At 70.1% G+C, this 55,830-nt stretch carries 55 protein-coding genes and 2 rRNA genes (1 of these 57 cut by a window edge); 27 read left to right on the forward strand and 30 right to left on the reverse strand.

Annotation, left to right across the window (positions count from 1 at the left end; all coding sequences use genetic code 11):
• The first annotated feature begins 105 nt into the window (after positions 1-105).
• Both OG580_RS19170 and rrf read left to right on the forward strand, forming a co-directional pair.
• Positions 106-3,228 (forward strand): 23S ribosomal RNA (locus tag OG580_RS19170).
• Between the two features lie 87 nt (positions 3,229-3,315).
• Positions 3,316-3,432: ribosomal RNA gene (gene rrf / locus OG580_RS19175) — 5S ribosomal RNA — on the forward strand.
• Positions 3,433-3,505: 73 nt separating this feature from the next.
• On the opposite strand, the gene OG580_RS19180 is transcribed toward rrf, so the two are convergent.
• Genes OG580_RS19180 through OG580_RS19195 form a run of 4 tightly spaced genes read right to left on the reverse strand, consistent with a single transcriptional unit; the run spans position 3,506 to position 7,143 of the window.
• On the reverse strand, positions 3,506-4,177 hold the full coding sequence (locus tag OG580_RS19180; RefSeq protein ID WP_267044890.1) for a response regulator transcription factor: 672 nt from the start codon (positions 4,175-4,177) through the stop codon (positions 3,506-3,508).
• Positions 4,174-5,433, reverse strand: coding sequence for a sensor histidine kinase (locus OG580_RS19185; protein WP_267044891.1), 1,260 nt, complete (start codon positions 5,431-5,433; stop codon positions 4,174-4,176). The genes OG580_RS19180 and OG580_RS19185 overlap by 4 nt, the downstream gene beginning before the upstream one ends.
• A gap of 19 nt (positions 5,434-5,452) precedes the next feature.
• Positions 5,453-6,244 carry an ABC transporter permease gene (locus OG580_RS19190; RefSeq protein WP_267044892.1) on the reverse strand — a complete coding sequence of 264 codons (792 nt, stop codon included), beginning with the start codon at positions 6,242-6,244 and terminating at the stop codon, positions 5,453-5,455.
• Complete coding sequence (locus OG580_RS19195) at positions 6,241-7,143, reverse strand: ABC transporter ATP-binding protein (protein ID WP_267044893.1); 903 nt, start codon at positions 7,141-7,143, stop codon at positions 6,241-6,243. The genes OG580_RS19190 and OG580_RS19195 overlap by 4 nt, the downstream gene beginning before the upstream one ends.
• Positions 7,144-7,315: 172 nt before the next feature.
• Here OG580_RS19195 and OG580_RS19200 point away from each other — a divergent pair, with 172 nt between their 5' ends.
• Positions 7,316-7,879 (forward strand): GNAT family N-acetyltransferase, encoded by a 564-nt coding sequence (locus tag OG580_RS19200; RefSeq protein WP_267044894.1) that lies wholly within the window; start codon positions 7,316-7,318, stop codon positions 7,877-7,879.
• A gap of 1 nt (position 7,880) precedes the next feature.
• On the opposite strand, the gene OG580_RS19205 is transcribed toward OG580_RS19200, so the two are convergent.
• The 6 genes from OG580_RS19205 to OG580_RS19230 form a co-directional block, all read right to left on the reverse strand.
• Positions 7,881-9,539 (reverse strand): type IV secretory system conjugative DNA transfer family protein, encoded by a 1,659-nt coding sequence (locus OG580_RS19205; protein ID WP_267044895.1) that lies wholly within the window; start codon positions 9,537-9,539, stop codon positions 7,881-7,883.
• A 1-nt stretch (position 9,540) separates the two neighbouring features.
• Positions 9,541-10,953 (reverse strand): ATP-binding protein, encoded by a 1,413-nt coding sequence (locus tag OG580_RS19210; RefSeq protein ID WP_267044896.1) that lies wholly within the window; start codon positions 10,951-10,953, stop codon positions 9,541-9,543.
• A gap of 21 nt (positions 10,954-10,974) precedes the next feature.
• Positions 10,975-12,528 (reverse strand): SCO6880 family protein, encoded by a 1,554-nt coding sequence (locus OG580_RS19215; RefSeq protein ID WP_267044897.1) that lies wholly within the window; start codon positions 12,526-12,528, stop codon positions 10,975-10,977.
• The gene (locus OG580_RS19220) at positions 12,525-13,850 is read right to left on the reverse strand and encodes a hypothetical protein (RefSeq protein ID WP_267044898.1); all 1,326 of its coding nucleotides are present in this window, start codon (positions 13,848-13,850) and stop codon (positions 12,525-12,527) included. The genes OG580_RS19215 and OG580_RS19220 overlap by 4 nt, the downstream gene beginning before the upstream one ends.
• Positions 13,840-14,673: a hypothetical protein gene (locus OG580_RS19225; RefSeq protein ID WP_267044899.1), complete on the reverse strand. Its 834-nt coding sequence runs from the start codon at positions 14,671-14,673 to the stop codon at positions 13,840-13,842. The genes OG580_RS19220 and OG580_RS19225 overlap by 11 nt, the downstream gene beginning before the upstream one ends.
• A 115-nt stretch (positions 14,674-14,788) precedes the next feature.
• Positions 14,789-15,097, reverse strand: coding sequence for a hypothetical protein (locus OG580_RS19230; RefSeq protein WP_017242359.1), 309 nt, complete (start codon positions 15,095-15,097; stop codon positions 14,789-14,791).
• A 337-nt stretch (positions 15,098-15,434) separates the two neighbouring features.
• Between OG580_RS19230 and OG580_RS19235 the strand changes: the two genes are divergently transcribed.
• The 4 genes from OG580_RS19235 to OG580_RS19250 all read left to right on the forward strand — a co-directional run bounded on the left by OG580_RS19235 (position 15,435) and on the right by OG580_RS19250 (position 18,909).
• Positions 15,435-16,469, forward strand: coding sequence for a bifunctional lytic transglycosylase/C40 family peptidase (locus OG580_RS19235; protein WP_323182577.1), 1,035 nt, complete (start codon positions 15,435-15,437; stop codon positions 16,467-16,469).
• Between the two features lie 222 nt (positions 16,470-16,691).
• A complete protein-coding gene (locus tag OG580_RS19240) occupies positions 16,692-17,414 on the forward strand; it encodes a phosphatase PAP2 family protein (protein WP_267044900.1) in 723 nt (240 codons plus the stop codon).
• Between the two features lie 342 nt (positions 17,415-17,756).
• Complete coding sequence (locus OG580_RS19245; protein ID WP_267044901.1) at positions 17,757-18,599, forward strand: hypothetical protein; 843 nt, start codon at positions 17,757-17,759, stop codon at positions 18,597-18,599.
• Positions 18,600-18,729: 130 nt separating this feature from the next.
• Positions 18,730-18,909 carry a hypothetical protein gene (locus tag OG580_RS19250; RefSeq protein WP_267044902.1) on the forward strand — a complete coding sequence of 60 codons (180 nt, stop codon included), beginning with the start codon at positions 18,730-18,732 and terminating at the stop codon, positions 18,907-18,909.
• Positions 18,910-18,964: 55 nt separating this feature from the next.
• On the opposite strand, the gene OG580_RS19255 is transcribed toward OG580_RS19250, so the two are convergent.
• On the reverse strand, positions 18,965-19,330 hold the full coding sequence (locus OG580_RS19255) for a metal-sensitive transcriptional regulator (RefSeq protein WP_267044903.1): 366 nt from the start codon (positions 19,328-19,330) through the stop codon (positions 18,965-18,967).
• Between the two features lie 194 nt (positions 19,331-19,524).
• Here OG580_RS19255 and OG580_RS19260 point away from each other — a divergent pair, with 194 nt between their 5' ends.
• Positions 19,525-20,145, forward strand: a complete 621-nt coding sequence (locus tag OG580_RS19260) for a DUF47 domain-containing protein (RefSeq protein WP_056652336.1) — start codon at positions 19,525-19,527, stop codon at positions 20,143-20,145.
• Positions 20,146-20,150: 5 nt separating this feature from the next.
• Positions 20,151-21,149: an inorganic phosphate transporter gene (locus tag OG580_RS19265; RefSeq protein ID WP_267044904.1), complete on the forward strand. Its 999-nt coding sequence runs from the start codon at positions 20,151-20,153 to the stop codon at positions 21,147-21,149.
• Between the two features lie 170 nt (positions 21,150-21,319).
• Here the strand turns inward: OG580_RS19265 and pstB are convergent, their stop codons facing one another.
• The 4 genes from pstB to pstS all read right to left on the reverse strand — a co-directional run bounded on the left by pstB (position 21,320) and on the right by pstS (position 25,418).
• Positions 21,320-22,096 carry a phosphate ABC transporter ATP-binding protein PstB gene (gene pstB / locus OG580_RS19270; protein WP_267044905.1) on the reverse strand — a complete coding sequence of 259 codons (777 nt, stop codon included), beginning with the start codon at positions 22,094-22,096 and terminating at the stop codon, positions 21,320-21,322.
• Positions 22,097-22,121: 25 nt separating this feature from the next.
• Positions 22,122-23,195 carry a phosphate ABC transporter permease PstA gene (gene pstA / locus OG580_RS19275; protein ID WP_267044906.1) on the reverse strand — a complete coding sequence of 358 codons (1,074 nt, stop codon included), beginning with the start codon at positions 23,193-23,195 and terminating at the stop codon, positions 22,122-22,124.
• Positions 23,192-24,166 carry a phosphate ABC transporter permease subunit PstC gene (gene pstC / locus OG580_RS19280; protein WP_267044907.1) on the reverse strand — a complete coding sequence of 325 codons (975 nt, stop codon included), beginning with the start codon at positions 24,164-24,166 and terminating at the stop codon, positions 23,192-23,194. The genes pstA and pstC overlap by 4 nt, the downstream gene beginning before the upstream one ends.
• 106 nt (positions 24,167-24,272) lie before the next feature.
• Positions 24,273-25,418 (reverse strand): phosphate ABC transporter substrate-binding protein PstS, encoded by a 1,146-nt coding sequence (gene pstS, locus OG580_RS19285; protein ID WP_267044908.1) that lies wholly within the window; start codon positions 25,416-25,418, stop codon positions 24,273-24,275.
• Between the two features lie 251 nt (positions 25,419-25,669).
• Between pstS and OG580_RS19290 the strand changes: the two genes are divergently transcribed.
• Entirely contained in the window at positions 25,670-27,202 is a 1,533-nt protein-coding gene (locus OG580_RS19290) for a recombinase family protein (protein WP_267044909.1), read from the forward strand.
• On the opposite strand, the gene OG580_RS19295 is transcribed toward OG580_RS19290, so the two are convergent.
• The 7 genes from OG580_RS19295 to mshD form a co-directional block, all read right to left on the reverse strand.
• Complete coding sequence (locus OG580_RS19295) at positions 27,153-27,614, reverse strand: NUDIX hydrolase (RefSeq protein WP_267044910.1); 462 nt, start codon at positions 27,612-27,614, stop codon at positions 27,153-27,155. The genes OG580_RS19290 and OG580_RS19295 overlap by 50 nt on opposite strands.
• On the reverse strand, positions 27,611-28,594 hold the full coding sequence (locus OG580_RS19300) for a CHAD domain-containing protein (RefSeq protein WP_267044911.1): 984 nt from the start codon (positions 28,592-28,594) through the stop codon (positions 27,611-27,613). The genes OG580_RS19295 and OG580_RS19300 overlap by 4 nt, the downstream gene beginning before the upstream one ends.
• Complete coding sequence (locus OG580_RS19305; RefSeq protein WP_267044912.1) at positions 28,581-30,869, reverse strand: RNA degradosome polyphosphate kinase; 2,289 nt, start codon at positions 30,867-30,869, stop codon at positions 28,581-28,583. Before OG580_RS19305 ends, OG580_RS19300 begins: the two co-directional genes overlap by 14 nt.
• Before the next feature lie 224 nt (positions 30,870-31,093).
• A complete protein-coding gene (locus OG580_RS19310; RefSeq protein ID WP_267044913.1) occupies positions 31,094-32,086 on the reverse strand; it encodes an ABC transporter permease in 993 nt (330 codons plus the stop codon).
• A complete protein-coding gene (locus tag OG580_RS19315) occupies positions 32,083-32,922 on the reverse strand; it encodes an ABC transporter ATP-binding protein (protein ID WP_267044914.1) in 840 nt (279 codons plus the stop codon). Before OG580_RS19315 ends, OG580_RS19310 begins: the two co-directional genes overlap by 4 nt.
• Positions 32,919-33,305, reverse strand: coding sequence for a GntR family transcriptional regulator (locus OG580_RS19320; RefSeq protein WP_024757465.1), 387 nt, complete (start codon positions 33,303-33,305; stop codon positions 32,919-32,921). Before OG580_RS19320 ends, OG580_RS19315 begins: the two co-directional genes overlap by 4 nt.
• A gap of 93 nt (positions 33,306-33,398) precedes the next feature.
• Positions 33,399-34,325 carry a mycothiol synthase gene (mshD, locus tag OG580_RS19325; RefSeq protein ID WP_267044915.1) on the reverse strand — a complete coding sequence of 309 codons (927 nt, stop codon included), beginning with the start codon at positions 34,323-34,325 and terminating at the stop codon, positions 33,399-33,401.
• Between the two features lie 164 nt (positions 34,326-34,489).
• Here mshD and OG580_RS19330 point away from each other — a divergent pair, with 164 nt between their 5' ends.
• Both OG580_RS19330 and OG580_RS19335 read left to right on the forward strand, forming a co-directional pair.
• Positions 34,490-36,343, forward strand: coding sequence for a bifunctional UDP-sugar hydrolase/5'-nucleotidase (locus OG580_RS19330; protein WP_267044916.1), 1,854 nt, complete (start codon positions 34,490-34,492; stop codon positions 36,341-36,343).
• Positions 36,344-36,492: 149 nt separating this feature from the next.
• Entirely contained in the window at positions 36,493-37,347 is an 855-nt protein-coding gene (locus OG580_RS19335) for a phosphatidylinositol-specific phospholipase C (RefSeq protein WP_267044917.1), read from the forward strand.
• A gap of 55 nt (positions 37,348-37,402) precedes the next feature.
• Here the strand turns inward: OG580_RS19335 and OG580_RS19340 are convergent, their stop codons facing one another.
• From OG580_RS19340 to OG580_RS19360, 5 genes are all read right to left on the reverse strand, one after another.
• The gene (locus tag OG580_RS19340) at positions 37,403-38,800 is read right to left on the reverse strand and encodes a cell wall metabolism sensor histidine kinase WalK (RefSeq protein ID WP_267044918.1); all 1,398 of its coding nucleotides are present in this window, start codon (positions 38,798-38,800) and stop codon (positions 37,403-37,405) included.
• A complete protein-coding gene (locus tag OG580_RS19345) occupies positions 38,797-39,528 on the reverse strand; it encodes a response regulator transcription factor (RefSeq protein WP_267044919.1) in 732 nt (243 codons plus the stop codon). The genes OG580_RS19340 and OG580_RS19345 overlap by 4 nt, the downstream gene beginning before the upstream one ends.
• 20 nt (positions 39,529-39,548) lie before the next feature.
• Positions 39,549-40,634: a trypsin-like peptidase domain-containing protein gene (locus OG580_RS19350; RefSeq protein WP_323182579.1), complete on the reverse strand. Its 1,086-nt coding sequence runs from the start codon at positions 40,632-40,634 to the stop codon at positions 39,549-39,551.
• A 228-nt stretch (positions 40,635-40,862) separates the two neighbouring features.
• On the reverse strand, positions 40,863-41,888 hold the full coding sequence (locus OG580_RS19355; RefSeq protein ID WP_267044920.1) for a LacI family DNA-binding transcriptional regulator: 1,026 nt from the start codon (positions 41,886-41,888) through the stop codon (positions 40,863-40,865).
• A 24-nt stretch (positions 41,889-41,912) separates the two neighbouring features.
• The gene (locus tag OG580_RS19360) at positions 41,913-42,761 is read right to left on the reverse strand and encodes a response regulator transcription factor (RefSeq protein ID WP_267044921.1); all 849 of its coding nucleotides are present in this window, start codon (positions 42,759-42,761) and stop codon (positions 41,913-41,915) included.
• A 260-nt stretch (positions 42,762-43,021) separates the two neighbouring features.
• Here OG580_RS19360 and OG580_RS19365 point away from each other — a divergent pair, with 260 nt between their 5' ends.
• From OG580_RS19365 to OG580_RS19380, 4 genes are all read left to right on the forward strand, one after another.
• A complete protein-coding gene (locus tag OG580_RS19365) occupies positions 43,022-43,840 on the forward strand; it encodes a S9 family peptidase (RefSeq protein ID WP_267048058.1) in 819 nt (272 codons plus the stop codon).
• A 45-nt stretch (positions 43,841-43,885) separates the two neighbouring features.
• A complete protein-coding gene (locus OG580_RS19370) occupies positions 43,886-44,140 on the forward strand; it encodes a MoaD/ThiS family protein (RefSeq protein ID WP_267044922.1) in 255 nt (84 codons plus the stop codon).
• Positions 44,141-44,150: 10 nt separating this feature from the next.
• Complete coding sequence (locus tag OG580_RS19375) at positions 44,151-45,407, forward strand: hypothetical protein (RefSeq protein WP_267044923.1); 1,257 nt, start codon at positions 44,151-44,153, stop codon at positions 45,405-45,407.
• Positions 45,408-45,508: 101 nt separating this feature from the next.
• Complete coding sequence (locus OG580_RS19380) at positions 45,509-46,195, forward strand: DUF2993 domain-containing protein (protein ID WP_267044924.1); 687 nt, start codon at positions 45,509-45,511, stop codon at positions 46,193-46,195.
• A gap of 68 nt (positions 46,196-46,263) precedes the next feature.
• Here the strand turns inward: OG580_RS19380 and OG580_RS19385 are convergent, their stop codons facing one another.
• Positions 46,264-47,379, reverse strand: coding sequence for a barstar family protein (locus tag OG580_RS19385; RefSeq protein ID WP_267044925.1), 1,116 nt, complete (start codon positions 47,377-47,379; stop codon positions 46,264-46,266).
• Positions 47,380-47,659: 280 nt separating this feature from the next.
• Between OG580_RS19385 and OG580_RS36275 the strand changes: the two genes are divergently transcribed.
• The 4 genes from OG580_RS36275 (at position 47,660) to OG580_RS19400 (ending at position 49,552) form a co-directional block, all read left to right on the forward strand.
• Positions 47,660-47,740: a putative leader peptide gene (locus OG580_RS36275; protein WP_350497993.1), complete on the forward strand. Its 81-nt coding sequence runs from the start codon at positions 47,660-47,662 to the stop codon at positions 47,738-47,740.
• Between the two features lie 161 nt (positions 47,741-47,901).
• Positions 47,902-48,747, forward strand: a complete 846-nt coding sequence (locus OG580_RS19390) for a sulfurtransferase (RefSeq protein WP_267044926.1) — start codon at positions 47,902-47,904, stop codon at positions 48,745-48,747.
• A gap of 53 nt (positions 48,748-48,800) precedes the next feature.
• Positions 48,801-49,088: a DUF1416 domain-containing protein gene (locus tag OG580_RS19395; protein WP_046908577.1), complete on the forward strand. Its 288-nt coding sequence runs from the start codon at positions 48,801-48,803 to the stop codon at positions 49,086-49,088.
• A 203-nt stretch (positions 49,089-49,291) separates the two neighbouring features.
• Positions 49,292-49,552: a DUF3099 domain-containing protein gene (locus OG580_RS19400; protein WP_267044927.1), complete on the forward strand. Its 261-nt coding sequence runs from the start codon at positions 49,292-49,294 to the stop codon at positions 49,550-49,552.
• A gap of 13 nt (positions 49,553-49,565) precedes the next feature.
• On the opposite strand, the gene OG580_RS19405 is transcribed toward OG580_RS19400, so the two are convergent.
• Positions 49,566-49,928, reverse strand: coding sequence for a DsrE family protein (locus tag OG580_RS19405; RefSeq protein ID WP_267044928.1), 363 nt, complete (start codon positions 49,926-49,928; stop codon positions 49,566-49,568).
• A 163-nt stretch (positions 49,929-50,091) separates the two neighbouring features.
• On the opposite strand from OG580_RS19405, the gene OG580_RS19410 reads away from it, so the two are divergent.
• The 6 genes from OG580_RS19410 to OG580_RS19435 all read left to right on the forward strand — a co-directional run bounded on the left by OG580_RS19410 (position 50,092) and on the right by OG580_RS19435 (position 54,941).
• A complete protein-coding gene (locus OG580_RS19410; RefSeq protein ID WP_267044929.1) occupies positions 50,092-50,931 on the forward strand; it encodes a hypothetical protein in 840 nt (279 codons plus the stop codon).
• Positions 50,932-50,948: 17 nt separating this feature from the next.
• Positions 50,949-51,776, forward strand: coding sequence for a hypothetical protein (locus tag OG580_RS19415; protein ID WP_267044930.1), 828 nt, complete (start codon positions 50,949-50,951; stop codon positions 51,774-51,776).
• Positions 51,773-52,678, forward strand: a complete 906-nt coding sequence (locus OG580_RS19420; RefSeq protein ID WP_267044931.1) for a hypothetical protein — start codon at positions 51,773-51,775, stop codon at positions 52,676-52,678. Before OG580_RS19415 ends, OG580_RS19420 begins: the two co-directional genes overlap by 4 nt.
• 234 nt (positions 52,679-52,912) lie before the next feature.
• A complete protein-coding gene (locus OG580_RS19425; RefSeq protein WP_267044932.1) occupies positions 52,913-53,485 on the forward strand; it encodes an FABP family protein in 573 nt (190 codons plus the stop codon).
• 42 nt (positions 53,486-53,527) lie between these two features.
• Positions 53,528-53,965, forward strand: coding sequence for a Fur family transcriptional regulator (locus OG580_RS19430; RefSeq protein WP_267044933.1), 438 nt, complete (start codon positions 53,528-53,530; stop codon positions 53,963-53,965).
• Positions 53,966-53,975: 10 nt separating this feature from the next.
• A complete protein-coding gene (locus OG580_RS19435) occupies positions 53,976-54,941 on the forward strand; it encodes a folate-binding protein YgfZ (protein WP_267044934.1) in 966 nt (321 codons plus the stop codon).
• A gap of 49 nt (positions 54,942-54,990) precedes the next feature.
• Here OG580_RS19435 and dtd read toward each other — a convergent pair whose 3' ends face one another.
• Positions 54,991-55,416: a D-aminoacyl-tRNA deacylase gene (gene dtd, locus OG580_RS19440; RefSeq protein ID WP_267044935.1), complete on the reverse strand. Its 426-nt coding sequence runs from the start codon at positions 55,414-55,416 to the stop codon at positions 54,991-54,993.
• 129 nt (positions 55,417-55,545) lie between these two features.
• On the opposite strand from dtd, the gene OG580_RS19445 reads away from it, so the two are divergent.
• Positions 55,546-55,830 carry the beginning of an ABC transporter substrate-binding protein gene (locus OG580_RS19445; protein WP_267044936.1) on the forward strand. Its footprint extends 360 nt past the window's final position, so the window shows 285 of its 645 coding nt (coding positions 1-285); it begins with the start codon at positions 55,546-55,548; its stop codon lies off the right edge, out of view.

Raw genomic sequence — 55,830 nt, forward strand, 5'->3', positions numbered from 1 at the left:
CGTTGCCTTCGTGATGCCGGCCCCAGTGAACTTGCTTCTTTATGGAGCAGGGTGATGGGTGGCTGGTCGTTGTTTGAGAACTACACAGTGGACGCGAGCATCTGTGGCCAAGTTTTTAAGGGCGCACGGTGGATGCCTTGGCACCAGGAACCGATGAAGGACGTGGGAGGCCACGATAGTCCCCGGGGAGCCGTCAACCAGGCTTTGATCCGGGGGTTTCCGAATGGGGAAACCCGGCAGTCGTCATGGGCTGTCACCCATGCCTGAACACATAGGGCATGTGGAGGGAACGAGGGGAAGTGAAACATCTCAGTACCCTCAGGAAGAGAAAACAACCGTGATTCCGGGAGTAGTGGCGAGCGAAACCGGATGAGGCCAAACCGTATGCGTGTGATACCCGGCAGGGGTTGCGCATGCGGGGTTGTGGGATCTCTCTTTCACAGTCTGCCGGCTGTGAGACGAGTCAGAAACCGTTGATGTAGGCGAAGGACATGCGAAAGGTCCGGCGTAGAGGGTAAGACCCCCGTAGCTGAAACATTAACGGCTCGTTTGAGAGACACCCAAGTAGCACGGGGCCCGAGAAATCCCGTGTGAATCTGGCGGGACCACCCGCTAAGCCTAAATATTCCCTGGTGACCGATAGCGGATAGTACCGTGAGGGAATGGTGAAAAGTACCGCGGGAGCGGAGTGAAATAGTACCTGAAACCGTGTGCCTACAAGCCGTGGGAGCGTCGCTCATTGGGTTTACCCAATGGGTCGTGACTGCGTGCCTTTTGAAGAATGAGCCTGCGAGTTTGCGGTGTGTTGCGAGGTTAACCCGTGTGGGGAAGCCGTAGCGAAAGCGAGTCCGAATAGGGCGATTCAGTAGCACGCTCAAGACCCGAAGCGGAGTGATCTAGCCATGGGCAGGTTGAAGCGGAGGTAAGACTTCGTGGAGGACCGAACCCACCAGGGTTGAAAACCTGGGGGATGACCTGTGGTTAGGGGTGAAAGGCCAATCAAACTCCGTGATAGCTGGTTCTCCCCGAAATGCATTTAGGTGCAGCGTCGTGTGTTTCTTGCCGGAGGTAGAGCACTGGATAGGCGATGGGCCCTACCGGGTTACTGACCTTAGCCAAACTCCGAATGCCGGTAAGTGAGAGCACGGCAGTGAGACTGTGGGGGATAAGCTCCATGGTCGAGAGGGAAACAGCCCAGAGCATCGACTAAGGCCCCTAAGCGTACGCTAAGTGGGAAAGGATGTGGAGTCGCAGAGACAACCAGGAGGTTGGCTTAGAAGCAGCCACCCTTGAAAGAGTGCGTAATAGCTCACTGGTCAAGTGATTCCGCGCCGACAATGTAGCGGGGCTCAAGCGTACCGCCGAAGTCGTGTCATTGCAGCAATAGGGCCAACGCCCGCTGTGATGGGTAGGGGAGCGTCGTGTGCCGGGTGAAGCAGCCGCGGAAGCGAGTTGTGGACGGTTCACGAGTGAGAATGCAGGCATGAGTAGCGATACACACGTGAGAAACGTGTGCGCCGATTGACTAAGGGTTCCTGGGTCAAGCTGATCTGCCCAGGGTAAGTCGGGACCTAAGGCGAGGCCGACAGGCGTAGTCGATGGACAACCGGTTGATATTCCGGTACCCGCTTTGAAACGCCCAATATCGAATCAGGCGATGCTAAGCCCGTGAAGCCGTTCCGGACCCTTCGGGGAAAGGAAAGTGGTGGAGCCGGCGAACCAGACTTGTAGTAGGTAAGCGATGGGGTGACGCAGGAAGGTAGTCCAGCCCGGGCGGTGGTAGTCCCGGGGTAAGGGTGTAGGGCGTGTGATAGGCAAATCCGTCACACATTAAGCCTGAGACCTGATGCCGAGCCGATTGTGGTGAAGTGGATGATCCTATGCTGTCGAGAAAAGCCTCTAGCGAGTTTCATGGCGGCCCGTACCCTAAACCGACTCAGGTGGTCAGGTAGAGAATACCGAGGCGTTCGGGTGAACTATGGTTAAGGAACTCGGCAAAATGCCCCCGTAACTTCGGGAGAAGGGGGGCCATCACTGGTGATCGGATTTACTCCGTGAGCTGGGGGTGGCCGCAGAGACCAGCGAGAAGCGACTGTTTACTAAAAACACAGGTCCGTGCGAAGCCGTAAGGCGATGTATACGGACTGACGCCTGCCCGGTGCTGGAACGTTAAGGGGACCGGTTAGTCACATTTCGGTGTGGCGAAGCTGAGAACTTAAGCGCCAGTAAACGGCGGTGGTAACTATAACCATCCTAAGGTAGCGAAATTCCTTGTCGGGTAAGTTCCGACCTGCACGAATGGCGTAACGACTTCTCGACTGTCTCAACCATAGGCCCGGTGAAATTGCACTACGAGTAAAGATGCTCGTTTCGCGCAGCAGGACGGAAAGACCCCGGGACCTTTACTACAGTTTGATATTGGTGTTCGGTTCGGCTTGTGTAGGATAGGTGGGAGACTTTGAAGCCGTGACGCCAGTCATGGTGGAGTCGCCGTTGAAATACCACTCTGGTCGTGCTGGATGTCTAACCTCGGTCCGTGATCCGGATCAGGGACAGTGTCTGATGGGTAGTTTAACTGGGGCGGTTGCCTCCCAAAGGGTAACGGAGGCGCCCAAAGGTTCCCTCAGCCTGGTTGGCAATCAGGTGTTGAGTGTAAGTGCACAAGGGAGCTTGACTGTGAGACCGACGGGTCGAGCAGGGACGAAAGTCGGGACTAGTGATCCGGCGGTGGCTTGTGGAAGCGCCGTCGCTCAACGGATAAAAGGTACCCCGGGGATAACAGGCTGATCTTCCCCAAGAGTCCATATCGACGGGATGGTTTGGCACCTCGATGTCGGCTCGTCGCATCCTGGGGCTGGAGTCGGTCCCAAGGGTTGGGCTGTTCGCCCATTAAAGCGGTACGCGAGCTGGGTTTAGAACGTCGTGAGACAGTTCGGTCCCTATCCGCTGCGCGCGCAGGAATATTGAGAAGGGCTGTCCCTAGTACGAGAGGACCGGGACGGACGAACCTCTGGTGTGCCAGTTGTCCTGCCAAGGGCATGGCTGGTTGGCTACGTTCGGGAGGGATAACCGCTGAAAGCATCTAAGCGGGAAGCCTGCTTCGAGATGAGTATTCCCACCTCCTTGAGAGGGTAAGGCTCCCAGTAGACGACTGGGTTGATAGGCCGGATGTGGAAGCCCAGTAATGGGTGGAGCTGACCGGTACTAATAGGCCGAGGGCTTGTCCTCAGTTGCTCGCGTCCACTGTGTTAGTTCTGAAGTAACGAACACGCCCCCCTCGTTTGGGTGGTGCGGCGGTTCATATCTTCATAGTGTTTCGGTGGTCATAGCGTTAGGGAAACGCCCGGTTACATTCCGAACCCGGAAGCTAAGCCTTTCAGCGCCGATGGTACTGCAGGGGGGACCCTGTGGGAGAGTAGGACGCCGCCGAACAATCATTGTGGGAAAGCCCCGCACCTTATGGTGCGGGGCTTTTCTGCGTTTACGGGCCGGAATCCGCGGGCCGTCAGGCCGGCGTGACCAGTTGGGTGTCGTAGGCCAGGATGACCGCCTGGACGCGGTCGCGGGCGCCGGTCTTCGCGAGGATGCGGCCGATGTGGGTCTTCACGGTCGACTCCGCGAGGTGGAGGCGCTCGGCGATCTCCGTGTTCGTCCAGCCCTGGCCGACGACCGTGAGGATTTCGCGCTCCCGTTCCGTGAGGGAGGTGAGGCGCGGATCCTCCTGGGGCGGGGCTGCCGCCGCCGTGGGCTGCGGCAGATGGTGGATGTAGGCGTCCAGGAGACGGCGGGTCAGGCTCGGGGCCACGACCGCGTCGCCGCTCGCCACCGCGCGGATGCCCGCCAGGAGTTCCTCCGGCTGGGCGTCCTTCACCAGGAAGCCGCTCGCGCCGGCGCGCAGGCCCTCGTACGCGTACTCGTCGAGGTCGAAGGTGGTGACGATCAGGATCCGGGTGCGGGCTCCGGTCGTGACGATGCGGCGGGTGGCCTCGATGCCGTCGAGGCCGGGCATCCGGATGTCCATCAGGACGACGTCGGGGTGGTGGCGGTCGACCAGGCGGATCGCCTCGGTGCCGTTCGAGGCCTCGCCGACGACGGTCATGTCGTCCTGGCTCTCCAGCAGCATGCGGAAGCCGAAGCGCTGCATCGGCTGGTCGTCCGCGATGAGTACGGTCGTCACGTGGGGGAGTCCTCCAGGGGGAGTCGGAGACGGACGCGCCAGCCGCCGGTCGGCAGGCGTCCGCAGTCGAGGTGGCCGTCGTAGAGGGCCGCGCGTTCGCGCATGCCGGTGAGGCCCTGGCCGGGAGAGGGGGAAGGAGTGGTAGCGGGGGGCCTGGTGCCGCCGGTGTCCTCCACTTCGACCAGGAGTTCCTGTGGGGCGTAGGCCAGGAGTACGGTCGCCCGCGCCGACGGGCCCGCGTGTTTGAGGGTGTTCGTCAGGGCTTCCTGGATCACCCGGTAGACCGTCAGCTGGGCGCCCGGCGCGAGGGGTTGGGGCGTCGGTTCGTCGCGGAGGTCGACTCGTACCGCCAGGCCTGCCTTCCGTACGCCGGTGAGAAGGGTGTCGAGATCGGCGAGGGTGGGCTGGGGGTCGCGGACCGCCTCCTTTTCGTCGTCGCGCAGGACGCCGAGGAGGCGGCGGAGGTCGTCGAGGGCCTGGCGGCTCGTCGTCCCGATGGCGTCGAGGGCCTGGGCGGCGCGTTCGGGGTTCTTGGCCGCCGCGTACCGGCCGCCGTCCGCGAGGCCCGTGATGACCGAGAGGTTGTGGCCGATGATGTCGTGCATCTCCCGGGCGATCCGGGTGCGTTCGGCGGCGGCGGCGAGCCGGATCTCCTGGTCGCGTTCGATCTCCAGGCGGCGGGCGCGGTCGACGAGGCCGGCGGTGTGGTCCCTGCGGGAGCGGACCACGATGCCGAGGAGGACGACGAGCACGTACGCCCACAGGGTGGGGATGACGCGCTGGTCCCAGGTCTCCTGGGGGAAGCGGACGGCGCCCGTCACGAGCGGCGGCACGAGAAGGGCGAAGGCCCACAGGAGGGCGCGGGGCGGGCGGCTCAGCGCGATGTGGAAGACCGGGATCGCCTGGAGGTAGCCGCCCTGGAGGAAGGCTCCGGAGGCGTCGCTGACGAAGGCCGCGCCGGCCATCACGGCGAGGACGGTCATGGGCCGGCGGCGGCGCCAGTAGAGCGGCAGGGTGAGGGCCAGGCTGAGGGTGACCACGAGCCAGACCGGCACGGACGGGTCGCGGGCGGTGTTCCGCCAGCCTCCGGCCGCGTCGACGAGCGCCGCCGTGGTCCAGGAGAGCGTCAGACAGGTGTCCCATACCCAGGGGCGCCGGGTGTCGAAGGCCCGGACCCGGACCAGCAGGCGCTGGACGTGGCCGCTGAGGCCCGTCGTCCCGGCCGGTCGCGGTGTCTCCTCCGGTGTCTCGTCCATGGTCACCCGCTCATCATCCTCATACGTCGCGGCGGTTGAGCAACAGCGCGGGCACGGCGAGTGCCGCCGCCGCCCAGAGGAGCAGGGCGAGGAGTGCGGCGCCGGGGGAGGCCGCGCCGGGCATCGGGGTCGCGGAGCCGAGGACGCCGGCGGCCTGGGTGGGGAAGTACCGGACGGCCGTGTCCAGCGTCTCGTACGGGAGCATCCCGAGGATCTCGGGGACGATCAGGACCCCGCCGACGAAGGCGCCGATGGCGCCCGGCACCGAGCGCAGGGCGGCGCCGAGCCCGAGGGCGATGACGCCGAGGAGGGTCACGCCGGCGGCGTTGCCCGCGACGGCGGCGAGGACGCCGTCGTCGGTGAGGGACGCGGCCTGGTCGGTGTCGGAGAGGAAGAACTGGGCGGCGAGGAAGGTGAGGACGGCGGTGAGGAGGGAGACCGTGAAGACGGTGGCCGTGTAGACCGCGGCCTTCGCCCAGAGGACGGGGAGGCGGCGGGGGACGGCGGTGAGGGAGGCGCGGATCATGCCCGTCGCGTACTCGCCGGCGGTGACGAGGATGCCGAGGACGGCGAGGGCGATGCCGGCGAGCTGGGAGCCGTAGAGGGTGAGGACGACGGTGTCCACGTCGGAGTCGCCTCCGTCGGAGGTGTAGGTGGCGCCCATGAGGATGCCGACGCCGAGGAGGAACGCGACGGCGGTGAGGACGGTGATCCAGGTGGAGCGGACGGTCCGGAGCTTGTGCCACTCCGAGCGGAGGATCCGGGTGGGGGTGAGGCCGTAGGCCGGAGTGGTGGTGGCGGTGGTCGTCATGCGGGGGCTCCCTGGTATTCGACGGAGTCGCGGGTGAGGTCCATGAACGCCTGCTCCAAGGAGGGTGCCTGCGGGGTGAGTTCGTGGAGGGGGACGCCGTGGGTGGCGGCCGCGCGGCCGATCTCCGGGGCGTCGGGGCCGGTGACGAGGAGTGTGTCGGGGGCCTCCGTGGTGAACCGCGCGCCGGGGAGGAGCGTGCGCAGGCGGTCCGCCTCCGGGGTGACGACCTTGACGGAGGTGCCGCCGGAGGCTCGTACGAGGGCGTCGACCGTGGTGTCGGCGAGCAGCCGGCCCTTGCCGATGACGATCAGGTGGTCGGCGGTGAGCGCCATCTCGCTCATGAGGTGGGAGGAGACGAGGACGGTACGGCCTTCGGCGGCCAGGGACTTGAGGAGGGTGCGGATCCAGAGCACGCCCTCGGGGTCGAGGCCGTTGACCGGTTCGTCGAGGACGACGGTGGCCGGGTCGCCGAGGAGGGCGGCGGCGATGCCGAGGCGTTGGCCCATGCCGAGGGAGAAGCCCTTCACGCGCTTGTGGGCCACCTGGGTGAGGCCGGTGAGGGCGAGGACCCGCTCCACGCGGGTGTGGGGGATGCCGTGGGTGTGGGCGAGGGCCACGAGGTGGTGGTACGCGGAGCGGCCGGGGTGCAGGGAGTGGGCTTCGAGGAGGGCGCCGACCCGGGTGAGCGGGGCGCGGTGGTCGGCGTAGGGGCGGCCGTCGATGGTGGCGTGGCCGCGGGTGGGGGCGTCGAGGCCGAGGATCATGCGGAGCGTGGTCGACTTCCCGGCGCCGTTGGGTCCGAGGAAGCCGGTGACGGCGCCGGGGCGGACGGTGAAGCCGAGGTCCTGGACGACGGTCCTGTCCCCGTACCGCTTGGTGAGGTTCTCTGCTCGGATCATGGTGTCGACGCTAGGGAGCGGGCGGCGGCCGGACGTCGGACCGGGGGAGTGGACCGGGCCGCGGGCGTAGTACCGGGGTACGACGCCGGCGCGACCCTGTCGTCCGGGGAGCGGCCTCGGCACAGGGAAAATCTCTTGTCAGGGGTGTGCCGGGGTGGTGAGGATCGTCGTCATGGACTATTCGATACGTACGATCCGCGCCGACGAGTGGGAGCAGACCCGCGAGATCCGGCTGGCCTCCCTCCAGGACCCCATCGCGCACCTCGCGTTCCTCGACACGTACGAGGACGCCGTGGAGCGGCCGGACTCCTTCTGGCAGGAGCGGGCCGAGGGGGGCTCGGAGAGCGGGTCGGGTGCGGTGCGGCAGTTCGTCGCCGAGGGTCCGGACGGGAGTTGGGCGGGCACGATCACGCTGCTCGTGGAGCGGCCCTCGGCCGAGGTGCGCTTCGGGGAGGTGGCGAAGGTCGACCAGACGCACATCGTGGGTGTGTGGGTACGTCCCGAGGCGCGCGGGACCGGGGTGATCGACGCGCTGTTCCGGGCGGGCGTGGAGTGGTCCTGGACGCTGCCGGAGCCGGCGGTCGCGCGGGTGCGGCTGTACGTCCACGAGGAGAACGCGCGGGCCGCCGCCTTCTATCGCCGCTTCGGGTTCGTGGCGACGGGGGACCGGGTGGCGGTGCCGGGGAGCGAGACGGCGCAGGAGCTGGAGTACGAGCTGCTGCGGCCCACCGTGTGACTCAGGGGGTGAGCGCGCTCTCCGGCCAGCGGGAACGGGCCTGTTCGCGGGAGCGGAGGAGGGCCAGGGTCGGGAGGCCCTGGTGACGGCCGGTGGCGAGGAGCTCCGGGAGACCCGGGAGCGGGGCCACGGCGGCGACGTCGTCGAGGACGAGCGTCAGTGGTGGGTCGAGCCGACCGTCGGATGACCGTGCGGCCATGCGGCGGCCGTGCTCGACCACGCTTGCGGCGAGGGCCGTGAGGAGCGGCATCGCGCCGGGGTGGGCCCGGGGGTCCTCGATCGGTTCGCCCACCACGTAGAGCGTGCCCCCTTCGTCGACGAAAGATGCGAGCGTCAGGGAATCCGTTCGATTCGGTACGCAGGCCTCGCGGATGTGGATCGAGGACAGGGCGGCGAGCGCACGGGCCGTCAGTTCCTGGGCCAGGCGGCGGCTTTCCGGGTGGGCGGTGAGCGCCGATTCGAGGAGGCCGGCGAAGCCCGAGGCCGCCTTGGGGTGGCTGCGGAGGATGCGTACGGGTTCGTGGGCGCCGGCGCCCTGGGCCCAGCGGTGGACCTGCCGGAAGGAGCCGCCGCCGACGGCGGCGGCGTGCAGCCAGCAGCGCAGGAGCGTTTCCGCGGTGTCTGCGGTGGTCGCGTCCAGGCGGGAGTGCGGGCGGACGGGGGCGAGCAGGGCGGCCGCCCGCTGTTGGGCGACGGCCGGGTCCTCGCAGCGGTCGGACGGGGACCAGTGGAGCCTGGCGGGTGTGTCGCAGAGGTGGCCGGGGTCGTACACGAGGACCGGGCCGAGCTTGCCGCGCGCGTCCTTGGTCGACGACCAGACGGTGGGGTCGGAGGTGACGACGAGGACGGGGCCCTCGGCGTCCCGGATCGCCTGTACGGCGGCGGGGCGGCGGGCTTCCGGGGGGCCGTAGACGAGGCCGGGGGCGAGTCCGGGGGTGGCGGTGGCCGCGGTCGCGGCCGGGCGGGCCGTCGGGAACGGCTCCGGGGCGAGCTCCTCGGCGGGGCGGCGCGGCGGGGGCGGGGTGGGCTCCCGGCGGGGCGCGGGGTCGTCTTGTATGGGCTCCCGGTCGTTCCGTACGGGGTCCAAGTCGTCTTGCTCGGGCTCCCATTCGTCCTCTGCGGGTTCCCATGCGTCGGGTGCCGGTGCCGGTGCCGGTGCCGGTGCCGGGGAGGGTTCCGGAGACGGAGACGGAGACGGAGACGGGGCCGAGGTCGTGGTCGGGGTCCGGTCGGTTCGTGTGGGCTTCCGGGGTTTCCGGGGCTTGGGGGGAGTCGGGTCGTACACGCCGGACCTGCGGTTCGCGCGGACCGCGCGCCAGCGGGCGAACGTGCCGAGGGCGAAGACCGCGAGGACCAGCATGACCATCGCCTCGCCGATCAGCAGGCCCCAGAAGAGCCCGTACCCCGAGAGCTGACCGCCCGGGGTGGCCGGCCAGGCCGCCGCCAGGTCGGTCGGGGCGGTCACCAGGGAGCGCAGGGCCGCGGGGGTACGGGGCAGGGCGACGCCCTCCGGCCAGGCGCCGTGGGCGAGGAGGCCGCCGAGGCCGGTGGCCGTCCAGACCAGGACCGTCAGACAGAGGAGGAGGGCGAACAGGCTGAGCAGCAGCCCGTCGGAGATGCCTCCCTGGCGCTGCTGCTGTCCGCCCGTACCGCTCGCCATCTCAGGCCACCGTCGACTGTGAGGAGCCGTTCATCTGCTGCTCGATGAGGATCGCCCGCTGCTCCGCCTCCCACTCGGCGGCCTGGATGTCCTCCGGCAGGGCGTCCGGGCGGGACGCCTCGGTCATCGCGCGGTCCGTGTAGACGAGGGGGCGTTCGCGCTCGGTGATGAGGTGTTTGACCACCTGCACGTTGCCGTTGACGTCCCAGACGGCGATGCCCGGGGTGAGGGTCGGGATGATCTCGACCGCCCAGCGGGGCAGGCCGAGGACCCGGCCCGTGTTGCGTGCCTCGTCGGCCTTCTGGGCGTAGATGGTCCGGGTGGAGGCCATCTTGAGGATGGCCGCGGCCTCCTTGGCCGCCGCTCCGTCGACGACGTCGGAGAGGTGGTGGACGACGGCGACGAAGGACAGGCCGAGGCGGCGGCCGAACTTGAGCAGCCGCTGGAACAGCTGCGCCACGAACGGGCTGTTGATGATGTGCCAGGCCTCCTCGACGAGGAAGATGCGCTTCTTCCGGTCGGGGCGGATCCAGGTGTGCTCCAGCCAGACGCCGACGATCGCCATGAGGATCGGCATGGCGATGGAGTTGCGGTCGATGTGGGAGAGGTCGAAGACGATCAGGGGCGCGTCGAGGTCGATGCCGACGGTCGTCGGGCCGTCGAACATGCCGCGGAGGTCACCGTCGACCAGCCGGTCCAGGACGAGGGCGACGTCCAGGCCCCAGGCCCGTACGTCGTCTATGTCGACGTTCATCGCCTCCGCCGATTCGGCCTCGGGGTGGCGGAGCTGCTCGACGATGTCGGTGAGGATCGGCTGGCGGTCGGTGGTGTGCTCGGTGACGAAGGCGTGGGCGACCTTGAGCGCGAAGCCGGAGCGCTCGTCGAGGCCGTGGCCCATCGCCACCTCGATGATCGTGCGGAGCAGCGCGAGCTGTCCGGTGGTGGTGATCGAGGGGTCGAGGGGGTTGAGGCGGATGCCGGAGTCGTTGGCGACCATCGGGTCGAGCCGGATGGGAGTTATTCCCAGCTCCTGCGCGATGAGGTTCCATTCGCCGACGCCGTCCTCGCCCTGGGCGTCGAGGACGACGACCTGACGGTCGCGGAAGCGGAGCTGGCGGAGCACGTACGTCTTCTCCAGCGCCGACTTGCCGTTCCCGGACTCGCCGAGGACCAGCCAGTGGGGGGCGGGGAGCTGCTGCCCGTACAGCTGGAAGGGGTCGTAGATGTACCCCTTGCCGCTGTAGACCTCGCGGCCGATGATCACGCCGGAGTCGCCGAGGCCGGGGGCGGCGGTCGGCAGGTAGACGGCCTGGGCCTGCCCGGTGGAGGTGCGGACGGGCAGGCGGGTCGTCTCCACCTTGCCGAAGACGAAGGAGGTGAAGGCGTCGGTCAGGACGGACAGCGGATCTCGCATCGGTCGATGCCCCTTCGGCCTTTAGCGGCGGATGCCGGTCGCGAACGGCAAGGTGTTCACAAAGGCCCGGTGGTGCTCGCGGTCGCACCACTCCAGCTTCAGGTACGACTTGCCGGCGGAGGCCCTGATCGTGCGCTTGTCCCGGGCGAGGGCCTCGGGCGAACGCGACGACACCGTGATGTACCCGACGAGGTTCACTCCGGCCGCGCCACTGGCGAGATCTTCACCCCGCTGGTCGAGCCGGCCGTGGGCGGCGATGTCGCGCGGGTCGATGGTGCGGTTCATCTTGGCGGCGCGGCTGGCGTCGGCCTCGTCGTTGGTCTTCTCGGTGAGCATCCGCTCGATGGCGACCTCGGTGGGCTCCAGGTCCATGGTCACGGCGACCGTGCGGATGACGTCGGGGGTGTGGACGAGGAGCGGGGCGAGGAAGTTGACGCCGACCGGGGTCATCGGCCACTCCTTGACCCAGGCGGTGGCGTGGCACCAGGGGGCGCGGGTGGAGGACTCGCGGGTCTTGGCCTGGAGGTACGTCGGTTCCATCGCGTCGAGTTCGGCGGGCCAAGCGTTTCGTTTCGTCATGGCCTGGATGTGGTCGATGGGGTGGTCCGGGTCGTACATGGAGTGGACGAGCGAGGCCAGCCGGGACTGGCCGAGGGGCTGGCGGACGCGGATGTCGGCCTCGGCGAGGCGGGCGCAGATGTCGGTGAGCTCGCGGGCCATGACGACGGCGAGGCCGGCGTCGCGGTCCAGCTTGCGGGCGCCGGAGGCGTGGCGGGTGGCGTGGGCCATGGCGTTGGCCTCGGCGGCGAGTTCGCGCGTGTAGTGCATGCAGGCGACGAGGTAGGCGCGGTGCTGCTCGCTGGAGGTGGAGACCATCGACTGGAGCTGCTCGTACGACTCCTTGAGCCAGGCGGGCGCGGCCGTGTCGCCGCGCTGGACGACGTCCTTGGCGTGCGCGTCGGGGTCGGCGGGGAGGGTGCGGGCCAGCATCTGGAGGCGGGTCACGAAGCCGTCGCCGTTGGCGACGTGCTTCAGGAGGGTGCCGAACCGGTCGACGAGCGCTTCCTGGTCCTCGCTGTCGCGCAGGCCGACGCCGGGGCCTTCGATCTCGATGGCGGCGGTGACGGTGCGGCGGTCGGCGTGGAGGAGGACGGCGATCTCGTCGGGGCCGAAGGGGGCGGCGAGCCAGCCGACGCGGCCGATGCCGGGGGGCGGGCCGACCTCGACCTCGCGGCCGTCGATGCGGGTGCCGGACTCGGCGGCGACGGAGCGGTAGGCCGTACCGCGCTTGAGCATGCGCTTGTAGCTGCGGTTGATCTCGTACCACTTGTAGAACGTGCGGTGCTTGTACGGGAGGTACACGGCCGCGATCGCGAGCATGGGCAGGCCGGCGAGGAGCGCGATCCGCAGGGGGAGGAGGGGGACGAGGAGTCCGCTCATCATGCCGAGGAAGGCGCCGACGATGATCAGGGCGATCTCGCCCGTCTCACGGTTCTTGCCGACGATCGCGTTGGGCCGGGCGCGGCCGACGAGATACGTGCGGCGGGGCGCGACCGGCTGGGACTGGGTCGTCAACGCCCTCCACCTCCAGAGTTGCGGTTGCTGTGCGGGGTGCCCGCGGTGGGACTGCTGCTACGGGGGGCGGGCGGGGGCGTGGCTCCGCCGCCGCCCCGGTTGTCGCCGCTGCGGCTGCTGTGGGCGGCCACGCCGCCGGCGAGGGGGTTGGCGGGGCGGGCGGCCTGGGAGCCCTGACCGCCGCCGCCTCCGCTGTCGCGGGTGCTGTGGGTCTTGATGCCCTGGGAGACGAGGGAGGCGGGGGAGGAGATGACGGCGGCGGCCGTGTTCTCGCCGGCGCGGTGGAGCCGGTTGTTGCGGGAGGCGACGATCTCGTCGCCGAAGCCGGGGACGAAGCGGTAGATCATCGCGGAGGCGAAGATCGCGAGCAGGATGATCGCGAGTCCGGAGACGACGGCGGAGAACGAGTCGGGGCCGGTGCCGGAGGAGAGTGCGCCGGCGAGGCCGAGGACGATGACGATGACCGGCTTGACGAGGATCACCGCGATCATGATTCCGGCCCAGCGGCGGACGTGGCCCCACATGTTCTTGTCGACGAGGCCGGAGTAGACGACGACGCCGAGGAGGGCGCCGACGTAGAGCATGACGGCGCGGAGGAACAGCTCCAGGTAGAGCACGCCGGCGGCGAGGACGGTCACCAGCGACACGATGATCAGCATGATGGGGCCGCCACCGATGCTGTCGCCCTTCTGGAGGGCCTGCTTGAAGCTGCCGAAGAAGACGTCGGTCTGCTGTCCGGTGCCGGAGGCGATGACCTCGGTGACGGCGTCGGTGGCGTTGACGACGGTGTAGAGGATCAGCGGGGTGAAGGCGGAGGCGAGGACCGTCAGCCAGAGGAAGCCGATGGCCTCGGAGAGGGCGGTGGTGAGGGGGACGCCGCGGATGGCTCGCTTGGCGACGGCGAGCAGCCAGAGGAGGAGGGTGAGGAAGGTGGCGGCGGCGAAGACGATGGCGTACCGGCCGAGGAACTCCACGTTGGTGAAGTCGACGTCGGCGGTTTCCTTGACGGCCTTGGAGAGGAAGTCGATGGTGGCGATGGCGGCGTCGGCGCAGCCGCGGGCCAGGGAGGTGAGGGGGTCGAGGGCGGTCGTGGGGTCGTCGAGCCCAGGGCGGGGAGAGCCGCTGGGGTCACCCTCGGAGCAGTACTCCTTGGCCGGACCGATCAGCCGCGCGCAAGGGTCGTTGCTGGCGCTCGGGGACGGTGTGGCGGTGGGAGGAGGGGTCGGGGCGGCGGTGGCGCGGGCCGCGAACATGAACGCCGTCGTCTGAAGGGCGACGACGGTAGCGACAACGGGTCGGAAGGGGCGACGGCTACCGGGCATAGGTAAAGCCTCCGAACTCCTCTACGGCCTTGCTGATCTCGTCGGCGGTGGAGGCAGTGACGTCGCCCGGCACGGGTGCCGGACCGTTCGTCTGGCTGTCGTCGGCGATCTTCCAGTCGTTGTTCGTCCAGCGCAGGTCGAACGTCCAGGTCATCCAGGTCGTGCTCACCGGATCCGTGGAGTCCGGCCCGGACATTCCGATCAGGCCCGTGTACCAGACGGACACCTTGGCAGTGTCACCGTCGTAGCTCTCGACCTTGGCGCCCACGGGGATGGTCCGCGACACGAAGGTGTTCCCCGCAGGGGGGTTGCCCTCCGCGTCCAGGCCGAGCCTCTTCAGGAATTCGGCCGAGTACGCCTCATCCTGAGGAGTCTTCAGGCGCTTTGCCGCGTCGGGCGTGTAGACCGTGTCCACGATCTGGTGCCGGCCGGTCTTCTTGAACATCCCGTCGGAACCCAGTGTCACCGCGTAGTTCGTCGCCGCGCTCTGGGCTCCCTGTTCGTCCCGGGCGAAGCCGGTCGGGATCGCGCCGTTCTTCTCCTTGACCGGGCGGACGCCCGTCGCCGCCGTCGGGGCCTGCTCGCCCGGGGTGCCCGCGGAGGGGGCCGCGTCCGCGGGGTCGCCCCCGCCGCGGTTGGCGAAGGCGATGGCCGCGATGAGGAGGACCACCACGCCCACGACCGTGATGAGGGAGCGGGAGCTGCGGACGGGGCGGCGGGCGCCGCCGTACACGTCGCCGCTGTTGCCCTCGGGTAGGCGGGTCCGGGTCTGGCCCGAGCCGCCCACGCCGCCGAAGCCGTCGTGCTCGTCGCCGAGACTCATGCCGGGTACGCCCCCTCACTCGTTCGCGGGTACGACAGTGCTGCAACATGACTGGGCATCAGGGAACGCAAACGCAACATCAGCAGGCCTCAGGAGGATGGAGTCCGACGGGAGATCAGACGGCCATCCCGTACACGATGGTGAACAGCGTCCCCAGGGATCCGATGATGAAGACGCCGGTGAGGCCGGCCACGATCAGGCCCTTGCCCTGTTCCGCGCTGAACGTGTCGCGGAGGGCGGTCGCGCCGATGCGCTGCTTGGCCGCTCCCCAGATGGCGATGCCGAGGCAGAGCAGGATGGCCACGGCCATCACGACCTCGATCATGATCTTGGCCTCGGCGCCCAGGCTGCCGAAAGGGCCCCAGTTCGGGGCGATTCCACCGATGATGGTGGTGATGTCGCCCTTTTCTGCCGCCAGGTACATGTAACTCACCGCCCCTGTTGGGTAGTTAACTGCCCTTGCCGGAAGGCATGGGTCATCGCCCTATCTTCGCTGATGAAACCGCTCGTGTGTGACGGCTTGACGGCTCTCTTTACCCGATCACCGCACACTTGACCGGTCTGACCGTCTTGACCTGCGGTGGTGTGGCCGGTTTCTATGCGAAGAAGCGTATGGTCACTCTGTGTATCACGGAGGGTGACTCCGGGCAATGATTGTCGTTGTTGCACTCTTGGGGCGCCGTCGGGCGGAGGGGGGCGTTATCCGATCCCTCGCCGCCTAGACTGCTCTCGGGGACGTACTGCCATGGGCCGAGGGGTGGTTGACGGTGCGTAAGGCCGGCAAGGCGTGGTTGGTGGCCGGTGGGGCCTTCGGGGTCTGTCTCAGCTTCGTCGCACTGCTCGTCGTCGGTACGTACTCCGCGGCGGCGGGTCTCATGGGCGGCGCGGGCAGCGCCGCGAACGGCACCGTGGCGCTGGCCAAGGGCTCCGTTCCCGCCCTCTACCAGGGGCTCGTGCAGCGGTGGGGCAATCTCTGTCCCGCGATCAACCCGGCTCTGCTCGCCGCTCAGCTCTACCAGGAGAGCGGCTGGAATCCGCGGGCCGTCTCCCCGGCCGACGCGCGGGGCATCGCCCAGTTCATCCCCGGCACCTGGGCCGGGCACGGCGTCGACGGTGACGGGGACGGGGACCGGGACATCTGGGACCCGGCGGACGCGATCCCCTCGGCCGCCTCGTACGACTGCGAGCTCGCCGGCTATGTGAAGGACGTGCCGGGGGACCCGGCGAACAACATGCTGGCCGCGTACAACGCGGGCGCGTACCGGGTGATCAAGTACGGCGGGGTGCCGCCGTTCACCGAGACGCAGAACTACGTGCGGATCATCCGGTCCCTGGAGAAGAGCTTCGCCCGGCCGGCGGGCCGCGTCGAGCCGTCGAGGCTGGCCGCCGGCGCCATCCACTACGCGCAGCAGAAGCTCGGCACTCCGTATCTCTGGGGCGGTACGGGCACGGCCGCGCAGAACGGCCGGTTCGACTGCTCCGGGCTGACCCAGGCCGCGTACGAGAGTGTCGGCATCGAGCTGCCGCGCGTCGCCAACGACCAGTACAACGCCGGGCCGCATCCGAGCAGGGACGAGCTCCTCCCGGGCGATCTTGTCTTCTTCTCCGACGATCTGACGAACTCGCGGACCATTCGGCACGTCGGTATCTACGTCGGCGGCGGGTACATGATCGACGCACCGCGCACCGGGGCGGTGATCCGCTTCGACCGGATCGACACCCCCGACTACTTCGGCGCGACCCGGGTCACGGCGGAAGGCGCCGCGGCGCTGCCCACGCATCTCCCGCAGACGTAGGGATGGGAGACGGGCCGTCGGGTCGCCGGGGGCGTATGGGACATGGCCGGAACTCTCCGTCATGCGCTGGCCCTGAGCTGCGCCGGACCGTCACTCTTCGATAACGTCGCCATGATCAACCGGAGAGAGCGGAACGCGCACCTCAGGCAGTTCGTTCCCTGATCCGAACGCTCTGACCACGGGGGTGGGAAGACAGACACGAGAAGCAAGGGGCCGCAGCAGATGGCTGGACTCGCATCGGACGGTTCCAACCCCGATGTCAGCCTGCTCTACGACATCAACGGGCTGGCGAAGGCCGCTCCGCCGTGGTTCGACCGCGTCATGGAGTTCGTCGGCGAGTACGGGATCATACTCGGGATGGTCCTGGTCGTGCTCTGGTGCTGGTGGAGCGTCCGCCGCAGGGGCGCCATCGCGGACTCCGTCTCGGCCGTCGCCGGGCTCGTCTGGGCCCCGCTGGCCGCCGGTGTCGCCCTCCTCGTGAACATCCCCATCCGGGGCTTCGTCGAGCGCCCCCGGCCGTTCAACGACCACCAGGGCCTCGACGTCCTCGTCGAGGGGAAGACCGACTTCTCCTTCGTCAGCGACCACGCCACCATGGCCATGGCCCTCGGGGTCGGCCTCTTCGTCGCCCACCGGAAGTTCGGACTCGCCGCCATCGGCCTCGCCCTCGCCGAGGGCTTCGCCCGGGTCTACATGGGCGTCCACTACCCGACCGATGTCATCGGCGGCTTCGCCCTCGGCACGGCGGTGGCGCTGCTCCTCGCGCCCGTCGCGCTCGCCCTGCTGACCCCCGTCGTCTCCGCCGTGGCCCGCTCCGGCCGCGGCGCCCGGCTCGTCCGCTCGCGGCGCGTCACGGAGCTCCGGCAGCCGGAGCCCTTCGACATCCCCGAGCCCCGGCTCGGCGGCCCCGGCACCGGGACGACCCAGAACGACCTCGCGGCCTGAGGCCAGGCGGCGCGTCCCAGGCGGGGACGTTGCCGACGCCTCCTAAGGAGTCCCGGCGGACGTCGATGCGCGGAGGTGTTCCGCCGCGTCCGTACGGGCCCTCTCCCGCGATCTGCGGGCCGGTCCCGACCAGCCGCAGCTGCACCGTGCCAGCGCGAACGAGCCGCGTTCCGTCGTCGTGGTCGCGTGGGATGAGGACTGCGCATACACACGACCACCGTACTGCGCGTGACGGCTCGCCCGGACCGTCGTTATGCGGATCGGGTGTCCCCGGACCCGCGGGGACCGGGGGACGTGCGGGTCCCGGGCAAACAGCGTTGAGGCGTTGGGGGTTGGCAGGCGATGGTGGTGCAGCGGTACGGGCGTCCGCGGGGGCACGGGAGCGGGGCGTTCGCCGTCACCGCGGTCCTGGTCGGCTCCCTCGTCGGGGCCTCGGCGGTCGCGGGGTGCGCCGCGCCCGAGGACCCGAAGCCTGCGGTGGATCCCCTCCTCGCCGTACGGAACGCTCCCGACGCGCTGACGAGGGCCGGCACCGCCAAGGCGAGCACGTCCATGGAGATGGCCGCCGGCGGGACCCGGGTCACCATCCGGGGCGAAGGCGGCTACGACTTCCGCCGCCGCACCGGCCGGCTCCAGGTGATGCTGCCCAAGGACGCGGCCGGCACCGACGAGCACCGGCCGATCACCGAGCTCCTCACCCCCGGCGCGCTCTACATGAAGAACCGGGGCGCCGGAGTGCCCGCCGACAAGTGGGTCCGCGTCGACACCACCACCCTCGACGACGGGAACCTCGTCACGGGCGGGGCCACCGACCCGGCCGCCGCGGCGGAGCTGCTGCGGGGCGCCCGGGAGGTCACCTACCTCGGGGAGGTCGAACTGGCAGGCGTGAAAGTCGGCCACTACCGAGGTGTCGCCGACATCGCCCAGGCGGCCCGGGTCGCCTCGCCGCAGCTGCGCGGGGCGCTCGCCGCGGCGGCGAAAGGGTTCGCCAAGGACACGGTGCCCTTCGACGCGTATCTGGACGGGGAGGGGCGGCTGCGGAAGGTCCGCCACCAGTTCAGCTTCAGCAACCAGGGCCGTACGGTCGCCGTCGCGTCGACCACCTTGTTGTACGGCTTCGGGGTCCGCGTCCAGGTGACGCTGCCGGACCGGCGGGACATCTACGCCGGGAAGATCAAGGCCTGACCCGGGCGGCGGCGGACCGGTGGTTCGGACCATCGCCAAATGGTCCGGACGTGTCATGCGCGCTGTGTGGCGCCCTCCCTACGCTGGGAGACCGCTGGGAGACGACACCGGCAGGAAGAGGTGACCGCACATGGCTCCGCCCGGTACCGCGACCATGACCGCAGACCCGGACTGTGTCGCCCTCGCCGAGATCGAACTGTGCGGCGAACTGATCATCGCGGCCTCCGCCGCCGACGAGGAGCGCCTCAGCGCCGACCGCATCGACGAGGTGCTGCGCGTCGCCGCCGAGCGGGCCGTACGGGAACGCTGACCGTACGGCCCCCCACCCCGTACACGGGAGTACGGGGAGTGCGGCGGCCCCCCGCTCAGGTGCGCATCATGCGGGCGATGGCCTTCGTGGCCTCCTCGACCTTGGCGTCGATGCCCTCGCCGCCCTTGGCCGCGGCGTCCGCGACGCAGTGCCGCAGGTGCTCCTCCAGAAGCTGGAGGGCGAAGGACTGGAGCGCCTTCGTCGACGCCGAGACCTGCGTGAGTATGTCGATGCAGTAGACGTCCTCGTCGACCATCCGCTGGAGACCGCGGATCTGCCCCTCGATCCGGCGGAGCCGCTTGAGGTGCTCGTCCTTCTGCTTGTGGTAGCCGTGCACGCCGTGGTCGTGGCCGGCGGGCTCGACGGCCTCGACAGCCTCGACGGTCGCGGGGGTGACCTGGTCCGCCTCGGTGGTCGTCATCGCGTCCTCCCGTTGTCCAGATAAGGGGGTGTATACCCCTCGTGGGTATATGGTACCGATCCCCGCCGATCCGGGCGGGGGCCCGTGCAGTTCACTGTGCCTGATGGGCGACACTGAGAGGACGCCGGTTAGCCGTGGCCGGATGATGCGCCTAGCATCAGCCTGACCGAAACCCAGCACCCCGAGGACCTCACGTGCGATTTCGTCTGACCCCCAGGGAGACGAGCTTCTACGACATGTTCGCCGCGTCCGCGGACAACATCGTCACGGGCTCCAAGCTCCTGATGGAACTGCTCGGAGCGGAGCCTTCCGCCCGGGCCGAGATCGCGGAGCGGATGCGGGCAGCGGAGCACGCCGGCGACGACGCTACCCACGCGATCTTCCACCAGCTGAACTCCTCCTTCATCACGCCCTTCGACCGCGAGGACATCTACAACCTCGCGTCGTCCCTCGACGACATCATGGACTTCATGGAGGAGGCCGTCGACCTGGTCGTCCTCTACAACGTCGAGGAACTCCCCAAGGGTGTCGAGCAGCAGATCGAGGTCCTGGCCCGGGCGGCCGAGCTGACCGCCGAGGCCATGCCGAACCTGCGGACGATGGACAACCTCACCGAGTACTGGATCGAGGTCAACCGGCTCGAGAACCAGGCCGACCAGATCCACCGCAAGCTGCTCGCGCAGCTCTTCAACGGCAAGTACGACGCCATCGAGGTGCTCAAGCTCAAGCAGATCGTCGACGTGCTGGAAGAGGCGGCCGACGCCTTCGAGCACGTCGCCAACACGGTGGAGACCATCGCGGTCAAGGAGTCCTGAGCTTCGTGGACACCTTCGCTCTGATCGTGACCATCGGTGTCGCGCTCGGCTTCACGTATACGAACGGCTTCCACGACTCCGCCAACGCCATCGCCACCTCGGTGTCGACCCGGGCGCTGACCCCCCGGGCGGCGCTGGCTATGGCGGCGGTCATGAACCTCGCGGGTGCCTTCATGGGCAGCGGGGTCGCCAAGACCGTCAGTGAGGGGCTCATCGAGACCCCGACCGGCGACAAGGGGATGGGCATCCTCTTCGCCGCGCTGGTGGGCGCGATCATCTGGAACCTGGTCACCTGGTACTTCGGTCTGCCGTCCTCCTCCTCGCACGCGCTGTTCGGCGGCATGGTGGGCGCGGCGCTGGCGGGTGGCACCGAGGTGCTCTGGGGCGGCGTCCTCGACAAGGTCGTCATCCCGATGTTCATCTCGCCGGTCGTGGGTCTGGTCGCCGGTTACCTGGTCATGTGCGCGATCATGTGGATGTTCCGCAAGGCCAACCCGCACAAGGCCAAGCGCGGCTTCCGTATCGCGCAGACGGTGTCGGCGGCCGGCATGGCGCTCGGCCACGGTCTGCAGGACGCGCAGAAGACGATGGGCATCGTGGTGATGGCCCTGGTCATCGCCGATGTGCAGCAGGCCGGTGACGACATTCCGGTGTGGGTGAAGATCGCCTGCGCCGTGATGCTCTCGCTCGGTACGTACGCGGGTGGCTGGCGCATCATGCGGACGCTCGGCCGCAAGATCATCGAGCTGGACCCGCCGCAGGGTTTCGCGGCGGAGACGACGGGTGCGTCGATCATGTTCGGCTCGGCGTTCCTGTTCCACGCGCCGATCTCGACCACGCACGTCATCACCTCCGCGATCATGGGCGTCGGCGCGACGAAGCGCGTCAACGCGGTCCGGTGGGGTGTCGCCAAGAACATCATCCTGGGCTGGTTCATCACGATGCCGGCGGCGGCGCTGGTCGCTGCCGCGAGCTACTACGTGGTGCAGCTGTTCTTCGGCTGACGAGCGGTGCCACCCGGTCTCGCTGGGGGCCGGGTGGCATCCCCCGGGCCGACGAGCCTGTACTGGCTGGAAATGGTTGGGCCCGGCTCCCCTGTGGGGGAGCCGGGCCCTTTCGTCTTTACGGTGGCACCGCCATGCAGCACCGAAAGACGGTCTTGGGGGCGAGCGGTCTAGCCGAAGCGGCCGGAGATGTAGTCCTCGGTCGCCTGGACGCTCGGGTTGGAGAAGATGCGCTCGGTGTCGTCCAGCTCGATGAGCTTGCCGGGCTGGCCGACGGCCGCCAGGTTGAAGAAGGCCGTGCGGTCGGAGACGCGGGCGGCCTGCTGCATGTTGTGCGTCACGATGACGATCGTGAAGCGCTCCTTCAGCTCGCCGATCAGGTCCTCGATGGCGAGGGTGGAGATCGGGTCGAGGGCCGAGCAGGGCTCGTCCATGAGGAGGACGTCCGGCTCGACGGCGATGGCCCGCGCGATGCACAGGCGCTGCTGCTGACCGCCGGAGAGGCCGGAGCCCGGCTTGTTCAGGCGGTCCTTGACCTCGTTCCAGAGGTTCGCGCCCTTGAGGGACTTCTCGACGATGTCGTTGAGCTGGGACTTCTTGTACTTGCCGTTGAGACGCAGGCCCGCCGCCACGTTGTCGAAGATCGACATGGTGGGGAAGGGGTTGGGGCGCTGGAAGACCATGCCCACCGTGCGGCGCACGGCGACCGGGTCGACGTTGGTCCCGTACAGGTTCTCGTCGTCCAGCAGCACCTTGCCCTCGACGCGGCCGCCGGGGGTGACCTCGTGCATGCGGTTCAGGGTGCGCAGGAAGGTGGACTTGCCGCATCCGGAGGGGCCGATGAAGGCCGTCACCGAGCGGGGTTCTACGGTCATCGAGATGTCGTCGATCGCCTTGTGGGCGCCGTAGTAGGCGGAGAGGCCGCTGACGTCGATTCGCTTGGCCATGGGGATCACTTCCAATTTGCCGCGGTCAGCGGCCGGTCTTCGGGGCCTTCCAGCGGGCGATGCCGCGGGCCACCAGATTGAGGATCATGACGAAGGCGATCAGGACGAGCGCGGCGGCCCAGGCGCGGGCCACGGCGGCGTCGGTGCCGACCGCGTACTGCTCGTACACGTAGAGCGGCAGGGAGGACTGGGCGCCTTCGAAGGGGTTCGGGTTGATGAGCTTCGTACCGAACACGAGGAGCAGGACGGGGGCCGTCTCACCGGTGATGCGGGCGACCGCGAGCATGACGCCCGTGGTGATGCCGCCGATCGCGGTGGGCAGGACCACCTTCAGGATGGTGCGCCACTTGGGGATGCCGAGGGCGAGGGAGGCCTCGCGGAGCTCGTTCGGGACGAGCTTGAGCATCTCCTCGGTGGAGCGGACCACGACCGGCATCATCAGGATGGCGAGGGCCATCGCGCCGGCGAAACCGGAGGGGCCGAAGCCCAGCATCAGGTTCCAGGTGGCGAGGATGAAGAGGCCGGCGACGATCGACGGGATGCCCGTCATGACGTCGACGAAGAAGGTGACGGCCTGGGCGAGCTTCCCGCCGCCGTACTCGACGAGGTAGACCGCGGTGAGGAGGCCGATCGGGGCCGCGATCAGGGTCGCGATGCCGACCTGCTCGATGGTGCCGAGCAGGGCGTGGTAGACGCCGCCGCCGGCCTCGGCGTCGAGGACGCCGTTCATCGAGTGGGTCAGGAAGTAGACGTCGAGGACGGCCATGCCCTTGCTGACCGTGACCCAGGCGAGGGAGAGCAGCGGGATGACGGCGAGGACGAAGCTGACCCAGACGAGGCTGGTGGCGACGCGGTCCTTGGCCTGGCGGCTGCCTTCGACCTTGGTGGTGACGGCGTACGTCGTGAGGACGAAGAGCAGGGCGGCGATCATGCCCCACTGGACCTTGCTGTGCCAGCCGGCGCCGAGGCCGATCCCGATGCCGGCGGCGATGGAGAACGCGGCGACGGCGGCCGGGGTCCAGCGCGGGAGGCGGGCGTGGGAGAGCGATCCGCGGCGCGGTGCGACCGAGACCGGACGATCCTGTATGGCGTGGCTCATGCCGCGGCCCCCGAGTACTCCTTGCGGCGGCCGATGATCCAGCGGGCGGCGCCGTTGACCAGCAGGGTGATGACGAAGAGGACGAGACCGGAGGCGATCAGGGCGTCCCGGCCGAACTCGTTGGCCTCGTTGAACTTGGCGGCGATGTTCTGGGCGAAGGTGCCGCCGCCCGGGTCGAGCAGGTGGCCCGAGATGAGGAAGCTGGGGGAGAGGACCACGGCGACGGCCATGGTCTCGCCGAGTGCGCGGCCGAGGCCCAGCATGGAGGCGGAGATGATGCCGGAGCGGCCGAAGGGCAGCACCGACATGCGGATGACCTCCCAGCGCGTGGCGCCGAGGGCGAGGGCGGCCTCTTCGTGCATCTTCGGGGCCTGGAGGAAGACCTCACGGGTGACGTTGGTGATGATCGGCAGGATCATGATCGCCAGCAGGATGCCCACGGTGAAGAGGTTGCGGGCGACGCCGTCGCTGGACTTGTCGAAGATGTACGTCCAGCCCATGTACTGGTCGAGCCACTGGTTGAGGCCGTCCAGGTAGGGGACGAGGAAGATCGCGCCCCAGAGGCCGTAGATGATGCTGGGCACGGCGGCGAGCAGGTCGACGACGTACGCGAGCGGCTTGGCCAGCTTGCGCGGTGCGTAGTGCGAGATGAAGAGCGCGATGCCTATCGCGACCGGCACGGCGATGACCATGGCGATGATCGAGGAGACGACCGTGCCGAAGGCCAGGACGGCGATGCCGAAGACCGGCGGGTTGCCGGCCGGGTTCCACTCGAAGGTGGTGAAGAAGTTGGTGCTGTCCTTCGAGATCGCGAGGACGGCGCGGTAGGTGAGGAAGCCGGCGATCGCGGCCATGATCACGAGGAGGGTGATGCCGGAGCCTCGGGACAGGCCGCTGAAGATGCGGTCCCCGGGGCGGGACGCGCTCTTGGCGCGCCGGCTCCTCTGTATGTCTGGTGTGGTGGTAGCCATCTGCTTCTCCGGTCTGCGGCGCCCGTACGGGTGTACGAGCTCCTGGCGGCGGTGCACCGGATGCCGGGGCCGGCCCCTCAGGGGAGGGGCCGGGCCCGGCCGGGGGTCAGGACAGGGTGGGGACGATCGCGCGGACCTTGGCGGCGATCTCGGCCGGGAGCGGGGCGTAGCCGGCCTCGGAGAGGACCTTCTGGCCCTCCTCGCTCACGGTGTAGTTGAGGAACGCCTTCAGGGTCGGCAGGTTCTCCGCCTTGTTGCCCTTGTCGCAGGCGATCTCGTACGTGACGAGGACGATCGGGTAGGCGCCGTCGGCCTTGGTCTCGTAGTCGAGGGAGAGGGCCATGTCGCTGCCCGTGCCCTTGACCTTCGCGGCGGCGATGGCCTTGGAGGCGTTCTCCGTGGTGGCGGCGACCGGGGCGGCGGCACCGGTGGCGACGCTGACCGTGGAGATCTTGTTGGCGGTGGCGTACGAGAGCTCGAAGTAGCCGATGGAGCCCTCGGCGTCCTTGACCGCGGTGGCGACACCGGAGGAGCCGTTGGCGGCCTGGCCACCCTGGGCGGGCCACGACTTCGACTTCGGGTCGTGCTTCCAGTCGGCCGGGGCGGCCTTCGAGAGGTACTTGCCCAGGTTCTGGGTGGTGCCCGACTCGTCCGAGCGGTGGAAGGCCTGGATGGTGGAGTCGGGGAGCTTCGCGCCCGGGTTCAGCTTGGCGATCGCCGGGTCGTTCCACTTGGTGATCTTGTTGTCGAAGATCTTGGCGATGGTGGGGGCGTCCAGGACGAGGTTCTCCACGCCGTCCAGCTTGTAGCCGATGGCGATGGGCCCGCCGACCATCGGGAGGTTGACGCCCTTGCCGGTCTTGCAGATCTTCTGCGACTCGGCGACTTCCTCTTCCTTCAGGGCGGAGTCGGAGCCCGCGAAGGCGACCTGGCCCTGGTTGAACTTGGTGATGCCACCGCCGGAGCCGATGGCCTGGTAGTTGATCTCGACACCGGCGCAGGCGGCCTGGAAGTTCTTGACCCACAGGTCCATCGCGTTCTTCTGCGCGCTGGAGCCGGCGGCGAGCAGCTGCCCCTTGGCGCCCTCACACGCGATGTTCGAGGCGGCGGCGGAGGTCTTGGCGGTGCCGCCCTCCTTGGCCGGGGTCTCCGTGTTGTTGTCCGAGCCACACGCCGAGAGGACCAGGGCGCCGGAGACGACGAGGGCACCGATCGCGGAGGCGCGAAGCCCGTTCTTGCGCGAAAGCTTCACTTTCGGGTGTTCCTTCCAGAAGCCGCCTTGCCGCGGACCCAGTGTCCTGACCGTTCTACGGCGGCGTGTGTCGGGTGGTGGTGCATCGATGTGGTTCCTGCACCGTGTGAGTCCGAAATTAGGCAGAACAGGTGAAGCGGTCGGCGGGAGAGAGTGAACGGGAAGTGAACCGTGCCGTAAGCCCGGGTGCGCGTTTCTCGGGTGGGGCGGCGGGCGAGGGCGGTGCGACGGAGAGCTGGTTACGCGGACGCGTGCCCCTGATCTCGTACGCGAGAGTCTCCGCTGACAGACTGAACGGGGAATCCATCGGTGTTACCCGCCAGCACCGGAACAACACCAGGAACGCGGCCGCCCTGGGCTTTGCCGTCGTTCTGCACTACGAGGACAACAACCTGACGGCGGCGAAGGAGGCGGTGCCGCGTCCCGCGTTTCGGCGGATGTGTGAGGACATCATCCACGGCCATGAGCGGGTGACGGGGATACCCGTCCGGGGCTGCGTCAGCGTCGAGCGCGAGAGGGTCTACCGTCTGCCACGCGACTTGGTCGCCTTCCAGGATGCTCTGGTCATGGCCGGTGACGGAGTCTTCGTTGCGGGGTGTGCCGTCTTGGATCTTGCCGAAGGCGAGCGGCCGGGGTCGGAGCTTGCCGAAGTGGAGAGGGCACGCACGCGTACGGCCAGAAGTCGTGCCGACCGGGCAGAGGAGGGCCGGCTCTACGCGGGGCCGCGCCGCTTCGGCTGGCTGGGGGCCTCCTCAGAGCCCTACAGGCCCGGCAACAAGCACAGGAACGACGAGGAGTGGCCACATCTGCTGGCCATGGTCAAGGCGCGCGCCGCAGGGCAATCGTGGCGGAGGATCGCCGGCGACCTGAACAGGCAAGGGGTCGCGACAGCTAGGGGCGGCCGGTGGTCCGAGCAGGGGGTGAAGGGCCTGGTCGCCAATCCCGCGTGGTGGGGAGGCCGGATCCTCAACGGTGCTGTGGTGTGCGAACCGATCACCGGTGAGCCGGTGATCGGGCAGTGGGATCACGCCGACGAAGTTCGGGACGGGGTCGGCTACGAGACCTGGGACGCGATCATGCAGGGTGTGCGGGCGTCACGAATGCACCGAGGCATGGACAGGCTCGAAGGGACACCCGCGCCCGAAGCCGCGACGCCCTCTCGGTCGTACTTGTTCTCCGGTGTCCTCCGATGCGGACGGCTCAACGACCTCGGAGAGGTATGCCGTTCGAAGCTCTGCGGCAACAGGGCTACGGGAAGGAACGCGAAGTACGGGGACTACTACCGATGCGGAGACGCCAACTGCAAGGGCATCGGCCGTCGGGTGGTACCCGTGGATGAGTTCTTGGAGAGGCTCGTCCTGGACCACCTCGATGAACAATTCACGGGGGGCACAGCCGAACCGGTCGCATGGCGCGGCGAGAAGAAGCTGGCCGAACTGCGCGGGACCCGGCACGAGATCGAGGCGTCGATTGCGGCAGGGGAAGCGTCCTGGGGCGATGTCCGAGATCTGTTCCTACGCCTCGGCCGGAGCATCGAGAGCCTGGAGGCGGAGCGGCGGGAGTATGTGGAGGCTCAGACGAAAAGGAACATCCTGCGCGAGTGGAGTCGCGAGAAGTGGGGCCGCATGGTGGTGCGCGAGAAGCGTGGGTTGATCGCACAGGTGCTCTCGTCGGTCCTTGTCCTGCCTGTTCCGGACGGGGTCAGCGACAAGGCGCCGTTCGACCCGGACCTGCTCAGGCCGACGTGGCGCCGGGAGCCGTCTTCCGGGCACCGCGCGCTCTGAGGAGAGCCTCGACCAGGTCCTTGTCCCTGTCCCGTGTGAGACGGGCCTGCGCGGCTCCCGGGGCGAGCCACAGCAACCGCGTCACTTCGCGATTCGGCTCGAACGAGCCGCCGGTGGCCTCGGCCGCCCAGTAGCGGACCTCCTTGGGACGGCCCTGCACCCGGTACCGCACGGCGGGCAGCTCCACGCCCGGAGCGCACGTCATGCCGGTTTCCTCCTGGACCTCCCGCATCGCCCCCGACCGGGCCTCCTCGCCGTGCTTCAGTTTGCCCTTCGGGTGGGACCAGTCCGACCACTTCGGTCGGAAGACAACGGCGATCTCGATGCCGTGGCCGGAAACCGCCGGGCGCCACAGGACGCACCCGGCGGCCAGGATCGGGCCGCGGTCTCGGTCGCGGTCGGGAGTGGTCACGGGACCGGGGCCGTCGCTCTGCGCCAGGCGTGCTGGAAGGCGAAGCGGGCCGCCTCCACGTCGTGGCGCTGGTCGGCGTGGAGGACGCCGAGGGCGTACGCCGTCGCCGGGGCGATCCGGGGGGTGCGGGCCGCGGTGGCGGCGGCCGTGGCGGCCTCGGCGGCGTCGCGGTGCCGGTCCAGGGCGCGGGCCGACTCGTACAGGACGGGGTCGGGTTCGCCGCCGGTGTGCAGGAGCTCGGAGGCGTACCGGTGCAGGCGCAGCAGGTGCCGGGTCCGGTGCCAGGGCGCGTCCTGGGCCTCGCCGGCGGCGAGGGCGAGGGCCTCGGCGTTGTACGGGTGGGCCGCCCTGGCCAGCGGGAGCGCGGCCACCGATTCCAGGAGGCGCCGCTCGGCGACCGCGGCGGGCGCGTCGACGACCTCGACGGCCGGGGCGCCGCCCGCCGGGCCGAGCGGGACCTCGGAGGCGAGGAGGGCGACGGCGTCGGCGACCGCGTGGAAGCGGGCGGAGCCGAGGGCCTGGAGGGTGGCCGAGTGGGCTCGCGTACGGGCCAGGGTCAGCTGGCGTTCGAGGAGGGCACCGGCCCGGGCGGCGCCCACGGTGAGTCCGGCCGCGTCGCTGCCGCGGGCCGCGGGCACCGGTCCGCTGCCGTTCGACAGGCGGGACAGTGCGTCCACCAGCCGGACGAGCCGCGACGTGCAGGCGTGCTCCAGGGCCAGGGTGCCGGAGAGCCAGGCGAGCTCGGTGCGCAGCTGGTCGGCCCAGACGGCGTCCAGCAGCGGCCGGAAGGTGTGGAGGGTGCCGCTGATGCGGCGGGCGGCGGCCCGCAGCGTACGGGCCGCCTCGTCCGTCCCGGCCGTGTCCGAGCCGCTCTCGCCGTGGATCCGCAGGCCGCGGAGGAAGTCCGCGGCCCGGGCGTGGAGATAGGGGGCCACGACCTCCCCCGCCGTGACGTCCCGCAGGGGGTCAAGGTTGTGCACGCCGGCGCCTCCGCGCGTCGATGAGCATCTCCTGCACGTGCCGCAGGGGCCGGCCCTCGGGGTCGGTCGCGTGTCGCGTCCAGTTCCCGTCGGGGCCGAGGTGCCAGGAGGAGGTGGTGTCGGACATCCCGGTCTCCAGGAGCCGGGTCAGGGCAGCCCGGTGGGCCGGGTCCGAGACCCGTACGAGGGCCTCGATCCGGCGGTCCAGGTTGCGGTGCATCATGTCGGCGCTGCCGAACCAGACCTCGGGTTCGCCGCCGTTGCCGAAGGCGAAGATCCGGGAGTGCTCCAGGAAGCGGCCGAGGATCGAACGGACCCGGACGTTCTCGGAGAGACCGGTGACCCCGGGCCGTACGGCGCAGATGCCGCGGACCCAGATGTCGACGGGCACCCCGGCCCGGGAGGCCTGGTAGCAGGCGTCGATGATCGCCTCGTCGACCATCGAGTTGACCTTGATCCGTACGTACGCGGGCCGGCCGGCCTTGTGGTGCGCGATCTCCTTGGTGATCCGGGAGACCAGGCCGTCGCGCAGCGACTTCGGGGCCGTGAGCAGGCGGCGGTACGTCTCGCGGCGCGAGTAGCCGGAGAGCCGGTTGAACAGGTCGGAGAGGTCCGCGCCGACCTGCGGGTCGGCGGTGAGCAGGCCGAGGTCCTCGTACAGCCGGGCCGTCTTCGGGTGGTAGTTGCCGGTGCCGACGTGCGAGTAGCGGCGGAGCAGCTCGCCCTCCTGGCGCACGACGAGCGACAGCTTGCAGTGCGTCTTCAGGCCGACGAGGCCGTAGACGACGTGGCAGCCGGCCTCCTCCAGCTTGCGCGCCCACTTGATGTTGGCCTGCTCGTCGAAGCGGGCCTTGATCTCGACGAGGACGAGGACCTGCTTGCCGGACTCGGCGGCGTCGATGAGGGCGTCGACTATCGGGGAGTCGCCGGACGTCCGGTACAGCGTCTGCTTGATCGCGAGGACGTCCGGGTCGGCCGCCGCCTGCTCGAGGAAGGCCTGGACGGAGGTCGAGAACGAGTCGTACGGGTGGTGCAGCAGCACGTCCCGCTCGCGCAGCGCGGCGAAGATGTCCGGCGCGGACGCCGACTCGACCTCGGCGAGGTCCCGGTGGGTGCCCGCGACGAACTTCGGGAACTTCAGCTCCGGCCGGTCCTGCCCGGCGATCCCGAAGAGACCGGTCAGGTCGAGCGGGCCGGGCAGCGGGTAGACCTCGGCGTCGGAGACCTTGAGCTCGCGGACGAGGAGGTCGAGGACGTACGGGTCGATGGACTCCTCGACCTCCAGGCGCACCGGCGGGCCGAAGCGGCGCCGCATGAGCTCCTTCTCCAGGGCCTGGAGCAGGTTCTCGGCGTCGTCCTCCTCGACCTCCAGGTCTTCGTTCCTGGTCACCCGGAACATGTGGTGCGCCAGCACCTCCATGCCGGGGAACAGCTCCTCCAGGTGCGCCGCGATGACGTCCTCCAGCGGGACGTACCGCTGCGGGGAGGCTTCCAGGAAGCGGGAGAGCAGCGGTGGCACCTTCACGCGCGCGAAGTGGCGGTGGCCGCTGACCGGGTTGCGTACGACCACGGCGAGGTTGAGGCTCAGGCCGGAGATGTACGGGAAGGGGTGTGCCGGGTCCACGGCCAGGGGGGTGAGGACCGGGAAGATCTGCTGCCGGAACAGGGTGAAGAGCCGCGCCTGCTCCTTCTCGGTGAGCTCGGGCCAGCGGATCAGGTGGATGCCCTCGTCGGCCAGGGCCGGGGCCACGTCCTGCTGGTAGCAGGCGGCGTGCCGGGCCATGAGCTCGCGCGAGCGGGTCCAGATGAGTTCGAGGACCTCGCGCGGCTGGAGGCCGGAGGCGGAGCGGGTGGCGACGCCGGTGGCGATGCGGCGCTTGAGGCCGGCGACCCGGACCATGAAGAACTCGTCGAGGTTCGAGGCGAAGATCGCGAGGAAGTTCGCTCGTTCGAGGAGGGGGGTGGTCGGGTCCTCGGCGAGTTCGAGGACGCGTTCGTTGAACGCGAGCCAGCTGCGTTCCCGGTCGAGGAAGCGGCCCTGCGGCAGATCGTCACCGAGAGTGCCGTCGGGGACGTACGTGTCGGGATCGGCGTCCACGTCCGGGGCGATCTCGGTCACGGCGCTCGCGTCGACCACGAGGGGGCGGTGCGCGGCTATGGGGCCGAGAGACGACGGGGCGGACGTCTTCGACGCTTTCTCGGCCGTCTGGGCCGACGTCTGGGCGGACGGCTTGGCGGAGGACTGGACCGGGACCTCGGCGGGCTGCTGGCTCATGGCCCCATTCTTCCGCGCGAAGAGGTCATCAGGCGCGTCGGAGCGGGCCGTGGGGGAGGGAAGTCTCCCTTTGGGGAGGACCGCCCTGCCGGGCGTGGTCACGGAGCGCTTCATTGCGTGAGCGTCGCAAGCGCGTCTGAATGGCCGGTAACGGGGACGTGTCGTACGGGAATCGGGGGCGGGGCCGTGTGCGGGCCCCGCCCCCGGTGTGCGCCGTGCGGGGTCTACGCGTGTCGGGCACGCAGGACGCGGAAGGCGGCGTACAGCGCGAGGGCCGCGAGAGTGAGGACGATGCCGGTCTCGATGAGCTGGGTGGGCCAGTAGTGGGACTCGGGGTGGTAGTCGAGGTACTGGCCGGTGACGTGGTTCTGGGCGAGGCAGAGGTCGTACGCCTTGCCCCACGCGTCCGGGCCCGCGGTGTCCCCGGCGGCGTTCGCCGCGTTCATCGCCTGCGTCGTGCAGGCGGTGGTGTCGAAGCGTGCGCCCGAGCTGGTGAGCAGGCCCGAGTTCATCACGAGCCCGTACTCCGGGACCCAGAGGGTGGAGCCGGCCGGGCCGGTGACCGTCTTCAGCGGAAGGATCGACCAGCGGTAGGCGCCGAAGGCGAGGAGAAGCACGCCCATGACGAGGCCGGTGGCGGCCATGGCGACGAGCGTGCGGCGGATCAGCTGGCCGAGGAGGGCGCCGACGGCGACGGCGGCGAGAACGTACGCGAAGAGCACGATGCCGATCGCCTCGTACGGGCCCTGCTCGGACCAGGTGATGCCCCAGGTGCCCGCAACCCGGCCCCAGCCGATGCGGAAGACGCCCATGAGGGCGAGCGTGGCCAGGAAGGCGGTGGCTGTGACGGTGAGCAGCTTGGCGCGGAGCCAGGCCGCCGGGCTCACCGACTGGGTGAGGGAGAGCTTGTACGTCCCCGACTCGAACTCGCGGGCGACGAGCGGGCCTGCGACGAACGCGCCGACGAGGAGCGGCAGGAGGAGCATGCCGACGCCCAGTTGCTCCACGGCGAGGCGGAGTGTGTTGAAGCCGCGGTTGGTTTCGGACGGGATCCAGTACCCGTCCTCCATGTACCTGTCCACGTACTGCGCGTCCCATATCCGCAGCCCACCGATCACCGCCAAGGCCACGACCACCACCGCCCCCGCCAGCCACAGCGTCCGGCGGTACTGGCGGACCGTCACCCAGTAGGGGCCCTTCAGGGCGAGCGTGCTCATGCCGAGGCTCCTTCGGGGGTGCGGAGGTGGGCGAGGAGGAGGTCCTCCAGGGAGGGCTCCCGGGTTTCCCAGGGGCCTTCGACCGGGCCCTCGCGGCGGATCAGGGCGGTGAGTTGACGGCCGGTCGTGCGGGACTCGACGACCGTGTGCGGGGCGAGGTCGGCCACCGGGCCCGTGAGCAGGATGTGGGCGGCGAGGAGTTCGTCCACGGGGCCTTCGAGGCGGACCCGGCCGCCGTCGAGCAGGAGGAGGTGGTCGCAGGCGCCCTCCAGCTCGGTGAGGATGTGCGAGGACATGACGACCGTGGTGCCGTGTTCGGCGGCGTCGGCCATGAGCAGGCCCATGAGCTGGTGGCGGGCGAGCGGGTCGAGGTCGGCCATCGGCTCGTCGAGGAGCAGCAGTTCGGCCCGCTTGCCGAGGGCGAGCGCGAGGGCGACGCGGGTGCGCCGGCCGCCGGAGAGGTCCCGTACGAGGGCGCGCGGGTCGAGTTCATCGGCGATCACCCGCTGGGCGGCGGTCTCGTCCCAGCGGCCCGGGTTGAGCTCGCGGCCCATGCGGAGGGTGTCGGCGACGCTGAGCCGGGGGTGGAGCGGCTTGTCCTGGGCGACGTACGCGAGGTGTTCGCGGGCGGGGGCCCTGACGCTGCCCTCGGTGGGGCGGAGGAGTCCGGCGGCGAGGGCGAGGAGGGTGGACTTGCCGGCGCCGTTGGGGCCGACGAGGGCGCAGATCCGGCCGGTGGGCAGGGCGAAGTCGCACCCCCGCAGGGCCCAGCCGCGGCCTCTCCCCCCGTACGTCTTGCCCAGGCCCTCGGCCTCCAGGGCCGTGTCCTTCGTCATGCGTCGTCCCCCTCGAAGTGTTCCTTCAGTACGGATGTGAAGAGCGCGGACACGTCCTCCCGGTCCAGCCCGGCGGCGCGGGCGCGGCGGGCCCAGTCGGCGAGTTCGCCGCGCAGGGGCGAGTCGGCGGGGCCGGTGCCGAGCGTGGTGCGGACGAAGGTGCCGAGGCCTCGGCGGGCCTCGACGAGGCCTTCGCGTTCGAGCTCGCGGTAGGCCTTGAGGACCGTGTTCGGATTGATGGCCGTCGCTTCGACGACCTCGCGTGCGGTGGGCAGTCGGTCGCCGGGCTCCAGGAGGCCCATCCGGAGGGCCTGTTTCGTCTGCTGGACGATCTGGAGGTAGGTGGCGACGCCACTGCGCCGGTCGATGCGGTACTCGACCACGATCGCTTCCACCACCCTTTCACTAATCAAGTAGTGAAAGGGTGGTGGAAAGAAGGGGGCGGTGTCAACCGCCCCCTGTCATCTCCTACGTGCTCACGACTCCGTGCGGTACATCAGGTCCACCTCGTGCGTCACGAAGCCGAGCCGTTCGTAGACCGTCACCGCCGCCGTGTTGTCCGCGTCCACGTACAGCATCGCCGTCGGCAGCCCCTGCGCCGCCAGGTGCCGCAGGCCGATCGCCGTGAGCGCCTTGCCGAGGCCGCCGCCCTGCGCCTCGGGCAGGATGCCGACCACGTACACCTCGCCGAGCTGCTCCTCGGCGTGCGTCTTCGTCCAGTGGTAGCCGACCAGCTTCCCGTCCTTCTCCGCCAGGAAGAAGCCCTTCGGGTCGAACCACGGCTCGGCCATCCGGTCGTCCAGGTCGCGCTGGGTGAGGGACCCCTGCTCGGGGTGGTGCGCGAAGGCCGTCGCGTTGACGGCGAGCCATTCCGCGTCGTCCTGGCCGGGCAGGAACGTACGGACGGTGACGCCCTCGGGCAGGACCGGCTCCGGGATGTCGAGCGGCGTCAGGGACCGCCGCAGCTGCCGCAGTTCGCGGAAGAGCGTCAGGCCGAGGACCTGGGCGAGGTGCCGGGCCGCCGACTTGCCGCCGTGCGCCCAGACGCGCAGCCGCTTGCCGGAGGCGTTGAGCAGCGCGGTGCCCAGCGCCCGGCCGTGGCCGCGACCGCGGTGGGACGGGTGGACGACCAGCTCGGCGGCCGGGGCCTCGATCGGGTCGGTCTCCTCCAGCTGGGCGTAGCCGTACAGGTTCGAGCCGACGGTGAGCAGGAAGTGGCGCACGCCCTCGCGCCCGCCGTGCCGCAGGTACAGCCGCCCCTGCTCGGACACGGCGTGCAGGCCGTCGGCCCGGTCGGCGGCCTCCAGGAGCTCCGATACGTCCTGGATCTGCTCGGGGGAGAGCTCGTCATACGTGTGGATCTGCCGTCCCGGTTCGATGGCCGGCGCCGCGTCGGAAGTCATGGGTACGAGCCTACGGCGACGCGTCGCCGCCCCGGGGAAAGGCGGCGGCAACTGTCTTGTAACCAGCTACCCCCTGTTGCGCTACGCGCGTTGACTCTAGGCTGCAGCGGCAGACGGGGGAGTAGATCAAGGCCGCGAAACGGGGCAAGGGGCAAAGGGGAGAGATGGCAGCGATACCGGGGATGAAGCGGAAGAGCAAGACCGGGCGGCGAATTCTGGCCGCCGGGGCGGGAATCGCGACCGTCGGGGCGCTTTTCGCCGCGATGCCGTCGTCGGCGGGGGCCGCCGGGGACGAGTTCGTCGCCGGGAACGGGAGCGGGTACGGGAACGGCAAGGGATGGGGCCGGATGGTCGACGTCCAGCTGCTGTCCTTCAACGACCTCCACGGCAACCTGGAGCCGCCGACCGGCTCTTCGGGCCGGCTCACCTACCTCAAGGAGGACGGCTCGACCGGGACCATCAACGACGTCGGTGGCGTCGAGTACCTCGCCACGCACCTGCGGCAGGCCCGCGAGGGCAACCGGTACTCCGTCACCGCCGCCGCGGGCGACATGATCGGCGCCTCGCCGCTGGTCTCCGGGCTGTTCCACGACGAGCCGACCATCGAGGCGCTGAACAAGCTGAAGCTCGACGTGAGCTCGGTCGGCAACCACGAGTTCGACGAGGGCGCGCGCGAGCTGGCCCGCATGCAGAACGGCGGCTGTCACCCGACCGCGGGCTGCTTCGAGGAGGGCAAGACCTTCGAGGGGGCGAACTTCCCCTACCTCGCGGCCAACGTGACGGACGAGAAGAGCGGCAAGCCACTGCTCGACCCGTACTTCGTCTGGGAGCGTGACGGCGTCAAGATCGGCTTCATCGGCGTCACCCTGGAGGGCACGGCGAACATCGTGTCCGCCGAGGGCATCAAGGGCCTGAAGTTCGGCGACGAGGTCGAGACGATCAACAAGTACGCCAAGGTGCTGGAGCGCCAAGGCGTGAAGTCGATCGTCGCCCTGCTCCACGAGGGCGGCATGCCGGCCTCGGGCGCGTACAACTACGACTGTGACAGCCCGGGCCCCGGCAACGGCATCTCCGGCCCGATCGTCGACATCGCCAAGAACGTCAGCCCGCAGGTCGACGCGCTGGTCACCGGCCACACCCACCAGGCGTACGCGTGCACCATCGCGGACCCGGCGGGCAAGCCGCGCACGGTCACCTCGGCGGCCTCCTTCGGCCGGCTCTACACCGACACGACGCTCACCTACGACCGTCGGACGAAGGACATCGTCCGCACGGCCGTCGCCTCCGCGAACCACGTCGTCACCCGTACCGTGGACCGGGCCGACGACATGAGCAAGCTGATCAAGCGCTGGAAGGACCTGGCCGCGCCGATCGCCAGCCGTCCCGTCGGCCACATCTCCGCCGACATCGAGAACCCCCTCGATCCGGCGGTGTACGAGAAGCCGCTGGGCAACCTGATCGCGGACGCGCAGCTGGAGGGCATGGCCCCGGCCGACAAGGGCGGTGCGCAGCTCGCCCTGATGAACCCGGGCGGCGTCCGCGCGCCGCTGACCCACAAGGCTGCCGGCGCCGAGGGCGACGGGGTCGTGACCTACGGCGAGGCGTACACCGTCCAGCCGTTCACCAACATGATGACGGCGGTCGACCTGACCGGCGCCCAGCTCGTCACCACGCTCCAGCAGCAGGTCAGCGGCCTCAACCTGGCGGCCCCGAAGATCCTCCAGGTGTCGAAGAACTTCACGTACACCCTGGACATGACCAAGACCGGCGCCGACCGGATCGTGGTCGGCTCGGTGCGGCTGAACGGTGAGGCGATCGACCCGGCGAAGACCTACCGGGTCGCGATGAACGAGTTCCTGTCCGGTGGCGGCGACGGCTTCGCCGTCCTGAAGGAGCACAAGAACAAGCTGGTCGGCGCGTCCGACCTGGACATGTTCACCGCCTACCTGGCGGCCCACTCCTCGGCCGCCGCGCCGCTGGCTCCGCCGGCGACGGACCGCATCACGGTCGTCAAGTAGCTCTGAGCAGCCCTAAGTAGCCCTCCCGGGCCCCTGAGCGAGGGGGCGGCGGACCGTTCCGACGGGCCGCCGCCCCCTTTCGCGTACCTCTTCGCGTACGTCCGGAAGACCCCTGGTGTGTTTGTCGTGACCCTGACATGATCCGGCTCATGGAGCGACGACGCTTTCTCGTGGGGGCCCTCGCGGCCGGGGCCGGAGTGATGCTCGGGGCGCCCGCCGCGTCCGCCGTGGACGTACGGGCCTGGATGGCGGCGCACGGGGACGGGACGGCCCTGCGGCAGCTGACCATCCCCGGGACGCACGACTCCGGGGCCCGCTACGGCGGCCTCTGGACCGAGTGCCAGAACACCACCATCGCCCAGCAGCTGGACAGCGGGATCCGGTTCCTGGACATCCGGTGCCGGGTGACCGGCGGGTCCTTCGCGATCCACCACGGCGCCTCGTACCAGAACATGATGTTCGGCGACGTCCTCGTCGCCTGCTCGGCCTTCCTCGCCGCCCACCCTTCCGAGACCGTCCTCATGCGCGTCAAGCAGGAGTACTCGGAGGAGTCCGACGCCACCTTCCGCGCGGTCTTCGACGACTACCTCGACGCGCGCGGCTGGCGCTCCCTCTTCCGGATCGGCGACGGCCTGCCGCTCCTCGGCGAGGCCCGCGGCCGCGTCGTCCTGCTCGCCGACAACGGAGGGCTGCCCGGCGTCCGCTACGGCGACGGCTCGCTCTTCGACATCCAGGACGACTACATGGCCGAGCCGTTCGGCAAGTACCCCAAGATCGAGGCCCACTTCCGCAAGGCGATCGCCCAGCCCGGAAAGCTGTACGTCAACTACGTGTCGACCGCGGCCGCGCTCCCGCCCCGCTGGAACGCCGACCGGCTCAACCCCCGCGTCCACTCCTGGCTCGACGGCGCCGAGGCCGCCGGGCGGACCGGGCTCGGGATCGTCCCCATGGACTACCCGAACACCCGGTCAGGCCTGGTCGAGGCCCTTCTCCGGCACAACTGACCCCGGCACAACCGACCCCGGCACAACTGACGACGACCGACCACCCCGGTACGACCTACGAGCCCGGCGGCGGTGTCGGCGCGCCCGGCAGCCGGAGCGTCGCCACCGTGCCGCCGCCCGGCGCCGGGGCGAGGCTCGCCGTGCCGCCCGCCTGGTGGACCGTACGGGCGACGATCGAGAGGCCCAGGCCCGAGCCCGGCAGGCTGCGGGCCGACGGGGAGCGCCAGAAGCGGTCGAAGACGTGCGGCAGCTCGTCCGGCGGGATGCCCGGGCCGTGGTCCCGGACCGTCAGCTCGCCCCGCATCAGGGCCACCTCGACCGTGCCCCGGGGCGGCGAGAACTTCACCGCGTTGTCCAGGACGTTGACGAGCGCCCGCTCGATCGCCGCCGGCTCCGCCCGGACGTACCAGGGCGCGAGGTCCGTCACGAAGGTCAGCTCCGGGCCGCGCAGCCGGGCCCGGTCCAGGGCCGAGCGCAGGATCGAGTGGAGCGGGACCACCTCGAGCGGCCCCGGCCGCACCGTGTCGGGCCGCGCCAGCTCCTGGAGATCGCCGATCAGCGCCGCCAGCTCCGTCATCTGCGCCTTCACCGAGGCCATCAGGGCCCGCCGGTCGTCCGGCGGGATCGCCCGGCCCGTCTCCTCGCTGCGCGCGAGCAGTTCGACGTTCGTACGGAGGGAGGTGAGAGGGGTGCGGAGCTCATGGCCGGCATCCGCGATGAGCTGCGCCTGCCGGTCGCGGGAGGTCGCGAGCGCCGCCGTCATCGCGTTGAAGGAGCGGGAGAGGCGGGCGATCTCGTCCTCGCCCTCGACCGGGATGCGGACCGTCAGGTCCTCGGTCGCGGCCACGTGCTCGACCGCCCCGGTCAGCCGGTTCACCGGCTCCAGACCGGTCCGCGCCACCCATAGGCCGGCCGCGCCCGCGCCGACGACGCCGATCCCGGAGACCAGGAGCAGCACCCAGCGCAGCGTGGACATCGAGTTGTCGATCTCGGAGAGCGGCCGGGCCACGGAGACCGCGAGCCCGATCGGGCCCTCCTGCGGGTAGGTGTAGACCCGCATCTCCCGGCCGTCGTCGTCCTTCACCGTGTGCAGCGCGTACGAGAGCTGTCCGCGCGCGACCGCGAGGTCGGCGGGGCCGACCGGGATCGCGGCCTTACCCGACGTGCAGGCGCCGCCGTTGGCGAGGATCACCTGCACCGTGTACGAGCCCGCGACCGGCGGCGGCGTCGTGCCCTGGCGGCACAGCGTGAGCAGGCTCTGCACCGACGCCGCGTCCAGTCTGCTGCTGCGCAGCGAGGAGTCGAGCTCCGCCTCCAGCTGGGCCCGCGTCACGAACCAGCAGGCCAGCGAGACCGCCGCGACCGCGACCGCCACCGCGAACGCGGTGAGCAGCGCGAGCCGCGACCGCAGGGGCCGCGATCGGAACCAGGCCAGGGGCCTGAAGCGGGTCACTCGCCGCCTCCTCCTCGCAGGACGTAGCCGACGCCCCGCACCGTGTGCACGAGGCGCGGCTCGCCGCCCGCCTCCGTCTTGCGCCGCAGGTACATCACGTACACGTCGAGCGAGTTCGAACTCGGCTCGAAGTCGAAGCCCCACACCGCCTTGAGGATCTGCTCCCGGGTCAGCACCTGCCGCGGGTGCGCAAGGAACATCTCCAGGAGCGTGTACTCGGTGCGGGTCAGCTCCACCGTCCGCCCGCTCCGGGTGACCTCGCGCGTCGCCAGGTCCATCCGCAGGTCCTCGAAGGCCAGCACGTCGTCCTCGGCCGGGGCCGCGGCGGCGGAGGCGTACGAGCTGCGCCGGAGCAGCGCCCGGATCCGGGCGAAGAGCTCGTCCAGCTCGAACGGCTTCACGAGGTAGTCGTCCGCGCCCGCGTCGAGCCCGGTGACCCGGTCGCCGACGGTGTCGCGGGCGGTCAGCATCAGGATCGGCACGGTCGAGCCGGACGCCCTGATCCGCCGGGCCGCGGTGAGCCCGTCCATCCGGGGCATCTGGACGTCGAGAACGACGAGGTCGGGGGCGTACGCCTCCATCCGGGCGAGCGCGTCGAGCCCGTCGACGGCGTCCTGCGTGTCGTACCCCTCGAAGGCGAGGCTGCGGCGCAGGGCCTCCCGCACCGCGGGCTCGTCCTCGACGATCAGGATGCGCTCACGGGCGCCTTCGTTCACCTGGCCAGTCATGGCACCAGCCTCGCACGTGGTCAGTTGTCGCCGCCGGAGCGGAGGCTGTCGAGGTCGGCCTTGACCGTGTCGATCGGAATCGCGAATCCGAGGCCGACACTTCCGGCCGTGGAACCGCTCGAAGAACTGGGCGAATACATGGCCGAATTGATTCCGATGATCTCGCCGTTCATATTGATCAAGGCGCCGCCGGAATTCCCCGGGTTGAGCGAGGCGTCGGTCTGGATCGCCTTGTACGTCGTCTTCGACGTGCCCGTGTCGCCGTTGAACTGCTGTCCGCCGAACTCGAACGGCCAGCCCTGCCGCGGGTCGTACTGCTGCCCCTGCTGCTGGTCCTGGCCGGTGCCGGCGCCGTCGTCGTCCTTGGCGACCGTCACGTCCCGGTCGAGCGCGGAGACGATACCGCTGGTCACCGTGCCGGTCAGGCCCTCGGGGGAGCCGATCGCCACGACCTCCTCGCCGACCTTCACCTTCGACGAGTCGCCGAGCGTGGCGGCCTTCAGTCCGGAGGCGCCGTTCAGCTTGATCAGCGCCAGGTCCTTGTCGGGGTCCGTGCCGACGACCTCGGCCTCGTACGACTTCCCGTCGCTGAGCCGCACGGTGATCTGGGAGGCGCCGGAGATCACGTGGTTGTTGGTTATGATCTCGCCGTCGGAGGTGATGATCACGCCCGAGCCGGTGGACTTGCCGGAGTTCGAGGTCGCGGAGATCTCGACGATGGAGGGGGAGACGGCCTGGGCGACGCCGGCGACCGTGCCCACGCTGCTCGCGGAGACGTTCGTGCCGTTCACGGCCGAGGAGGCCGTCGCGGGGGCGTCGGCGGTGAGCTGCTGGACGAGCGTCGCCGTGCCGCCGCCGACCGCGGCGGCCGCGATGGCCACGGCCGCGAGGAGGCCGACACCGCGCTTGGCGCGACGGCGGGAGCCCGGGGCGGGGGCCGCCGCGACGGCGACCGGCGGGTCCACGGGCGGCGGGACGTGCCCACCGGACGGCCAGATCGTGGTCCCCGGCTCGGTGGTGATCGGCTGCGCCGGGTCGTACGGAGGCCTCGGCGGGTGCGGCGGGTAGTACGGCTGCTGAGGCTGCTGCTCCTGGAAGTCCGTCATGGCTACGACTCTCGGATCCGTAGATGAGAGCCGCCTGAGGACCGGCTGAGAAGCCCGACAGAACCCTGTATGCCCTATATAAAGACCCCGGGAAGGGATCCGCGGGAAGGGATCCGCGGGAAGGGATCCGCGGGAAGAGATCCGCGGGAAGGGATCCGCGAGAGGAGGTCCGCAGGAAGGGACCCCCGGGAAGGGCCCCGGGGAAAGGGGCCCTCAGGGTGGGCGGGGCTACTCGCCGCAGCCGCAGGAGCGGCGGACGACCAGGGCCGACGGGAAGAGCTTCACCCGCTCGCGGTTCGATCCCGCGACCCGCAGCGAGTCGTCCAGGACCAGGTCCACCGCCGCGCGGGCCATCGCCGGGCGGTCCGAGGAGATCGTGGTGAGCGGCGGGTCGGTGAGCGCCGCCTCCTTCACGTCGTCGAAGCCCGCGACCGCCAGCTCCGACGGCACCTCGATGCGCAGCTCGCGCGCCGCCCGCAGGACGCCGAAGGCCTGGTCGTCGGTGGAGCAGAAGATCGCCGGCGGCCTGTCCGGTCCCGCGAGCAGCTTCAGGGCCACCTGGTAGGCGTCGTAGCGGTTGTACGGGGCCTCGAAGAGCCGGCCCTCGGTCGAGCGGCCCGCCTCCAGCATGGCGCGCCGCCAGCCCTCGACGTGGTCGGCGACCGGGTCGCCGACGGCCGGGGTGTTCGGGACGCCGCCGAGGCACGCCACGTACGGGTGACCGTGCTCCAGGAGGTGACGGGTGGCGAGCTGGGCGCCGCCGATGTCGTCCGTCACGACGGCCACGTCGTCGATCGCCTCGGGCCGCTCGTGCAGCAGCACCACACGCGCGTCCCAGGCCTCGATCTCGCTCGCGGCCTGCTCGCTCATGCCCTGGCTGACCAGGATCAGTCCGGAGACCCGCATCCCGAGGAAGGCGCGCAGGTAGTGGACCTCGCGCTCGGTCCGGTAGTCGGAGTTGCCGACGAGCACCATTTTCCCGCGCTCGGCGGCGGCCTGCTCGACCGCGTGGGCCATCTCCCCGAAGAACGGCTGCCGCGCGTCGGGGACGATCATGCCTATGAGATCCGTACGCCGGGACGCCATCGCCTGGGCCACCCGGTCGGGGCGGTAGCCCAGCTCCTTGATGGCGGCGAGGACACGCTCGCGCGTGGCCGGGGCGACCGGCCTGGGTCCGTTGTTGATGACGTAGCTCACGACCGCGGTCGAAGTGCCTGCCAGTCGAGCTACGTCATCCCGCGTCACCTTGGCCACGCGCGGCAGTCTACGCGGGGTGACCTACCTACCGGCAGGTCGCACTGTGGCGTCCGCCACGTTCCTGTCCTCCGGAGAGGTGACTTCCCGGTCGGCCTCCTTGACACGGGCGGTGCGGGCGGCCTCCTCCGAACGGGTGTCCTTCCGGGTGTTCTGCGCCCTGGTCTCGTTCGCCCGGGCCTCCTCGGCCGCGCGCTCGACCTTCTCGGGAGTGACGAAGCGGTAGCCGACGTTACGGACGGTGCCGATCAGCGACTCGTGCTCGGGGCCCAGCTTCGCGCGCAGCCGCCGTACGTGGACGTCGACCGTCCGGGTGCCGCCGAAGTAGTCGTACCCCCACACCTCCTGCAGGAGCTGGGCGCGCGTGAAGACCCGGCCCGGGTGCTGGGCCAGGTACTTGAGGAGTTCGAACTCCTTGAAGGTCAGGTCCAGGACCCGGCCCTTGAGCTTCGCGCTGTACGTCGCCTCGTCGACCGACAGGTCGCCGTTCCGGATCTCCATCGGGGAGTCGTCGGAGACGATCTGCTGGCGGCCCATCGCGAGCCGGAGCCGGGCCTCGACCTCGGCCGGACCCGCGGTGTCGAGGAGGACGTCGTCGATGCCCCAGTCGGCGGTGACGGCCGCGAGGCCGCCCTCCGTGACGACGAGGATCAGCGGACAGCCGGGCCCCGTGGAGCGCAGCAGCTGGCACAGCGAGCGGACCTGCGGGAGGTCGCGCCGGCCGTCGACGAGGATCACGTCCGCGCCGGGGGTGTCCACGAGGGCGGGGCCCACCGCCGGAGCCACCCGGACGTTGTGCAGCAGCAGGCCGAGTGCGGGCAGCACCTCGGTCGACGGCTGGAGGGCGTTGGTCAGGAGCAGCAGAGAGCTCATCGCGCCCCACCTGCCATCGCTGACATCGGTCGGTCGTGCTTCGTACGCTCGCTCATAACGTCGGTTCCTCCTCGGTCCCTGCGAGGACGTGGCACTGCTTCGTACTGATCACTGCCGGCTCTCGCGCCCTGAGAGCTTTTGTTCATCCGTCCGTAACAACGGTCGGAAAACGCAAAAGGACCCGGGGGCTGCGTCGCCCGGATCCTCTGCCCAGCAGAATAGCCCACATGAGTTCAGAGGGAGAGAGGCGATTTCACATGATGGATGTTTCCTCGATCACTTCCGTCCATCATCGTGATCCACATCGTGCGATGTTGCGTACCGATGACGGTGTCCGTATCGAGGCGGTTTACGAACCCTGCACCGCAAGTGTCACCGAAACGGCCGTCACCGGGACGGCGGGCGCAGGCGACACGGTGGTGGTCGTCGCCCACGGCTTCAGCGGGGCGGCCGACCGGCCCGCCGTCCGGCGCGCCGCCCGGGCCTTCGCGGAGCGCGGGGCGGCCGTCGTGACCTTCTCCTTCCGCGGGCACGGCGGCTCCGGCGGCCGCTCCACGGTCGGCGACCGGGAGGTCCTCGACCTGTCCGCCGCCGTCCGCTGGGCCCGTGACCTCGGCCACGCGCGCGTGGCGACGGTCGGCTTCTCCATGGGCGGCTCCGTCGTCCTGCGCCACGCCGCCCTGGAGCGGGGTACGGAGGGCCGCGTGGACGCGGTGGCCGCCGTCTCCGCCCCCGCACGCTGGTACTACCGGGGTACGGCCCCGATGCGCCGGCTCCACTGGATGGTCACCCGCCCGGCGGGCCGCCTGGTCGGCCGCTACGGGCTCCGCACCCGCATCGACGGCCGCACCTGGGACCCCGTACCCCTCTCGCCCGTCGAGGCGGTGCCGCTGATCGCGCCGGTCCCCCTGCTGATCGTGCACGGCGACCGGGACGCGTACTTCCCGCTCGACCACCCGCGCACGCTGGCCGCCGCGGGCGACGCGGAACTCTGGCTGGAGCGGGGGATGGGCCACGCCGAGAACGCGGCGGACGAGGAGCTGCTCGCCCGGCTGGGCGACTGGCTCACACGCCGATAGCCCATCATGGGGGGCGGCGCGCACACGAACGAAGGGAGCGCCGCTATGGCAGCGGGAACCATCCGCTACTGGGCCGCGGCCAAGGCCGCAGCCGGTGTCGCCGAGGAGCCGTACACCGCCGGGACCCTCGCGGAGGCGCTGGACGCGGCCCGCGAGAAGCACCCGGGCGAGCTCGTCCGGGTCCTCCAGCGATGCTCGTTCCTCATCGACGGCGACCCCGTCGGGACCCGGAGCCATGAGACCGTACGGCTTGCCGAGGGCGGCACGGTCGAGGTGCTCCCCCCGTTCGCAGGAGGGTGAACCCCGCAGCATGAGCAACGACCAGCAGTACGACCCGTACGCGAACGGGCAGGGACAGCACGGGCAGCACGGCCCCGACGTCACGCAGACGTGGGAGGGCCAGACCTGGGACACCCAGTACCAGCCCGCCGTGACGCAGGGGACGCCGTACGAGGCTCCCTACGCGCAGCCCGCGTACGAGTCCTCCAGGGAGCAGCACGCGTACGAACAGCCGGTGTACGAGCAGCCCGCTTACGAGCAGCCCGCGTACGACGGCACGGCCTACCTGCCGCCGCAGGGCGCGACGTACGAGCAGCAGCAGCCCCATGAGCACCAGCAGCCCCACGAGCACCAGCAGTACGGACAGCAGCAGTACGCGGCGGCTCCGTCGGCCCCGATGCCCCCGGCGGCTCCCGTGGCGTACGACACGCCCGTACCGGAGTACGTGCCCGAGCGCGCTCCCGAGCCCGTGGCCGCCGGGTCCGGGGCCGGGGTGGCCTGGTCCTCGCCCACCACGTCCGGGAACACGCGGATCACCGACGCCCAGCGCGCGCGTGCCGAGGGCCGCTCGCCCGTCATCGATCCCGGGCTCCAGCCGGCGGCCCTGACCGCCGTCCTCGGCCTGCTGCTCGCCGGCGGCGCCTCCCTCGGCCCGTACGGGCTGCTCGTCCCGCTCGTCCTGCTCCAGGGCCTCACCGCCGCCGGCTGGTTCCGGCTCAACGGCATGTGGCCCGCCCGGCAGGGCATCGCCCTCGCCTTCGCCGGCGGCCTCGTCGCCGACGCCGCCCTGCTCGCCGTCGGCCGTGAGAACGCGGCCGCCGCGATCCTGGGCACGCTCGGCGTCTGGGTCCTGCTCTGCCTCGTCCTGCAGCTGCGCAGCCACGCCGACCCGGACGAGCGGATGTACGGCCTGATGGCCGGCATCGCCTCGGCCGCGCTGACGGTCGTCGCCGCCGGGCACCTCGGGGCCGCCCCCGACGCGGTGGTCGTCGGCGGGATCGCGGTCGCCGCCACCGTCGTCGCCCGGGCGCTCCCGCTGCCCGGCCCGGTCTCCCTGGTCGTCGCGCTCCTCGCGGGCGCGGGCGCCGGGATCGCGGCCGGCGGGCTGAACGGCCTGGGCACCTCCGGGGCGCTCGTCGGCCTCGCCGCCGGGGTCTGCGCGCTGGTCGGCCTGCGGGTCGCCGCCTACGACTACCCGTCGCGCTTCGTCCACATGACCGCGGGGATCGCGCTGCCGCTGACGGCCGCCGCGCCCGCCGTCTACCTGCTGGGTCGCGCCCTGGCCTGAACCGGCCGGGAAGCGCCAGGGGAACCAACCGGCCCCTCGACACGTCGATCTTCGTGTCGGGGGGCCGAACACTTTTTCTCTATCGGGGGGACGCACAACCCATGCGAGCACTGCGGATTCTGTTGATCGTGGCCGTCGTGCTGGGCGGGGTGTTCGTCGGGATCGACCGTCTCGCCGTGGCGTACGCCGAGTCGGAGGCGGCGAGCCGGGTGAAGCTCTCGGCGGCGGACAGCGACTCGATCGAGATCGACATCAAGGGCTTCCCCTTCCTGACCCAGGTCGCGGACAAGCGGTTCGACGAGGTCGACGTGGTGGCGAAGGGCGTCGAGGCGACGGCGGGCAGCCGGAAGATCCGGGTCGACGAGCTGACGGCCGCGCTCCGGGACGTGACCGTCACCGGCGACTGGGCCGGCGCGCGGGCGGGTTCCGCGACCGGCACCGCCCTCATCTCGTACGAGGCGCTCACGGCCGCCTCCGACCGCGAGGCCACCGTGGCCTACGGGGGCGACGGGAAGGTGAAGGTCACCGGCAGCGTGGAGATCCTGGGCCGCAAGCTGACGCGTTCGGTCCTGTCGACGGTGACCGTGGTGAACGGCGACACGATCAAGGTCCGCGCGGACGAGGTGCCGGGCGAGGGCATCCCCGGCGTGGAGGAAATGATCCGCAAGCGGACCGACTTCGAGCGGCCGATCGGGATGATCGCCGGCATGAAGGTGGAGAAGGTCGAGGCCAGGCCGGACGGCCTCGCCGTGGCCGTGAGCGGCAAGGACGTCGCCCTCGCGGGCTGACGGGTCCGGGGTCGTCCGGCCGACGCTCCCACTCGGCGGCGGGCGATACCCGGCGGGCGGACCGTGGATCACGCCAGGGTGACGTGCATGCCGCCCTCGGCCAGGAGGTCGAGGATCACGCCGAACAGATCGTAGGACTGGCCATCGGGTGTCAGGGCCTGGGACAGGTGCTCGCGTGCGGTCGCCGCGTCCCGCCAGAGCAGAGTCGCGGGGGCGGTGTAGCCGAAGGTGCCACCCAGGCAGTCGGCGAGGGCGCCGAGGTTGCCGCCGAAGTAGCCGCCCGGCCCGTTCACCGCCTCGCCGAGCGCCAGGTAGAGGCCCGGTTCGTCGGTGACGTGCCGGCCGTCGAGTGCGTAGGCGTGACCGGCCGGCCGGTCACCGGGGGCACCGTGGTGGGCGACTCGCTCGCGGACGAGATCGTGCCAGACCCAGCGGTGCCGGGTATCGAGGCCGGCCCAGGCCCCCGCCGTGTCGGGCGGCCCGGCGAGCCACCGCTCCCAGACGGGCCGGGCGTGTTCGGGAACGGGCCTGAAGAGCTCTCCGTCGAGCTCCAGGTCGATCAGATCCGTCCCGGACGACGAGGCGCGCCACGCGCTGACTCGGGCCCAGAGCAGGCGTTCGGTGAGCTGCTCACCTTGATCGTCTCGTATCTCCAGGGCGGCCAGTTCCAGGTCCAGCGCCTGCCGGGTGCCCTCCGCCAGTGCCGCCCGCAGCTGATCACCCTGGGCGAGCCCCCGCAGGACGAGCGGTGGTGAAGGCTGCTTGTGCGGCCGGACACGGACGAATGCGCGGCAGGATCCCAGCCATCGGTGCCCGTCGTGCACACGAACGCGGCCCCTGTGGCCCTCGGGCGGACCTTCGTAGTCGTCCTGGCCGGTGAGCACGAGACCGTCCGTCCCCAGGGGCTGCCCCGGGCTCTCCGCATCCTCCAGCGACCAGGGGTCGAGCGTCTCGTCGTCCGGCACCAGCCACAGCCGGTGGCCGACCCAGCCGCCCACCCCCGCCTGCTCCGCCTGCTCCGCCTGTGGAACCCAGCCGAACAGCTCGTAGGTCCCGCGTCGCGGTTCTCCGAACAGCCCTTCCGCCTCGGCGCATACGCCCCAGGCATGCCCGTGCTCCGTCTCGGTCAGCGTGTACCGCGTTCGCCCGCGATGGTCCTCGTCCTCGTGCACGCCGGGAATCATGCCGGGACCAGGTTCCTACGGCGAGGTCATTTCCGCGGCGGGCCTCTGGACGGGGTCCGCCGCGGACCACCCTTCCGGGGCCGCCGCGGACCCCCGATCGCCCCTCTAACCACATGGTGAGACGCCTCTGTCCGATCCGCAGAAACCGAACCGGACACCGCGGTACCGAGGCGCTCGGAGCCGACCTGCACGGTGATCACGTCTCGCATCTCGGACGATCGCGTCTCAAAATATGACACACCGGTGACACGGCCGCCTGTCCGTCCCTACGATCGAGGGCATGAAGCGACAGGCGGATCTCACGAAGCGGCGGGCAGTAGACCTGTGCCGCGTCGCCGCCATGCTCTGTCGCTCAGTCTGAGCGGGAGCACCGACTCCCGTATTCCTTCAGGCCCTTCGACCGCGGTCGGGGCCGACCTGTGCAGCCGTACGCACGTCGTACGCCACGCGACGACGCGTACCGCATCACAAACCCGCACCAACCGCACCACACCGCCGCACACTGCCCCGGAGGAGAACAGCATGGCTCGCAGCGACGTCCTGGTCGACGCGGACTGGGTCGAGGCCAACCTCGACAACCCGCAGGTCGCCCTTGTCGAGGTCGACGAGGACACCTCGGCCTACGAGAAGAACCACATCCGCAACGCCATCCGGATCGACTGGACCCAGGACCTTCAGGACCCGGTCCGCCGTGACTTCATCGACCAGGAGGGCTTCGAGAAGCTCCTCTCGGCCAAGGGCATCGGCAACGACACCACGGTCGTCCTCTACGGCGGCAACAACAACTGGTTCGCCTCGTACGCCTACTGGTACTTCAAGCTCTACGGCCACCAGGACGTGAAGCTCCTCGACGGCGGCCGCAAGAAGTGGGAGCTCGACTCCCGCGACCTGGTCGACGGCTCCGAGATCCCGGCCCGCCCGGCCACCGAGTACAAGGCCAAGGCCCAGGACGCCTCGATCCGCGCCTTCCGCGACGACGTCGTGGCCGCGATCGGCTCCGAGAACCTGGTCGACGTCCGCTCGCCCGACGAGTTCTCCGGCAAGCTGCTCGCCCCGGCGCACCTCCCGCAGGAGCAGTCGCAGCGCCCCGGCCACGTACCGAGCGCCCGCAACATCCCGTGGTCGAAGAACGCCAACGACGACGGCACCTTCAAGTCGGACGACGAGCTCAAGGCCCTCTACGAGGACGAGCAGGTCGACCTGGCGAAGGACACCATCGCGTACTGCCGCATCGGTGAGCGCTCCGCGCTGACCTGGTTCGTCCTGCACGAGCTGCTCGAGGTCACCAACGTCAAGAACTACGACGGTTCGTGGACCGAGTACGGCTCCCTCGTCGGCGTGCCGATCGAGCTCGGCGCCAACAAGTAAGCCTTCCGGACCTCCCCCTTCTCCGGACCCCTCGACCGTAAGGACAGAACACCATGTGTGGAGCGCAGCCCGGCGGCCCCGACGCCTCGACGATCAAGCCCGGTGAGACCACCATCCAGGGCTTCGTGACCAAGGACGGCCAGCCCGTCACCGGTTACGTCCGCCTCCTGGACTCGACCGGCGAGTTCACGGCCGAGGTCCCGACCTCCGCCACCGGACAGTTCCGTTTCTACGCGGCCGAGGGCACCTGGACCGTCCGCGCCCTGGTTCCGGGCGGCACCGCCGACCGCCAGGTCGTGGCGCAGAAGGGTGGCCTCGCGGAGGTCGCCATCGCCGTCTGACCGACTGCGACACCGAACGGCCGGAGGGCCGTGCCTCCTGGGGGGTTGGACGCCATTTCCAGGACTTGAGGCACGGCCCTTCGGTCTTTTTCTTCCGCGCCCCTCGCACTGCTCGGCGCCGGGGGCGCCTCACAGGCTTCGAGGCGCTGCGGCAGCCTCCGGCCGCCGGTGACGGGGGGCGTGTCCGGACGTACGCTGAAGGTGTGTACGCACGCCGTCGCCACGTCTACTTCTGGATGATGGGCGCCTGCCTGGTGCTTTTCGTGGGCGCCTGGGCCGTCGTGCGGCTCTTCTCGATGCCGGTGGCGGTCGGCATGTGCGTGGTCGCCATGGTCATCCCGCCGGTCGCCGCGATGGTCGCGAACCGGCGGGGCCCGGAGGACCGCTGGTGGGACGACCCCTCGGGAGACCCGACGTCGGACGAGTGGTGGGACGAACTGGACGGCAAGAGGCGCCGTCGGTAGTCCGTCCTCGTCCTCAGTAGACGAGCGCCTGCGTCTCGTCGCCCATGATCTCCTGGACGAACACCTGGGCGCCGGCGATGCGGACGCCCTCCAGGACGTCCTCCTCCGTGATCTCCCGCCGGGTCGCGCACTGCGTGCAGAGCGTCACGCGGCCGGCCGCCAGGACCGAGTCGATCAGGTCCGGCAGGGGCGCGGCGTGCGGCAGTTCGAACTCGGCCGCGCGGCCCGGGAGGGCGAACCACGAGGACTCGCCGGTCAGCCAGAGCGAGACCTCGACGCCGCTGGCGACGGCGACGGCGGCCACCGTGAAGGCCTGCGAGCAGCGTTCGGGGGCGTCGGCCCCTGCGGTCACCTTGATCACGAGCTTCTTCGCCATATGCCGAACTGTAATGCGCGGCCCTGCAACCCCTTGCGGCTCTCACGTGTCAGTTGGGTGCGCGGATGACGGAATCCGCCCTTCAGGTCTCGTGGGGGGACTGTTGAGTAACGAAGAAACCATCCCAAATACGGATACGGCACCGCCGCCGGAGCCGGGGGCGGTGGCGGAAACCGCGCCTCCGGTCGTGAATCCGGAGGGGCCGGAGGCAGAGGCAGAGGCAGCGGCAGAGACGGAGGCCGCGGCCGCGGCCGACGCCGCGCCGTCCGAGGCCGTACGGCCGCGCCGCCGTGTCCTCCGTACCGTCGGGCTCATCGCCGTCGCCGCCGTCCTCGGCATCGTCGGCGGCACGGCGGTCGGATACGGCGTCCAGGCGCAGCGCGAACCGACGCCGCTCCCGCCGCTGAACCAGCCGGCCCTCGCCTACCCCAAGCCCCTCCCGAAGGGCCAGGAGCCGGATCCGCTCCCGGCCTCGGAGGACCGTCAGGCGAAAGCGCAGGGTGACCTGCGGAAGCTGCTGGTCCCGAAGCCCGCGGGTGCGAAGAAGGACGAGTTCGGGGACCGCGACGGCTGGATGTCGGTCCGCGAGTTCGCCTCCGACTTCGAGCGGGCCGGGGAGGCGCTGAGCTACCAGCTGGAGCTGGGCATCCGGCGCGTCGCCGTCACGTCCTGGAAGACGGGCGAGAACCGGCTGAGCTCGGTCCGCCTGGTCCAGTACCGCCCGGGCGACGAACTCGGCGCGCAGGATCACATCGAGGACCAGCAGGGCTACATGCCCGAAGAGGAGTACGCGAACGGCGAGGGCGAGGCGCTCAAGGGCTCCGCCGACGGCCGCTACTACGTCTTCCCCGTGCAGCGGAAGGCGGGCTACTTGGACTTCTACGAGGCCAGGGCCCTCTTCCACCGCGGCGACATCGCGGTCGAGATCTTCATCTTCGACACGAAGAAGATCACGGAGAAGGACATCCGTTCGCTGGCCGAGCAGCAACTGGGGCGCCTGTGACTGAGGACCGGAACGACGTGAACGTACCCATCGAACCGATGGCACCGACAGAACCCGCTGCCGAGGCCCCGCGGAAGCCGAAGCGCGGCGCGCGCCGCATCCTGCTCGGGGTCGTCCTGCCCGCCGTGCTGGTCCTCGGCGCGGCGGGCGGCGGCGTGACGTACACCGCGGTCACCGTCTCCTCCGCCGACCGCACCGCGCCCACGGAGGTGTGGGGTTCGGCGGATTCGACCGCGACCGACAAGGACCCGGCCGAGTCCGCCGCGCGCGGCAAAGCGGGGACGCCGCTGAGCAAGCTGCTGCTGCCCGTGCCGCCCGGGTACGAGCTCGGCCCCGACCACGAGCTGTACGGGAACGACGGCGAGCTGGGCGAGGCGGAGGCCGTCGCGCAGATGAAGCAGGAGGGCGAAGGCCTCTCCGGCAAGAAGCGGCGCGCGTACGAGAAGGAGGTCGACCGGCTCGGCATCCAGGGCATCGCGGTCCGTTCCTTCTCGGATCTGAGCGACGCCGCCGTCATCTCCGTCCACATCACGCGGATGAAGGACAAGAAGCGGATCAAGGACAGTTTCAGGCTTCGCAAGGAGGTCCTGGAGGCCCTGGAGTTCCCGAAGGGTCCCAAGGTCAAGGACCACCGGAACGCGGCCTGCTACCTCATGCCCGAGGACAAGACGGTGGAGAAGAAGGAACGCGAGGAGCAGCTCGACGGCATGGTCTGCATCGCCTACGACTCCGAGGTCATGGTCTCGGTCACGGCGTCGGGCGCCAAGCCGTTCGACCGGGCGGGCGTGGCGGACCTGCTCAAGCAGCAGCTCGACCACATCGAGTCCCCGGGGGAGTACGTATGACCGAGCAGACCCAGACCCAGACAGAGGCCGAGACGCTGATCGAGGCCGAGCCGGCGACCGAGGCCCGGATTCCCGCGCCGTCCGTGCCTCAGGACGAAGCCGTACCTGCTCCCGTTCCCGTCCCCGCCCCTGCGCCCGCGCCGAAGAAGTCCCGGCGGCCGCTGCTGGCGGCCATCGCCCGCTGGACCGCCGCGGTCCTCGTGTGCGGCGGTGTCGGTGCCGGTACGGCCCTGGGGCTGACGTCCATGGACCGCAACGAGGTGCCAGGTCTCGCGACCGAGTCCGACGGCCGCTGGACCTACCCGAGGCTCGCCCTGCCGGCGCTGCCCGAAGGCGTCCCGCGCCCGTACTCCGACGGCAACGACGGCGAGGTCCACCACGCCGACCTGCGGAAGCTCGTGCTGCCCGCCCCGGAGGGCGCCACGGTCGACCCCCGGCTGAACGGGGGCTGGATCGGCCTCGACACCTACCTTGAGCACTTCCACGCCGACGACCGGGTCGCGGTGAAGGAGGCGCTGGCCGATTCCGCCCTGCGGCACGTCGCCGCCCGCGGCTGGACGACGCCGGACGGCACGACCACCCGGGTGTACCTGATGCGGTTCACGTCGGTCGCGTTCGCGGAGGCGTTCAAGGACGACGTCCTGGACACGGGCGTCCGCGGCAGCAGGCTCCCGGCGGGCGTCGATGGCGAGACGTCGGACACCGCACTGGAGGACGTCCGGATGTCCTCCCTCTCCCTGTACGCCTTCGACGAACGGAAGCCGTACGGCCCCGAGCAGACCCGGTGGGCGTACATCCAGGCCGGTGACACCCTGGCCCTGATCACCCAGACCCGGAAGGGCGAGGCGCTCGTCGTGCCCTTCCAGCAGACGGTCGCCCTCCAGGCGCAGCTTCTCGGCTGATCGCCACCGTGTGTCGCTAGACCCACCTCACAGAGTGGGCCGGGTCCCCGCCCACTAAGCTGGGGTCCGGCCCGTTCCGCCTTCACCGCTCAGTCGAGGAGCACCCCGTGATCATTTTCTTCGAAACTCTGCTGGTCCTGGTCGCCGTCGGCGTGCTCGCCTTCACCGGACTGGCTGTGAAGAAGCTGTACCAGGGCCAGCGCTAACCACCTCTAGAGAACGCCAGAGCTGCTCATGATCGAGATCCCGTCCGACCTCAATCCGGACCTCGTCCCCCTCGCGTTCCTGCTCGGTACGTGGGAGGGCGCGGGCGTCTCCGACTTCCCCGGCGCCGAGAAGTGCAACTTCGGCCAGTCCGTGACGTTCAGCCACGACGGCCGGGACTTCATCGAGTACCACTCGCACTCCTGGGTCCTCGACAACGACGGCAACAAGGTCCGTCCGCTGGAGAGCGAGAGCGGCTACTGGCGCATCGACAAGGACCGCAAGGTCGAGATCGTCATGGTCCGTGACCAGGGCATCGTCGAGATCTGGTACGGCGAGCTCGCCGACCAGAAGCCGCAGATCGACCTCGCGACGGACGCCGTCGCCCGGACGGCGGCCTCGGGCCCGTACAGCGGTGGCAAGCGCCTCTACGGCTACGTCAAGAGCGACCTCATGTGGGTGGGCGAGAAGGCGACCCCCGAGGTCCCGCTCCGCCCCTACATGTCGGCGCACCTGAAGAAGGTCGTGACGCCGGAAGAGGTCGCGGAGATGGCCCGCAACCTCGGTGACCTGCCGGACGACGGCATCGCCTTCTTCCGTTAGACACCTGGGGGTGGCACGCCGCGCCCTCCTACACTGGGGGGCGTGGTGACCACCGACTGGAAGAGTGACCTGCGGCAGCGCGGCTACCGGCTGACGCCGCAGCGCCAGCTTGTCCTGGAGGCCGTCGACGCGCTGGAGCACGCGACGCCCGACGAGATCCTGGTCGAGGTCCGCAGGACCGCGTCCGGGGTGAACATCTCCACCGTGTACCGGACCCTGGAGCTCCTGGAGGAGCTCGGTCTGGTGAGCCACGCCCACCTGGGGCACGGGGCTCCGACGTACCACCTCGCCGACCGGCACCACCATCTGCACCTGGTGTGCCGGGACTGCGCGGAGGTCATCGAGGCGGACGTGGAGGTGGCCGCCGAGTTCATCGGGAAGCTCCGCGAGACCTTCGGTTTCGAGACGGACATGAAGCACTTCGCGATCTTCGGGCGGTGCGCGGAGTGCACCAGGAAGGCCGCGGACCCCGAGTCGTAGGCTTTCCCTTATGAAGAGCCCTCTGCTGTCCCTGCCCGGTGCCGTCGCCGCCGAAGGCCGCGACGAAGGCGTCGCCGCCCACTACGGCGATCTGTTCCGCGAGCAGCGCGCCCTCGCCGACGGCTCCGGTTTCGTCGACCTCTCCCACCGTGGTGTCGTCGCCGTCACCGGTGACGACCGGCGGAGCTGGCTGCACCTGCTCGTCACCCAGCACATGACCGACCTGCCGCCGGGGCAGGCGACCGAGGCGCTCGTCCTCTCCGCGAACGGGCACATCGAGCACGCCCTGTACCTCGTCGACGACGGCGAGACCCTGTGGGCGCACGTCGAGCCGGGGACGCGCGAGGAGCTCGTCGCGTACCTGGAGTCGATGAAGTTCTTCTACCGGGTCGAGGTCGCCGACCGTACGGAGGACATCGCGGTCGTCCACCTCCCGGCCGGCTCCGTCGCCGAGGTCCCCGAGGGTGCCGTCGTACGGGAGACCCCGTACGGGCGTGACCTCTTCCTGCCCCGCGCCGACCTGGAGTCCTTCGCGGACTCGCACGGGCCGGCCGCCGGGATCCTCGCCTACGAGGCGCTGCGCGTCGAGGGGCACCGGCCGCGGCTCGGCTTCGAGACCGACCACCGGACCATCCCGCACGAGATCGGCCTCATCGGCAGCGCCGTCCATCTGCAGAAGGGCTGCTACCGGGGGCAGGAGACCGTCGCCCGCGTGCAGAACCTGGGGAAGCCGCCGCGCCGCCTGGTCTTCCTCCACCTGGACGGCAGCGAGGTGCTGCTCCCCGCGCACGGCGCCCCGGTCCGGCTGGCCGCCGACGGCGAGGAGGGCCGGCAGCTCGGCTTCGTGACGAGCGCGGTCCGCCACTACGAGCTGGGCCCGATCGCCCTGGCCCTGGTGAAGCGGAACGTCCCGGTGGACGCGCCGCTGCTCGTCGGGAACACGGCGGCGGCGCAGGAGACGATCGTCGAGCCGTAGGGGCCCGCGCCCGACGGAGCGAGTGGCCCGGCGCCGGGGCGTGGGCCGCTCAGACGTCGATGACGACCGTGAACGGGCCGTGGTTCGTGAGCGAGACACGCATGTCCGCTCCGAAGCGGCCCGTCTCCACGTGGGCGCCCAGTTCGCGGAGGCGGGCGACGACCTCGTCCACCAGGGGTTCGGCGACCGGGCCGGGGGCGGCCGCGTTCCAGGTGGGGCGGCGGCCCTTGCGGGCGTCTCCGTAGAGGGTGAACTGGGAGATCACCAGTAGCGGCGCGTTCACGTCGGAGCACGACTTCTCGCCGTCGAGTACCCGGACGGACCAGAGCTTTCTGGCCAATTGGGCCGCCTTCTCCGGGGTGTCGTCGTGGGTCACCCCGACCAGGACGCACAGCCCCTCGCCGACGATCTCTCCGACGGTCTCCCCTGCGACGACGACGCTCGCGCCGTCCACTCTCTGCACCACAGCTCGCATGTGTCCCAACGTACCGGCCGGGAATCGCGGGGGGCCGAACGGGTGCAGAGCGCCTGCACGTGCACGGGTGGGAGTGGCACGATGCCTGTGAGGCGGTGCGGCTCCGCACCGGTCGAGGGGACGATTCTCATGAGTGCACCTGGCACCGGGCCGACGCCGTCCGGCCCCGTACCGCTGTTCCGCGTCGTGGACCCGGGAGGAAGCGTGGGCGGAAGCATGAGCGGAAGCATGGGCGGAAGCCCGACCGTGCGTCCGCCCGTGCAGCGGACCGCAGAGCCCGACCTGCCCGAACGGGCCCAGCCGGACCTCGGCGCGCTCCGGCTGCCCGAGCTGCGCGCGCTGCGGCGCGAGGCGCAGAGCGACGAGGCCGACCTGAGCTACGTACGGCGGATGCTTCAGGGCCGCATCGACATC

It is taken from the genome of Streptomyces sp. NBC_00094, from assembly GCF_026343125.1.
Lineage (GTDB): Bacteria > Actinomycetota > Actinomycetes > Streptomycetales > Streptomycetaceae > Streptomyces.

Bases quoted from the DNA above. Each gene is read 5' to 3' on its own strand.
- mshD (WP_267044915.1), bottom strand. From the start codon at position 34,325: ATGACTTCCGACGCGGCGCCGGCCATCGAACCGGGACGGCAGATCCAC.
- OG580_RS19390 (WP_267044926.1), top strand. From the start codon at position 47,902: ATGGCTCGCAGCGACGTCCTGGTCGACGCGGACTGGGTCGAGGCCAAC.
- OG580_RS19315 (WP_267044914.1), bottom strand. From the start codon at position 32,922: ATGACGAAGGACACGGCCCTGGAGGCCGAGGGCCTGGGCAAGACGTAC.
- OG580_RS19360 (WP_267044921.1), bottom strand. From the start codon at position 42,761: ATGAGCTCTCTGCTGCTCCTGACCAACGCCCTCCAGCCGTCGACCGAG.
- OG580_RS19435 (WP_267044934.1), top strand. From the start codon at position 53,976: ATGAAGAGCCCTCTGCTGTCCCTGCCCGGTGCCGTCGCCGCCGAAGGC.
- OG580_RS19350 (WP_323182579.1), bottom strand. From the start codon at position 40,634: ATGACGGACTTCCAGGAGCAGCAGCCTCAGCAGCCGTACTACCCGCCG.
- OG580_RS19345 (WP_267044919.1), bottom strand. From the start codon at position 39,528: ATGACTGGCCAGGTGAACGAAGGCGCCCGTGAGCGCATCCTGATCGTC.
- OG580_RS19335 (WP_267044917.1), top strand. From the start codon at position 36,493: ATGGAGCGACGACGCTTTCTCGTGGGGGCCCTCGCGGCCGGGGCCGGA.
- OG580_RS19330 (WP_267044916.1), top strand. From the start codon at position 34,490: ATGGCAGCGATACCGGGGATGAAGCGGAAGAGCAAGACCGGGCGGCGA.
- OG580_RS19220 (WP_267044898.1), bottom strand. From the start codon at position 13,850: ATGCCCGGTAGCCGTCGCCCCTTCCGACCCGTTGTCGCTACCGTCGTC.
- OG580_RS19365 (WP_267048058.1), top strand. From the start codon at position 43,022: ATGGATGTTTCCTCGATCACTTCCGTCCATCATCGTGATCCACATCGT.
- OG580_RS19225 (WP_267044899.1), bottom strand. From the start codon at position 14,673: ATGAGTCTCGGCGACGAGCACGACGGCTTCGGCGGCGTGGGCGGCTCG.
- OG580_RS19195 (WP_267044893.1), bottom strand. From the start codon at position 7,143: ATGATCCGAGCAGAGAACCTCACCAAGCGGTACGGGGACAGGACCGTC.
- OG580_RS19375 (WP_267044923.1), top strand. From the start codon at position 44,151: ATGAGCAACGACCAGCAGTACGACCCGTACGCGAACGGGCAGGGACAG.
- OG580_RS19190 (WP_267044892.1), bottom strand. From the start codon at position 6,244: ATGACGACCACCGCCACCACCACTCCGGCCTACGGCCTCACCCCCACC.
- OG580_RS19250 (WP_267044902.1), top strand. From the start codon at position 18,730: ATGGCTCCGCCCGGTACCGCGACCATGACCGCAGACCCGGACTGTGTC.
- OG580_RS36275 (WP_350497993.1), top strand. From the start codon at position 47,660: ATGAAGCGACAGGCGGATCTCACGAAGCGGCGGGCAGTAGACCTGTGC.
- OG580_RS19405 (WP_267044928.1), bottom strand. From the start codon at position 49,928: ATGGCGAAGAAGCTCGTGATCAAGGTGACCGCAGGGGCCGACGCCCCC.
- OG580_RS19245 (WP_267044901.1), top strand. From the start codon at position 17,757: ATGGTGGTGCAGCGGTACGGGCGTCCGCGGGGGCACGGGAGCGGGGCG.
- OG580_RS19310 (WP_267044913.1), bottom strand. From the start codon at position 32,086: ATGAGCACGCTCGCCCTGAAGGGCCCCTACTGGGTGACGGTCCGCCAG.
- dtd (WP_267044935.1), bottom strand. From the start codon at position 55,416: ATGCGAGCTGTGGTGCAGAGAGTGGACGGCGCGAGCGTCGTCGTCGCA.
- OG580_RS19385 (WP_267044925.1), bottom strand. From the start codon at position 47,379: ATGATTCCCGGCGTGCACGAGGACGAGGACCATCGCGGGCGAACGCGG.
- OG580_RS19380 (WP_267044924.1), top strand. From the start codon at position 45,509: ATGCGAGCACTGCGGATTCTGTTGATCGTGGCCGTCGTGCTGGGCGGG.
- OG580_RS19205 (WP_267044895.1), bottom strand. From the start codon at position 9,539: ATGGCGAGCGGTACGGGCGGACAGCAGCAGCGCCAGGGAGGCATCTCC.
- OG580_RS19240 (WP_267044900.1), top strand. From the start codon at position 16,692: ATGGCTGGACTCGCATCGGACGGTTCCAACCCCGATGTCAGCCTGCTC.
- OG580_RS19370 (WP_267044922.1), top strand. From the start codon at position 43,886: ATGGCAGCGGGAACCATCCGCTACTGGGCCGCGGCCAAGGCCGCAGCC.
- OG580_RS19420 (WP_267044931.1), top strand. From the start codon at position 51,773: ATGACCGAGCAGACCCAGACCCAGACAGAGGCCGAGACGCTGATCGAG.
- pstC (WP_267044907.1), bottom strand. From the start codon at position 24,166: ATGGCTACCACCACACCAGACATACAGAGGAGCCGGCGCGCCAAGAGC.
- OG580_RS19230 (WP_017242359.1), bottom strand. From the start codon at position 15,097: ATGTACCTGGCGGCAGAAAAGGGCGACATCACCACCATCATCGGTGGA.
- OG580_RS19395 (WP_046908577.1), top strand. From the start codon at position 48,801: ATGTGTGGAGCGCAGCCCGGCGGCCCCGACGCCTCGACGATCAAGCCC.
- OG580_RS19305 (WP_267044912.1), bottom strand. From the start codon at position 30,869: ATGAGCCAGCAGCCCGCCGAGGTCCCGGTCCAGTCCTCCGCCAAGCCG.
- OG580_RS19255 (WP_267044903.1), bottom strand. From the start codon at position 19,330: ATGACGACCACCGAGGCGGACCAGGTCACCCCCGCGACCGTCGAGGCT.
- OG580_RS19185 (WP_267044891.1), bottom strand. From the start codon at position 5,433: ATGGACGAGACACCGGAGGAGACACCGCGACCGGCCGGGACGACGGGC.
- OG580_RS19210 (WP_267044896.1), bottom strand. From the start codon at position 10,953: ATGCGAGATCCGCTGTCCGTCCTGACCGACGCCTTCACCTCCTTCGTC.
- pstB (WP_267044905.1), bottom strand. From the start codon at position 22,096: ATGGCCAAGCGAATCGACGTCAGCGGCCTCTCCGCCTACTACGGCGCC.
- pstA (WP_267044906.1), bottom strand. From the start codon at position 23,195: ATGAGCCACGCCATACAGGATCGTCCGGTCTCGGTCGCACCGCGCCGC.
- OG580_RS19425 (WP_267044932.1), top strand. From the start codon at position 52,913: ATGATCGAGATCCCGTCCGACCTCAATCCGGACCTCGTCCCCCTCGCG.
- OG580_RS19200 (WP_267044894.1), top strand. From the start codon at position 7,316: ATGGACTATTCGATACGTACGATCCGCGCCGACGAGTGGGAGCAGACC.